The following is a 56,504-nucleotide window of genomic DNA, read 5'->3' as shown; positions in this document are numbered from 1 at the left end:
CGGCGATCGAGGTGAAGAGCTCGTGGACGATCGACTTGTCGCCGATCTGCGCGAGCACGCGGCGACGAGCGGCGAGATCGCCCTTCTTCGCTGCGGTGATGAGGCGCTCGGCAACCGGGCGGAGGCGCTTGGCCTTCGTCACGGTCGTCGTGATGCGCTTGTGCTCAAAGAGCTGAGCTGCCAGGTTGTTGAGCATGAGGCGCTCGTGCGTGGGCGATCCGCCGAGGCGGGGGCCCTTCGTGGGGGTAGGCATAGTGAGAAACTCCTAGGTCTAGATCAGTACTGTTCGTCTTCGACGTAGGACTGGTCCTCTTCCGCGAGACCGGATTCGAACCCGGCAGGACTGTCCTTGAGGCTCAGACCCAGCTCGTTGAGCTTGGCCTTGACCTCGTCGATCGACTTCGAACCAAAGTTGCGGATATCCATGAGGTCGGCTTCGCTGCGAGCAACGAGCTCACCGACGGTGTGGATGCCCTCACGCTTGAGGCAGTTGTAGGAGCGCACGGTCAGGTCGAGGTCCTCGATCGCCAGGGCGAGGTCAGCGGCGAGTGCGGCGTCGACCGGCGACGGGCCGATCTCGATGCCTTCGGCTTCGACGTTGAGCTCACGGGCGAGTCCGAACAGCTCGACCAGGGTCTTGCCCGCAGACGCGATGGCGTCGCGCGGGGTCATCGACGGCTTGGTCTCGACATCGAGCACGAGGCGATCGAAGTCGGTGCGCTGCTCGACACGAGTGGCTTCCACCTTGTAGGTGACCTTGAGAACAGGCGAGTAGATCGAGTCGACCGGGATCCGGCCGATCTCGGCATCCGCGTTCTTATTCTGCGCGCTCGACACGTAGCCGCGTCCGCGTTCGATGGTGAGCTCCATGTCCAGACGGCCTTCGCCATTGAGCGTGGCGATGTGGAGGTCGGGGTTGTGGATCTCGACTCCGGCGGGAGCGGAGACATCGGCGGCGGTCACGGTGCCAGGGCCCTGCTTGCGCAGGTACGCAACGACAGGCTCGTCGAACTCAGACGACACGACCAGGGACTTGAGGTTGAGGATGAATTCGGTGACATCCTCCTTCACGCCTGGAACGGTGCTGAACTCGTGGAGCACTCCGTCGATCCGAATGGAGGTGACGGCGGCTCCCGGAATCGACGACAGCAGAGTGCGACGAAGCGAGTTGCCGAGAGTGTATCCGAAGCCCGGCTCGAGGGGCTCGATGGCGAACCGCGAGCGGTTATCGGAGACGACTTCTTCCGTGAGTGTTGGGCGCTGTGCAATGAGCACGTGGGCTTCCTTTCAGCGAACATCCGCTATATGACGTTCGCACTGCACGTCATGACCGCGTACGGGTCATGAAGAACGGTTCGGTTTTATGCAAAGAATCCGCATCGCCGCGGGTGGCGGGCCGGTCGGCCCGTCACCTGCGGTGAGTGTCACGGAAAGGGTCAGCCGCGGCGGCGCTTGGGCGGACGGCAGCCGTTGAACGGAACCGGGGTGACATCCTGGATGGTGCCCAGTTCCAGACCGGCGGCCTGGAGGGAGCGGATCGCGGTTTCGCGGCCCGAGCCCGGTCCCTTGACGAACACGTCGACCTTCTTCAGGCCGTGTTCCTGTGCGCGGCGGGCAGCGGACTCCGCAGCCATCTGAGCGGCGTAGGGAGTCGACTTGCGCGAGCCCTTGAAGCCGACCTCACCGGAGGAGGCCCAGGAGATGACAGCACCGGTCGGATCGGTGATCGACACGATGGTGTTGTTGAAGGTGGACTTGATGTGAGCCTGGCCGGCAACGATATTCTTCTTGATCTTGCGGCGAGGCTTGCGCGCTGAAGCGGCGCGTGACTTGGGAGGCATATGTTTTACTCCTGATCGAGGTGGTTGACGCCGGTCAACCGGGTGAGCATGTTACTTCTTCTTACCGGCCACGGTGCGCTTCGGTCCCTTGCGGGTGCGCGCATTCGTCTTGGTCCGCTGTCCGCGAACCGGGAGACCGCGGCGGTGGCGCAGGCCTTCGTAGCTGCCGATCTCGACCTTGCGGCGGATGTCGGCGGCAACCTCACGACGGAGGTCGCCCTCAACCTGGAACGTGCCCTCGATGTAGTCACGCAGCTGCACGAGCTCCGCGTCGGTCAGGTCCTTCACACGGGTGTCCGGGCTGATGCCGGTTTCCGTGAGGGTCTGGCGCGCACGGGTGCGGCCCACACCATAGATGTATGTCAGGGCGACTTCCACGCGCTTTTCACGCGGAATGTCGACTCCGGCAAGACGTGCCATAGGTTCTTACTCCTGTAATGATGTTTCGGAGGTGCTGATGCAGACCTGTCCTCGGGTTCTCACCTCAAGGTCCTCGGCCCCCGACCGAAGGTATCGTCCTGCTCGGCGCTCAGGCGCCGCGCAGGGGGCGAGGTCTGCGTGGGTGTGGTGCTGCGTGAAGTCCCTATGCGGGACTTCGTCTGCTCGAAGAGCTGCTCAGCCCTGACGCTGCTTGTGGCGCGGGTTGGAGCAGATCACCATGACTCGACCGTGACGGCGGGTCACCTGGCACTTCTCGCAGATCTTCTTGACGCTGGGCTTAACCTTCATCGTTTTTCCTTCTCTCGGCCGGTCTCCCCGGGTGAGGGAGTCCGGCGCGAATGATCGAAGATCCTTACTTGTAGCGGTAGACGATTCGTCCGCGCGAGAGATCGTAAGGAGAGAGCTCCACGATGACTCGGTCCTCGGGCAGGATGCGGATGTAGTGCTGACGCATCTTCCCTGAGATGTGTGCGAGCACCTTGTGCCCGTTGCTCAGCTCGACCCGGAACGATGCGTTCGGGAGAGCCTCGACGACGGTGCCCTCGATCTCAATGACCCCTTCTTTTTTGGCCATATCGTTCGCTAACCTCGTATTCCCGCGAATCCTTCGCGTTCGACGTAATCGTCGATCGCCGATGAACACCGGCGATCCCATCGGCCGATTCGGACCCGACTTTCCCACATGAAAAGTTGTGGATGGCGTGACGCCGCCCACAACCGGGAATGGGTGAGTTGAGTGAGAACAGACCAATCATCTACTCTACACGACGATGCGAAGATCTTCCAGGCGGTCCTGGATTCTGTGCGTGAGTTCCCCTACAATCCCGACCCCGGCACCGAGGCGACCGCTCGTTCCCAGCACAACCGCGGTGACCGCCCGGCTCAGGTGTGCGCGCGGGTGCCGTATCCGGTGCGCAGTCCGACGACGACGGCGACCATGAGGACGAGGGCGCCGAGCACGGTGATCCACGCGAATCCCCCGAGCGCGAGCAGCGGTCCGGCGCAGGCCGCAACGGCCGCGGCGCCGAGGTTCATCCCGGCGTCCGAGAGACCCTGGACCTCGATCCGGTGAGCCTCGTCGGTGTCCTGCGTGAGCAGCGTCGACCCGGCGATGAGACACGCCGACCAGCCGAGGCCGAGGACGAAGAGGGCGATCGAGATCCGAGTGAACGACGATTCTCCCGCGGCATCGATGAACCCGAGGACGAGGGCGAGCGCGAAGAGCGCCTGACCGAGCGCAATGACCCGTCCCGGCGAGAAGCGGTCGGTGAGGTAGCCGAAGACCGGGGAGAGACCGTACATCCCGAAGATGTGTCCGGCGATCGTCACCCCGATGACGCCGAGGCCGAATCCCTGATGGTCCATGTGCACCGGCGTCATCACCATCGTCGAGACCATGATCATGTGTCCGGTGACGACGGAGAGCAGGCCGAAGAGGGCACCCGGGGACCGGCGCACGGCACGCCAGGCCCCGCCTCGGCGGGATGCTTCCGTCACCGAGGCGGTCGTGCGGACATCGCCGACGGCCCCCTGCTCCACCGGGGTCTCCTCCGTGGCGGATTCGCCCACCGTCGCACCCGGCTGCGGGGACGCCACTGACGCGGGCACCTCCGCGGGTGCGTTCACCGCGGGGGTGCGGAGGAACATCACGCAGACGAAGGAGAGGAGATAGCCTGCGACGGCGATGAGGAAGGGTCCGGCGAAGGGGTCGATGCCGAGGGCCTCCCCCAGCCTGGCCCCGGGTTCGGCGAGGTTGGGTCCGACGACGGACCCCACGGTCGTCGCCCACACGACGAGCGACATCGCCCGCCCCTTGAGGTTCGCCGGTGCCGCATCGGTCGCGGCATACCGGCTCTGCAGCCCCGCGGCGGTGGCGGAGCCGAAGCAGCCCATGCCGACGAAGAAGAGGAGGGAGATGCCGGCGAGGATCGCAGCGACGATGAGCAGTGCCCCGATGAGGGCGAGTCCGTAGCCGACGCCGAGCGCCCACCGCCGATTCCGTGCGGCGGCGAGCCGGGCCAGGGGCAGGGCGAGGAGTCCGGCGCCGAGGATCGACGCCGTCTGCGCGAAGCCGGCGAGCTCCGTGCGCCCGGTCAGCCTCTCGGCGAGGATCCCGCCGACGGCGAAGCCCGTGGCCACGCCGATGCCGGCGAACAGCTGCGCGAGGCTGAGCGCCCACTGGTTGTGTCGGAATGTCCGTCCCGTCGTTCTCACCCTCTGACCTGCCTGTGCGCCGCGTCGTCGCAGCGCTTCCCCGGCCCCGCCGCATCGCCGGGCCGGGTGCGCCTGTGCTCTGCCTCGATGCTAGCCGACGCCGACGCGGCCGGGAGCGCACTCCCGGCCGCGTTCTTAGTCAGTGCCGTGGTTTCCGGACCTTCGCGGCCCGGTAGACGAGCCACCGGCGGTGAGCAGGGCGAGCGCTCCGGCGAGCAGCGCCCAGATGTCGGCACCGGTGCGCGGCAGACTGCCGCCGCCGTCACCGCCGCCGGCTGAGCCGCCTCCGGGGGCGTCACCGCCGCCCTTCGGGTCGTCCCCGTCGGCGCTGCCGCCGCCGTCGGAGCCGGAGCCGTCGGAGCCGGCACCGTCGCTGTCCTTGCCGTCGTCGTCGCCCTTGCCGTCGTCACCGGTCACGGTCAGCGTCGTGTTCGCCGTCGTCTTGCCGCCCTCATCGAGCAGCTGGACGACGTAGGTGCCCGGCTTCGCGTCCTGCGGCACGGTGATCCGGCCCACGGCGTTGCCGCCGTTGTCGGTCGTCAGCGTCCCGAGGCTGCCGCCGGTCTCGAAGGCGACGGTGTACGTCTCCTCCGAGGCCTGATGCTTCACGGTCGCCTCGAGGCTCTCCCCGGCCGACGCGGTGTCCTGCGACAAGGAGAAGTCCTCGGCGCGGAACGTGTCCATCCGGCACCGGTTGGGCAGAGTGATCGTCTCACCGCGGTCGTCGACGGCCGTGTCGGGTGTCGGCAGCTTAGGACCGAAGTCGCCGACCTCGGGCACCGTGCCCTGCGAGAGGAACGCGTTGACCGTCTCGTCCGTGCATGCCTTGTTCTCATCGCGTGACATGTACGAGGTGTGCGAGGCCCCGGAGACCGAGAGCAGGCTGCCGTCGATCGTGCGGGCGAGCTTGACTCCCGAGGCGTACGGGGTCGCCGAGTCGTGGGACGTGGAGACGACGAGGATGTTCGGCACGGCGGTGAGCTTCTCCGGCTTGGGCAGGGTGCCCTTGAACTTCCAGAAGTCGCAGTAGTCGTAGACGCCCGGGGACACCGAGGCGGCCTGGAACGGTCCGGCTTCGTCGTAGCGCTCCGCGAGGTCGCGCAGCGCCGCGAGGTCCGGCTTGTCACCGTAGCTGTTCTCGTCCGTGCAGCGGATGTTCGTGAACGCCTGGAGCATCGGATCGTAGTGGCCGGTCTCGTCGCGGGAGTTGTAGTCGTCGGCGAGTCGCATGAGCTCACCGGCGGACTCCCCTGCCTTGAGTTCGGTGAGACCGAGGGCGAGCCTCGACCACAGCGTCTCCGAGTAGAGGGCCTGGATGACGCCGGTGCGCGCATCGCCGAACGTCACCTCGCGGTCGTCGCCGTCGATGCCCGTCGGCAGCGGGTTGCCCTCGAGCGAGCGGAGCACTCCCTGCACGGCCGTCGTCAGTTCCTCCCGGTCGGTGATGCCGTCGCCGAGAGCGCACGTGAACGGCTGGTCCTTGAGCTCGGCCAGGCGGGCGGGGAACTCGAGGTCGGGGTAGGTCTCACCCCAGGTCCTGCCGTCCGTGCCCTTGGCCGAGCAGTCGAGGGCGAACTGCTCGAAGGTGCCCTGGAAGCCGGCGATCTGGTTGACGGAGTCGTCGGCGTCCTCCTCGGCGTCCTCCTTGGCCACGAGCTTGCCGCTGGCATCGAGGTACGCCTGCGGGTCGGCGTTGATGTCCTTGAGCGCCTTGTAGGCGGAGACGTTGCCGGGGTCGACGGCGCCGTCGAGGACGAGGCGGCCGACGCTGTCACCGAACTTCTGGGCGTAGACGTAGCCGAGGCGGGTGCCGTAGGAGAAGCCGATGAAGTCGAGCTTGTCGTCTCCGCTCGTCGAGCGGATGAGGTCGAGATCGCCCACGGCGTCCCACGTGCCCAGGTGCTTCATGAGATTCTCCTGGCCGCCCTCGCCGAGGTCGAAGAGCTTGCCGGTGTTCTCGATGCAGTCGTTGGCGAAGCGCTCGGCCTGATCGTTGAGGATGTCCTCGGCATTGTCGCGGTCACCCGACCAGGCGTCCTCGGCGCGGTCGGCGTCGATCTGCTCATCGGTCGAGCACTGGGAGAACGGCATGGAGCCGCCGGTGCCGCGCGGGTCGAAGCCGACGAGGTCGAAGTTCGCGGCGAGGTCGGGTTCGTAGAGGGCACCGGCCACGCCGAGCGTCATGCCCGAGCCGCCGGGTCCGCCGGGGTTCCACGCGACGGTGCCCTGGGACGTCGTCTTCTCGAACTTCCCGCCGACCATCCTGCCCGAGGGCACCTTCATCATCGCGATCGCGACATTGCCCGCGGCTGGGTCCTCCGCGTCGATCGGGGCGATGAGGTAACCGCACAGCGGTGCCCGCCCGATCCGCTCGGAGTAGTCGGGGTAGCCGAGCTTTCCGCAGTTCTCCGCGCTCAGGTCGACCTTCTGGTTGTAGTACTTCTCCAATCCGGCGGGAACGTTGCCGGCACCGGTGCCCCCGCCTTGCGGATCGGGGATGCGGTATGTGCCGTCGTCCTGCCCGAAGAGCTCCTTCGCCAGCTGCGGGTAGTACTTGTCGAGCTCCTCGGCGTTCGGGCTCGGCTCCTGCGTCGGTTCCTCCGTCGCTCCCGGCTCGGTCGGCGCCGGCTCGCTCGGTTCCGGCGCGGCGGGTGTCTCGGTGGGCTCGGCCGTGGGGTCGGCGATGACGGTGAAGTCGTCGCTCGTCTTCAGACTGTCCGCGGATTTGACGATGTAGGTGCCGGGGGTCAGCGGCGCACCGTCGATCTCGGTCTCGACGGTGCCGGTGCCGGCCTCGACCGTGGCCTCGGCCCCGTCGACGGGTCGTTGCCGGCTGCGCGGACGACGGTGAGCGTGGTCGGGCCGGACGGATCAGCGGCGACGGTGACGGGAATCGTGAGGTCCGGCGACGCGGTCACCTCGGCGTCGATGCCGAGTGTGATCTCGAGGTCGGTGTCGGTCGCCGAGTCTGCCGTCGGCGAGGTCTGCTGGGTGGACGCGGGTGACTCCGCGGTGCCTGCGGCGACGGCGGGCAGACTGCCCGCGAACAGCAGTGAAGCGCCGATGATCGACGCTCCCAGGACACGCGAAGACCCTCTCAATGTGATGTGGGTCATGGTCGCCATCGTAACGCACAGATAACGGTCAGCATTTTTTCATACTCTTCGTTATCGTTTCGTGACAATGATCGACCCCGCGACGTCGCTCTGCCTCTGCATCCGCCGATCCGCCCCGTGACCTCCCATGTCGTCGTCCCCGTGGGACCGGCCGCGGCGACTGCTAGCGTGAGCACAGTCATCGCCGCGCACAGGGAGGAGAGCACCATGGACGATCTCGACGCCATCACCGAGGAATCGCTCGTCGCGAAGGGGGGCCGCAAATGGTCGTCGTTCCCGGGCAGCCTCGGCGCCTTCATCGCCGAGATGGACTTCGGGGTCGCTCCCGTCATCCGGCAGGCGCTGACCGAGATCGACGCCCGCGACCTCTACGGCTACGCGCCGACGAGCCTCGTCTCCGATCTCCGCAGCGCCACCTCGGCGTTCTGCGCCGAACGCTACGGCTGGAAGTTCCCCGCCTCGCACGTCCACCTCGCCAGCGATGTCCTCGCGGCCTTCATCGGCGTGCTCGAGCACCTCACCCCGGCCGGCACGCCGATCGTCCTGCCGACCCCGGCGTACATGCCGTTCTTCGACGTCGCCGCGGTCACCGGCCGCGAGCTCATCGAGGTGCCGATGCTGCGGACGGAGACCGACTGGCAGGTCGACCTCGATGCCGTGGCCGAAGCGCTCACTCCGGGGGCCACCCTCGTCCTGTGCAACCCGCACAACCCGATCGGGAAGGTCTATTCGCCCGCGGAGCTGCAGGCGATCGCCGAGGTGGTCGAGGCCGCGGGCGCGCGGGTGTTCTCCGATGAGATCCACGCTCCCCTCGTCTACGATCCCGCCCACCATGTGCCGTATGCGAGCCTGAGCGAGGTGACCGCCGGACACACCGCCACGGCGACCGCGGCGTCGAAGGCCTTCAACATCCCCGGCCTCAAATGCGCCCAGCTCATCCTCACGAATCCCCACGACCGTGAGACCTGGGCCCGGAAGGGGCACTTCGTCTCCGGTGCGGCCGCGAACCCCGGCATCCTCGCCACGACCGCCGCCTACGCCCAGGGCGGCGACTGGCTCGCCGAGATCACCGCCTACCTCAAGGGCAACCGCGACGTCCTCACCGATCTGCTGACCTCCGAGCTGCCGAACGCGGCCTACATCCCGCCCGACGGCACCTACCTCGCATGGCTCGACCTGCGCGGCTACGGGTTCGATTCAGGGCTCTCGGCGCACTTCAACGAGGCGGCGAAGGTCGCAGTGACCGAGGGGCGCCTCTGCGGGAAGGTCGGCGCCGGCCATGTCCGGATCAACTTCGCCCTCCCCCGTCCCCTCCTCGAGGAGGCCGTGCGCAGGCTCGTCGCCGCGGTCCGGCGCGGACCGCACGACTGAGCACCCGGCCGGCAGGCCAGCGGTGTCGCAGCCTCAGCCCTCCGGCAGCCATTCGATGAGGTCGAAGGCCGCGTTCTCCGCCGCCGCCTCCCGCACCTGCTGGTCGTAGCGGAGATAGTACTCGAGGTTGCAGCGGTCCATGAACGTCCGGAAGCGCTGCGAGGGCTGCTCGGACCCGACGATCTCCGCCGGCAGCAGCGGGTTCTCCATGACCGCGCGCCCGACCCGGTAGTAGAGGTCGAAGAACCGGCCGATCGGCATCTCCGGCAATCCTGCCCCCGGTTTGTCGCGCGGCCCGCCGAGGCGGCTGATCTCGACCTCGAACTCCTCGATCTGCCGGCGGGCACCGGCGAGTTCGAAGGCGACCGCGGTCATCCGCTTCGCCGCGGCGAGGTCGGCGGGAACGATCTGCGTGCACTCGTACCAGCCGCCGTCGATGTCGCCCGGCAGCTGGGCGCGCAGCGCGTGGCTGCGATCGGCGAAGCCGATGAGGACCCCGGCGCGCAGCTGCCGGTACCCGAGCATGCGCGCGACGTACTGGAAGCGGTCCCGCAGGGGGCGGGAGGTCTCGGGGATCGAGTAGAGGGCGGCGTGGAAGCGGCCGGTGAACTCCGGCAGGTCGCGGTCGCCGCTGATGTCGCGGAACTGCGCGAGGATCCGCGGGCTGAGCCGGTACTGGGTGACGCGACCGCAGCGCTCGAGGGAGATGAGGTCGCGCTGGGCCATGCGGGTGAGCTGGTTGCGCACGCTCGAGGCCGAATAGCCGTGGTCGGCGAGGATGCGCACGATGATCGGACCGGGCACCCCGCTCGCCCGCAGACATCCGAAGACGGAGACGACGTCGAAGGCGATCCGGGTGAGCCGATAGCGATCGCCCACATCTCGCCTACGTTTCGTGGCAAGTTGGACGTCGCTCATGGCGCAATCCTACCGTGAGAGCCATCCCACCAGGGCTGATGAGAAGGGACGAATGACCATGGACAACGACAGGTTCGAGCGCAGGCAGCGGGTCTATTCGACGGCGAAGATCACGGGGCTGCTCGCGGGCTCAGCGGCCGCATTCATCGCCTTCTGCCTCTTCCAGATCTTCGGTGCCGAGATCCTCGAGACGGCCGTGTGGATGTTCGCCCTCGGGCTGATGACGTTCTCCGGGGTCTTCGTCGCCACGTACCTCGGGGTCGCGGCCTCGACGCGCGGGACCACGGTCGGCAGCTGAGGTCCCACTCCCCTCACCCGGATGCCGTCGCACCGCGACGGCACTGCGCTCACTGCCCCGGCGGCACCGGGGTGATCCCGAACTCGGCGAGTTCGGCGGCCCCGCCGTCGGGTGCGGTGAGCACCCACACTCCGCCGTCGTGCCGGGCGACACTGTGCTCCCAATGGCTCGCCCGAGAGCCGTCGGCGGTGACGACCGTCCAGTCGTCGGCGAGCGTCACCGTCTCCGGGCTGCCGGCCGTGAGCATCGGCTCGATCGCCAGACACATGCCCGGCCGGATCTTCGGACCGTTCGACTTCGCGCGGTAGTTGAGGACCTCCGGCGGCATGTGCATCGACGTGCCGATGCCATGACCGGTGAACTCTTCGACGAGACCGAGGTCGGGAGCCGCCTCGGTGACGTAGTCGTCGATGGCATCCCCGATGTCGCTGACCTTCGTGCCCGTCGCGAACGCCGCGATCCCGGCCCACATGGCCCGCTCGGTCGCGGCAGACAGGGCGCGGTCGGCCGCCGTGCCCGCGTCGTCCCCGCCGACGATCATCGTGAAGGCGGAATCCCCGTGGAATCCGTCGACGATCGCACCGCCGTCGATCGAGACGAGGTCGCCCGGCTCAAGCACGCGCTGCCCGGGGATGCCGTGGACGATCTCCTCGTTGACGGAGATGCAGAGGACGGCTGGGAAGCCCTGGTAGCCCTTGAAGTTCGACGTCGCCCCCGCCTCGGCGATGACCGCTTCCGCGGCGGCATCGACCTCAGCGGTCGTCGCCCCCGGCACCGCGGCGGCCCGGGCGGCGTCGAGCGCGGCCCGCGTGACCGCGCCGGCCTCCCGCATGCTCTGCAGCTGCGCGGGCGACTTCAGCTCGATCCGGGGACCGAAGATCATCGCAGGGAGTCGAGGATGCGATCGGTGATCGCGGAGACCTCACCGAGGCCGTCGACCTCTCGCAGCAGTCCGCGCTCGCGGTAGATGTCGGTGAGCGGCTGCGTCTGCTCGGCGTAGACGTCGAGGCGGTGGCGGATGACGTCCTCGCTGTCGTCGCTGCGGCCTTCCTTCTCCGCCCGGGCGAGCAGCCGGGCGACGACCTCGTCGACATCGGCGGTGAGCTCGACGACGGCGGAGAGCTCATGGCCGCGGGCCTCGAGCATCCGATCGAGTTCGGCGACCTGCGCGGCGGTGCGCGGGTAGCCGTCGAGGAGGAAGCCGGACGCGGCGTCGTCCTGCGCGAGACGATCGGCGACCATCTTGTTCGTCACCTCGTCGGGGACGTACTCACCGGCGTCCATGTAGCGCTTCGCGAGCGTGCCCAGCTCGGTCTCGCCCTTGACGTTGGCGCGGAAGATGTCCCCGGTCGAGATCGCGGGGATGTCGAGCGCCTCGGCGAGTCGTGCCGCCTGGGTGCCCTTGCCGGCGCCGGGCGCGCCGATGAGGATGATGCGTGAACTCATATCTGTCCTTCCGGAGAAATGCGCTGACCGTGGGGTCAGCGGAGCAGGCCCTCATAGTGGCGCTGCTGCATCTGCGCGTCGATCTGCTTGACCGTCTCGAGGCCGACACCCACGACGATGAGCAGCGAGGTGCCGCCGAAGGGGAAGTTCTGGTTCGCGTTGATGAGAACCAGGGCGATGAGCGGGATGAGCGCGACGAACGCGAGGTAGAGCGATCCGGGGAAGTTGATGCGGCTGAGCACGTAACTCAGGTACTCCGCGGTGGGACGTCCGGCCCGGATGCCGGGGATGAAGCCGCCGTACTTCTTCATGTTGTCCGCGACTTCCTCCGGGTTGAAGGTGATCGCGACGTAGAAGTACGAGAAGAAGATGACGAGCACCGCGTAGGCGGCGATGTAGATCGGGTGGTCACCGGTGGTGAAGTACGTGTTGATCCATTCGACCCAGTTCGTCTCGGGGTTGAAGAACTGAGCGATGAGGCTCGGCAGGTAGAGCACCGAGGAGGCGAAGATGACCGGGATGACGCCGGCCATGTTCACCTTGATCGGAATGTACGTCGAGGTGCCGCCGAACATCCGGCGCCCGACCATGCGCTTGGCGTACTGGACGGGGATGCGGCGCTGGGACTGCTCGACGAAGACGACGAGGGCGACGAGGACGAGGCCGACGGCGATGACGATGAGGAACACGTCGATGCCCTGTTCGCGGAGGATCGCGCCGAGCGAGGACGGGAAGGCCGCCGCCACCGAGGTGAAGATGAGGATCGACATGCCGTTGCCGACGCCGTGCTCGGTGATCTGCTCGCCGAGCCACATGATGAGACCGGTGCCGGCGGTGAGCGTGATGACGAGGACGGTGATGCCCCACCACGTGTCGTTGGTGATGAGGTTCGTGCAGCCTTCGATCTGACCGAACAGCGCACCGGAGCGCACGGTCGCGACGAGGGTCGTGGCGTTGAGGATCGCCAGGCCGATCGTGAGGTAGCGGGTGTACTGCGTGAGCTTGGCCTGACCGGAGGCGCCTTCCTTGTGGAGGGCCTCGAAGCGCGGGATGACGACGCGGAGCAGCTGGACGATGATGCTCGCCGTGATGTAGGGCATGATGCCGAGGGCGAAGATCGACAGCTGGAGCAGGGCGCCGCCGCTGAAGAGGTTGATCATCGCGAACCCGCCCTCATTGAGCTGCGGGGACGCCACGCACTGCTGGACCTGCGTGTAGTCGATGCCGGGCGAGGGGATGAAGGAGCCCAGGCGGAAGAGGACGATGATGCCCAGGGTGAAGAGGAGTTTGTTCCTCAAGTCGGGCGTGGAAAAGGCCCTCCGAATTGCGCCGATCAAGCGTCCTCCTCAGGGGGATGGAAGTCAGGGTCGCTGTCACGACCTGGCGAATGAGACAAATACCTGCAAAAGACTACCAGGGTGCGGGTCTCAGGCAGAAACCGAGCAAGCCCCTCTCCCCCGGTCTCGAGGCGGTCTCGGGTCCCATCGTGAGGAGGGTCTCGCCGAGGCGGCGCCCGGGTTCTCCTCAGGTGTGCCGGCTGCCCGGGTGCGGGGATGCCGGAAGGGGCGGTCACAGTGTGACCGCCCCTTCCGTCTCGGGGTCCTGATGCCGTGCCCGCGGGTGCGGGCCCGCACTCAGGCCTCGGTGGCGCTTCCGCCTGCAGCTGCGATCTTCTCGAGCGCCGAGCCCGAGAACTTGTCTGCAGTGATGTTGATCGCCACGGTGATCTCACCCGTGCCCAGAACCTTGACCGGCTGCTTCGGGCGCACAGCGCCCTTGGCGACCAGATCGGCGACGGTGACGTCGCCGCCTTCCGGGAACAGAGCCGACAGCTTGTCGAGGTTGACGACCTGGAAGGTCACCTTCGCGGGGTTCTTGAACCCACGCAGCTTGGGCAGACGCATGTGCATCGGCGTCTGTCCACCCTCGAAGCCGTGCGGAACCTGGTAGCGGGCCTTCGTGCCCTTGGTTCCGCGGCCGGCGGTCTTGCCCTTCGAGCCCTCACCGCGACCCACACGGGTCTTCGCGGTCTTGGCGCCGGGGGCCGGACGGAGATCGTGGATCTTCAGTGCGTCGTTGTTCGCCATTTCAGTCCACCTCTTCCACTGTCACCAGGTGACGCACGACGTTGATCATGCCCCGGATCTCCGGGCGATCGTCGTGCACCACGACGTCGTTGATCCGCTTGAGGCCGAGCGAACGCAGCGAGTCGCGCTGGTTCTGCTTGCCGCCGATCTCGGACTTCTTCTGAGTTACCTTGAGCTTCGCCATCAGGCCTTCGCCCCGCTTTCAGCAGCCGCACGCAGAAGCGCGTGCGGTGCGACCTCGTCGACGGGCAGTCCACGGCGAGCCGCGACTTCCTCGGGACGCTCGAGGCTCTGGAGAGCCTTGATCGCAGCGTGGACGATGTTGATCGCGTTCGACGAACCCAGCGACTTGGACAGGATGTCCTGGACGCCGGCAGCGTCGAGCACTGCACGGACCGGACCGCCGGCGATGACGCCGGTACCCGGAGCGGCGGGACGGAGCAGGACGACGCCTGCCGCTTCCTCACCCTGGACGGGGTGGGGAATCGTCTTCTGGATGCGGGGGACGCGGAAGAAGTTCTTCTTCGCCTCCTCGACACCCTTCGCGATGGCGGCGGGAACTTCCTTCGCCTTGCCGTAGCCCATGCCGACCATGCCGTCACCGTCACCGACGACGACGAGGGCGGTGAAGGAGAACCGACGTCCACCCTTGACGACCTTCGACACGCGGTTGATCGTGACGACGTGCTCGATGAACTGGCTCTTCTCTTCGCGGTCTCCGCGACCGCCGCGTCCGCGACCCTCGCCGCGTCCGCGACCCTGGCCGCGACCGCCGCGGTTGTCACCGCCGCGGTTGTCGGAACCGCGGTTCTCAGCAGTCTCCTGCGAGACGTTGTTCTCTTCGCTCATAGCGCCAATCCTCCTTCACGGGCACCTTCGGCGATGGCCTGCACACGGCCGTGGTAGGCGTTGCCTCCACGGTCGAACACGACGCCCCGACGCCGGCTTCCTTGGCGCGCTGGGCAACCAGCTCGCCGACCTTGCGTGCCTTGCCGGTCTTGTCTGCTTCGAGTGCGCGCAGATCGGCTTCCATGGTGGAGGCCGAGGCCAGGGTCTTGCCGACGGTGTCGTCGATGACCTGGACGAAGACGTGGCGCGTGGAACGGGTCACTGAGAGACGGGGACGCTCGGCCGTACCACTGACATGCTTGCGCAGACGAGTGTGACGGCGCTTGCGAGCAGCTGCCCTGCCCTTGCCGTAGCTTTCCTTCTTGCCAAAGGCCATCTCTACTTACCAGCCTTTCCGACCTTGCGACGGACATTCTCTCCGGCGTAGCGGACACCCTTGCCCTTGTAGGGTTCGGGCTTGCGCAGCTTCCGGATGTTCGCAGCGGTCTCGCCGACCAGCTGCTTGTCGATGCCGTGGACGGCCACCTTGTTCTGTCCTTCGACGGAGAACGAGATGCCCTCGGGCGGTTCGACGGTGATCGAGTGGCTGTAGCCGAGAGCGAACTCGAGGTTCGATCCCTTCGCCTGCACGCGGTAACCGGTGCCGACGATCTCGAGACCCTTCGTGTAGCCCTCGGTGACACCGATGATCATGTTGTTGATCAGGGTCCGGGACAGTCCGTGCAGCGACCGCGATTCGCGCTCGTCGTTCGGACGGGCCACGGTGACCGTGCCCTCATCGAGCGACACGGTGATCGGCTCGGCGATGGTCACGGACAGTTCGCCCTTGGGGCCCTTGACGGCCACATCCTGGCCGTCGATCTTGACCTCGACGCCAGACGGAACGGAGATCGGGTTCTTGCCGATGCGTGACATGCTCTTCTCCCCTTTCCTTACCAGACGTAGGCGAGGACTTCCCCACCCACACCCTTCTTGGCGGCCTGGCGATCCGTCAGGAGACCCGACGAGGTCGACAGGATGGCGATGCCGAGTCCACCGAGGACCTTCGGCAGGTTGGTCGACTTCGCGTAGACGCGCAGTCCCGGCTTCGACACACGGCGGAGGCCGGCGATCGAACGCTCACGGTTGGGACCGAACTTGAGATCGAGGCGCAGGGTCTTCCCGACGGTCGCGTCTTCGACGCTCCATCCGGTGATGTAGCCTTCGGCCTTGAGGATCTCGGCGATGTTCGACTTCAGCTTCGAGAACGGCATGCTGACGTCCTCGTGGTAAGCCGAGTTGGCGTTGCGCAGACGCGTGAGCATGTCTGCGACTGGATCAGTCATTGTCATGTGGGCTCGTGCCCTTCCTCGTTACGGTTTCCGCCCGCGGCGTGCGCGCTTGGACCTGCAACGTAGAGATTATTTTGTCTTGAACGGGAAGCCGAGGTGGCGGAGCAGGGCCCGTCCCTCATCGTCGGTCTTCGCCGTCGTCACAACGGTGATGTCCATACCGCGGACACGATCGATGCGATCCTGATCGATCTCGTGGAACATCGACTGCTCCGTGAGACCGAAGGTGTAGTTGCCGTTGCCGTCGAACTGGCGGTCCGAGAGTCCGCGGAAGTCGCGGATGCGCGGGAGTGCCAGCGAGATGACGCGGTCGACGAATTCCCACATCCGGGCTCCGCGCATGGTGACGTGGGCGCCGATGGGCTGGCCTTCGCGCAGCTTGAACTGAGCGATGGACTTCTTCGCCCGCGTCACGATCGGCTTCTGGCCGGTGATGAGGGTGAGGTCGTTGATCGCGCCCTCGATGAGCTTCGAGTCACGCGCTGCGTCACCCACACCCATGTTGACGACGACCTTCGTGAGGCCGGGAACCTGCATCGGGTTGGCGTAGTCGAACTCCTCCTGCAGCTTACCGACGATCTCATCGCGGTAGACCTGCTTGAGGCGCGGCGCCGGACGGTTCGTGCTTGTCTCCGTCATCAGATCTCCTCCCCGGTGCGACGCGAGTAGCGGACCCGCACGGTCTTGGTGCGACCGTTGCGCTCCACCTGCTCTTCGCGGTATCCGACGCGGGTCGGCTTGTTGTCCTTGGGATCAACGAGCGCCACGTTGGACACATGGATGGGGGCTTCGTGAGTCTCACGGCCGCCGGCGGTGCCGCCGGCCTGAGTCTGCGTTGCCTTCTTGTGCTTGATCACGCGGTTGACGCCCTCGACGAGGACGCGGTTGCGCTCGGGGTAGACGGCAAGGACCTTGCCCTGCTTCCCACGATCGCCGCCGCGCGACTGACGGGCACCTGCGATCACCTGGACGAGGTCGCCCTTCTTGATCTTGAGCTTGTTCGCCATGCTCACAACACCTCCGGTGCCAGGGAGACGATCTTCATGAACTTCTTGTCACGCAATTCGCGTCCCACGGGTCCGAAGATGCGGGTGCCGCGGGGTTCCCCATCAGCCTTGAGAATGACAGCTGCATTCTCGTCGAACTTGATGTAGGAGCCGTCCGGGCGGCGACGCTCCTTGGCCGTGCGAACGATGACGGCCTTGACGACGTCACCCTTCTTCACGTTGCCGCCGGGGATTGCGTCCTTGACGGTGGCCACGATGGTGTCACCGATCGAGGCGTAGCGCCGACCGGAACCGCCGAGGATCCTGATGGCCAGGATCTCCTTGGCTCCGGTGTTGTCGGCGACTTTGAGTCGCGACTCTTGCTGAATCACTGTTTTCTCCTGTCGTCGCGCTGGTTCTCACATCGCTGCGAGCCTTGCGGAACGGATTCATTGACATACTCGCCCCGTTCCCGGTAGCCGCCCATGGCCTGAAGGACTCAGGCCATGGGCGGGACCGGGAGGGAGGGGCGAACGCTGACTTACTTGGCGCGTTCGATGATCTCGACGAGCCGCCAGCGCTTCGCGGCCGAAACCGGACGCGTCTCAGCCACACGGACGAGGTCGCCGATACCGGCGGTGTTCTCCTCGTCGTGGGCCTTGAGCTTGACCGACTTGCGCATGACCTTGCCGTAGAGGCGGTGCTTCTTGCGCTCTTCGATCTCGACGACGATGGTCTTGTCCATCTTGTCGGAGACGACGTAGCCACGCGCAGTCTTGCGGGAGTTGCGGTCGACAGACGTCGCCTCGGTGTTGGTCGTGTCTGCCATCACTTGTCCTCTTCCTTGGCGTCAGCGGGGTTCGGACGGATGTCCAGCTCCCGCTCATTGAGCACGGTGTAGATACGAGCGATGTCGCGACGCACGGCCTTGAGGCGGCCGTGGTTCTCCAGCTGGCCGGTGGCCGACTGGAAGCGGAGGTTGAACAGCTCGGCCTTGGCCTTCTTGAGCTCTTCCGCCAGACGCTCGTTGTCGTAACCGTCAAGCGCGTCCATGGACAGGTTCTTCGAACCGATCGCCATGCTCACTCACCACCTTCGCGGGCCACGATGCGGGCCTTGAGCGGAAGCTTGTGGATCGCCAGGCGCAGCGCCTCACGAGCAACTTCCTCGGACACACCGGCGAGTTCGAACATGACCCGTCCCGGCTTGACATTGGCAACCCACCACTCGGGAGAGCCCTTGCCGGAACCCATGCGGGTCTCGGCGGGCTTCTTCGTCAGCGGTCGGTCGGGGTAGATGTTGATCCACACCTTGCCACCGCGCTTGATGTAGCGCGTCATGGCAATACGTGCGGCTTCGATCTGCCTGTTGGTGACGTAGGCCGGCTCGAGAGCCTGGATGCCGTAGTCACCGAAGGCCACCGTCGTGCCACCCTTGGCGGCGCCGCCCCGCTTGGGGTGGTGCTGCTTGCGGTACTTCACTCGACGAGGGATCAACATGTCTCAGCCCTCCGTTCCGGCCTCAGCCGCGGGGGCCTCAGCGTTGTTCTCAGTCGTGCGGGCCGAGTCGTTCCGGCGGGCTCCGCCTTCCTGACCCCGTCCACGACCGCCGCGGCCGCGACCGCGACCACGGGGGCCGCGCGCTGCCGGAGCCTTCGCCTGCTCGGCGGCAAGCTCCTTGTCGGTCATGTCGCCCTTGTAGATCCACACCTTGACGCCGATGCGTCCGAAGGTGGTGTGCGCCTCGTGGAATCCGTAGTCGATGTTCGCGCGCAGGGTGTGCAGGGGCACACGGCCTTCGCGGTAGAACTCCGACCGGCTCATCTCAGCACCGCCGAGGCGGCCCGAGCACTGCACGCGGATGCCCTTGGCACCGGCGCGCTGGGCGCTCTGGATCGCCTTGCGCATCGCGCGGCGGAAGGCCACGCGGCTGGCGAGCTGCTCGGCAACGCCCTGAGCGACGAGCTGAGCGTCGATCTCCGGGTTCTTCACCTCAAGGATGTTGAGCTGAATCTGCTTGCCGGTGAGCTTCTCGAGCTGACCGCGGATGCGGTCGGCCTCGGCACCGCGGCGTCCGATGACGATGCCCGGACGGGCGGTGTGGATGTCCACGCGGACACGGTCACGGGTGCGCTCGATGTTGACCTTCGAGATGCCGGCCCGCTCGAGGCCCTTGGTCATCATCTGGCGGATCTTGACATCTTCGAGCACGTAGTCGCTGTAGCGCTGTCCCGGCTTGGTCGAGTCAGCGAACCACTTCGACTTGTGGTCCGTGGTGATTCCGAGTCGGAATCCGTTCGGATTGATCTTCTGGCCCATCAGCGGTTCCCCTTCCGGCTCTTCTGCTGCGGCAGGTCGTCTCCGCTGGCCAGGACCACGGTGACGTGGCTGGTGCGCTTCTCAATGCGGAACGCACGTCCCTGAGCACGCGGGCGGAACCGCTTCATGGTCGGTCCCTCGTCGACGAACGCCTCCGAGATGACCAGGTCGTTCTCGTCGAACGCGAGACCTTCCTCGTCGGCCTTGACACGCGCATTCGCGATGCCCGAGGCGACGAGCTTGTAAATCGGGTCGGACGCCGACTGCTCGGCGAACTTCAACACTGCAAGTGCTTCGGTTGCCTGCTGACCACGAATGAGGTCAATGACGCGCCGAGCCTTGCGAGGCGTGACGCGCAGGTAACGCGCCTTAGCCTTGGCTTCCATCGCTTCCTTCTCTCCTGTCTGAGATCGCTGGTCCCCCGCCTCAGCGGCGGCGGCCCTTGCGATCGTCCTTTTCGTGGCCACGGAACGTCCGTGTGGGTGCGAACTCGCCGAGCTTGTGCCCGACCATCGCTTCAGTGATGAAGACCGGCACGTGCTTGCGTCCGTCGTGAACGGCGATGGTGTGTCCCAGGAAGTCCGGGATGATCATCGAGCGACGCGACCAGGTCTTGATTACGTTCTTGGTGTTCTTCTCGTTCTGACGAGCGACCTTCTGGTACAGGTGCTCATCGACGAAAGGACCCTTTTTGAGGCTACGAGGCATAAGTCAGTACTCCAATCAGCGCTTCTTGCCGGTCCGGCGACGGCGCACGATGTACTTGTCGCTCTCTTTCTTCGGCCGGCGAGTGCGGCCTTCTGGCTGACCCCACGGGCTGACCGGGTGACGACCACCCGAGGTCCGGCCCTCGCCACCGCCGTGCGGGTGGTCGATCGGGTTCATGACGACACCACGCACGGACGGGCGCTTGCCCTTCCAGCGCATGCGACCTGCCTTGCCCCAGTTGATGTTCGACTGCTCGGCGTTGCCGACCTCGCCGACCGTGGCACGGCAGCGGGCGTCGACGTTGCGGATCTCGCCCGAAGGCATCCGCAGCTGAGCGAAACGGCCGTACTTCGCGACGAGCTGCACGGACGAGCCGGCAGAACGGGCGATCTTGGCTCCGCCACCGGGGCGCAGCTCAACGGCGTGCACGACGGTGCCGACTGGGATGTTGCGCAGGGCGAGGTTGTTGCCCGGCTTGATGTCTGCACCCGGTCCGGCTTCCACCTGAGCGCCCTGCTTGAGGTTCTGCGGGGCGATGATGTAGCGCTTCTCACCGTCTGCGTAGTGCAGGAGGGCGATGCGCGCGGTGCGGTTCGGGTCGTACTCGATGTGTGCGACCTTCGCCGGGACACCATCTTTGTCGTGGCGGCGGAAGTCGATGACACGGTACTGGCGCTTGTGACCGCCGCCCTGATGGCGAGTGGTCACGCGTCCCTGGTTGTTGCGGCCGCCGCGCTTGGGCAGCGGGCGCAGAAGCGACTTCTCCGGCGTCGACCGGGTCACTTCGACGAAGTCGGCGACCGACGAGCCACGGCGGCCCGGGGTCGTCGGCTTGTGCTTGCGAATTCCCATGAGTCTTGTCCTTCTTATGCGAAGGATCGCTTAGAGCGATCCACCGAAGATGTCGATCGATCCGTCCTTGAGGGCGACAATGGCACGCTTGGTGTCCTTGCGCTTTCCCCAACCGGTGCGGGTGCGGCGGCGCTTGCCCTGACGGTTCAGGGTGTTCACCTTGGCGACCTGCACATCGAAGATCGATTCAATGGCGTTCTTGATCTCGGTCTTGTTCGAGCGCTGATCGACGATGAAGGTGTACTTCCCCTCGTCCATCAGGCTGTAGGTCTTTTCCGAGACGACCGGCGCGATGATGATGTCGCGCGGATCCTTGAAGTTGAGACTCATGATGCGTCCTCCGAATTGCGGTTTCCGCCCAGGAACGCGGCAAGAGCTGCCTCGGTGAACACGATGTCATCGGCGACCAGCACGTCGTACGTGTTGAGCTGGTCGGAGGTGAGCACGTGCACGTGCGGCAGGTTGCGAACGCTGAGGTAGGTGAGCTCGTCGTCACGGTCGAGCACCACGAGGGTGTTCTTGCGATCGGAGAGGCCGCCCAGAGCGAGCTTCGCCTGCTTGGTCGACGGGGCGTCGCCGGTGATGAGGTTCTTCACGACGAAGACCTGATCGAGGCGTGCGCGGTCGGAGAGGGCTCCGCGCAGAGCGGCGGCCTTCATCTTCTTCGGGGTCCGCTGCGAGTAGTCGCGCGGCACCGGACCGTGCACGATTCCACCGCCGTTGTACTGGGGAGCGCGGATCGAACCCTGACGGGCGTTGCCGGTTCCCTTCTGACGGTAGGGCTTGCGACCGCCGCCGCGAACTTCGGAGCGGGTCTTGGTCTTGTGCGTGCCCTGGCGGGCAGCTGCGAGCTGTGCGACGACGACCTGGTGGATGAGCGGCACGTTGGTCGCCACGCCGAAGACCTCGGCAGGCAGGTCAACGGAACCGGTCTTCGCACCGGTGGCATCGACGACGTCGACTGTCTTGACATCAGTCATGTCGTTCAGGCCTCCTTCGAAGCCGAGCGAACGAGAACGACGGCGCCCTTGGGGCCGGGAACGGCACCCTTGATGAGCAGGAAGTTGTTCTCGGTGTCCACGGCGTGGATCGTGAGGTTCTGGGTGGTGTGCTTGACGGCACCCATGCGGCCGGCCATGCGCATGCCCTTGAACACGCGACCAGGCGTAGCTGCTCCACCGATCGAACCCGGCTTGCGGTGATTGCGGTGAGCACCGTGCGAGGCGCCGACACCGGAGAAGCCGTGGCGCTTCATGACACCAGCGGTGCCCTTGCCCTTGGTCTTCGCGGTGACGTCGACCTTGACTCCGGCTTCGAACGTGTCGACACCGAGCTCCTGACCCAGCGAGTACTCGCCGGCGTCAGCGGTGCGCAGTTCGACGAGGTGACGGCGCGGGGTCACGCCGGCCTTCTCGAAGTGACCAGCGGTCGGCTTGTTGACCTTGCGCGGGTCGATCTCGCCGAAGGCGATCTGCACGGCCGGGTAGCCGTCGGTCTCTTCGTCGCGGATCTGGGTGACAACGTTGTTTCCGGTGGCCACAACGGTCACCGGCACGAGCTTGTTCTGCTCATCCCACACCTGGGTCATGCCCAGCTTGGTACCCAGAAGGCCCTTGACCTTGCGGGTGGTCGGGAGAGCTGAGGAACGAGTGTTCGCCATTTTTCCCTCCCTTAGAGCTTGATCTCGATGTTGACGTCGTCGGCGAGGTCGAGACGCATGAGCGAATCGACGGCCTTTGGCGTCGGATCGACGATGTCGATCAGACGCTTGTGCGTGCGCATCTCGAAATGCTCACGGCTGTCCTTGTACTTGTGCGGCGAACGGATGACGCAGTACACGTTCTTCTCCGTCGGCAACGGCACCGGGCCCACAACAGTCGCACCAGCGCGAGTGACGGTGTCCACGATCTTTCGCGCAGCACTGTCGATCACAGCGTGGTCGTACGACTTGAGCCGGATGCGGATCTTCTGTCCCGCCATGGCGTCGTCTCTTTCTTTTGTTCCTTCCGGCCATCAACCTCCCGCCGCGGATGCGACAGGGGTCTGTGCCGGCTGACCATGACCGACCCCCGAGGTCGGGCGTGTCGGCTGATCCTGGCGGACGAAGCTCTCGCTTCTCATCTGTCAGGGCCGACGGCGCTTCTACTCATTGGCTGCTCGGTCCGAACCCGCGGTGTCGCAGATTCATCGATCCGATAGTGTTCCGGGCTGTTCGCGGCCAGAAGGCCGCAGTGCAGGGGTCAACACCCAGAACGCAACCTGACTATCTTTTCACAGCCGCGTGCATCCGCGCAATTCCGGGGGTTGTGCTTGTGAGTGAAGTCTCAGACGCTGGCCGCCTGCTGTGACTTCGCCCGCTCGAGGGCCCGCTGGCGGGCGGCTTCGGACTCCGCGGCGAGGCGCTGCGCGTTCTCCGGGTCGCGGGTGAGGTTCTCTCCCGTCTCGGGATCGAAGACCATGACCTTGGCCGGGTCGAACCAGAGTTCCATGGTATCGCCCTCGCGCACCGAGGTGGACGGGTCGAGGACGGCGACGACCTGCGTGCGCGCGCCCTCGCCGTCGAGGTCGCGGTCGAGCTCCTCGAGTGCCTTCCTCACCGCCGGCTCCGCTTCGAAGGGGATGTAGGCGTAGACCTCGTTGCCGAGCCATTCGGTGACGTCGACCTCGGCGCTGAGGAGCGCTCCCCCGCCGCGCTTCGCCTCGTCGAGGGTCGCCGCATCATGGAAGTCCTCGGGCCGGATGCCGGCGACGAGGTACTGCGGGGCGCCGCGCAGCTTCTCCGCCTCGGCGGCCGGGAGGCTGAATTCCCCGAACGGCGAGCGGAGCCGACCGTCGACGTTCTCCACCGGCAGGAAGTTCATCGGCGGTGACCCGATGAAGCCGGCGACGAAGAGGTTGACGGGCTCGTCGTAGAGCTCCTGCGGGCTCGCGTACTGCTGGAGCACGCCCTTCTTCAGCACCGCGACCTTGTCGCCCAGGGTCATCGCCTCGGTCTGGTCGTGGGTGACGTAGACGGTGGTGACGCCGAGGTTGCGCTGCATCCGCGAGATCTCGGTCCGCATCTGGATGCGCAGCTTCGCGTCGAGGTTCGACAGCGGCTCGTCGAAGAGGAACGCCTTCGCGTCGCGGACGATCGCCCGGCCCATCGCCACCCGCTGGCGCTGCCCGCCGGAGAGGTTCGCGGGTTTGCGGTCGAGGTGGTCGCGGAGTTCGAGCAGCGTCGCCGCCCGGTTGACCCGCTCGTCGATCTCCTCCTTCGAGTACTGCCCCTTGGCGAGCATGAGCGGGAACGCGATGTTCTCGGCGACGGTCAGGTGCGGATAGAGGGCGTAGTTCTGGAACACCATGGCGAGGTCGCGTTCGCGGGGTGCGGAGTCGTTGACCCGCTCGTCGTCGATGCGCAGGTCGCCCTCGGTGATGTCCTCGAGGCCGACGATCATCCGCAGCAGGGTCGACTTGCCCGAGCCCGAGGGGCCGACGAGGATGACGAACTCGCCCTCGGCGATCCGCAGGCTGACATCGCTGATCGCGGGGTACCCGTCGCCGTAGCGCTTGATGATGTTCCGCAGTTCGATCTCGGACATGGTTCTCAACTCCGCTGGTGTGGGGTGGTGGGCGTGGGGCTCATCCCTTGACGGCTCCCGAGGTCAGACCGGAGACGATCTGGCGCTGGAAGAGCAGGACGATGATGATGATCGGGATCGTGACGATGATCGCCGCCGCGGAGATCGCGCCGGCGGGCTCTTCGAACTGGCTGGCGCCGGTGAAGAAGGACAGGGCCGCGGGCACCGGTCGGGCCGCCGAGGTCGAGGTCAGCGAGATCCCGTAGACGAAGTCGTTCCACGCGATGAAGAACGCGATGATCGCCGTGGTGAAGACGCCGGGGGCGGCCAGGGGCACGATGACCTTGCGGAAGGCCTGGAAGCTCGTCGCCCCATCGACCTGCGCGGCCTGCTCGAGCTCCCACGGGATCTGCCGGAAGAATGCGGCAAGCGTCCAGATCGAGATCGGCAGGGTGAGCGAGAGGTACGGGATGATGAGGCCCGCCCACGTGTCGTAGAGCCCGATCGCCGACCAGATCCGGAACAACGGGGTGACGAGCGAGATGACGGGGAAGATCGACACGGCCAGGGCCATCGTGAGGATGAGCTTCTTGCCCGGGAAGTCGAGACGGGCCACCGCGTAGGCCGTGAGCGTGGCGAGGACGACGGCGATGACGGTGGCGATGAGGCAGATCCCGATCGAGTTGACGAGCGCGGGGAGGAAGAGGTCCTTCGCGGCCCCGGTGAAGATCAGCTCGTAGTTCGACCAGTCGATCGCGGTGGGCCAGAACTGCTTGTTCGCGATGTCGCCGGGCGACTTCAGCGACAGGGAGACGATCCACACGACGGGGAAGAGCGCGTAGACGGCGACGACGAGGCTGATGACGATCCACCAGACGGTGTGCTTGCGGCCGGACATCGTCTCACTCACCTCTCGCCTGGGCCAGGTCGACCTTGAAGAACTTGATGAAGATGAAGCAGATGAGGGCGACGCTGAGGAAGAGCAGCACCGACAGCGCCGAGCCCATGCCCAGCTGCAGCTGGCCGATCGACTGGTTGTACGTGAGGAACGAGACCGTCGCGGTGTTCTGCGCGCCGGCGGTCATGACGAACACGGAGTCGAAGACGCGGAACGCGTCGAGGGTGCGGAAGAGCAGCGCCACCATGATGGCCGCCTTCATGTTCGGGATGATCACCTTCCACATCCGCTGCCACCAGGTCGCGCCGTCGACGGTCGCCGCCTCGAGCATGTCGCTGGGGATCTGCGCGAGACCGGAGAGGAGGAGCAGGGAGATGAACGGCGTCGTCTTCCAGATCTCCGCGGCGCAGATGACGATGAACGAGGACCAGAAGTCGCCGAACCAGTCGAAGGCCGGCATCGACAGCCACGTGCCGACGAAGCCGGTGCCGAGGTCGAAGGCGTACTTCCAGGAGAACGCCGCGACGACGGTGATGATGCCGTAGGGGATGAGGATGGCCGTGCGCACCCACGGCCGCACCGCTTTCAGCGCATTGAGCATGACGAGCGCGAGCGCGAACCCGAGGACGAGTTCGACGGCGACCGTGACGACCGTGAGCAGCAGGGTCACCCCGACCGTCTGCCACCACAGCGGATCGGTGAGGATGACGATGTAGTTCTGCCCCCAGTTGACGTAGCGGTTGTCCGGGTCGGTCATCCGGTAGTTGAAGAACGAGAAGTACACCGCCTGGAGGATGGGATAGCCGGTGACGGCGAGGAGGATGATGACCGCAGGGGCCGAGAGCATCCACCCGAGTCTCGTCTCACCGCGCTGCCGGTTCGACACCTTTGCTTTCACAGCAGCCTCTCCCCCTTGAGGATCTCGAGGATGAATTCCTGGGACCGCGCTGGCGTGGAGTCCGGACGGACGCCTCCGGCGGGTGCCAGGACTTCTGGATTCCGCCGGTCACCTCGTTGTAGTAGGGCGTCAGCGGCCGGGCGGCGGAGACCTGGAGCGATTCGGCGATGACCGGTGCGGCGGGGAACGCCTCCTGCACCTCCGGATCGTCGAAGGCGGCGAGGTTCGACGGGGCGTTGCCGTCGGTGAGGAAGTACGCGGACTGCTTCTCCGGTGAGCGGATGCAGTCGACGGCCTGGAAGGCGAGGTCCGGGTTCTCCGAGAAGGCACCGACGCCGAGGTTGATCCCGCCCAGCGGCGGCCGCGATTCCTGCCCCTCGTCGACGCGGGGGTAGAGAGTCCACCCGATGTCGTCGAGGACCGCCTGGTCGAGGCTGCCGTCCTCGACGGCGGCCTGCGAAGCCGAGTAGATGAAGGGCCAGTTGACCATGAAGCCGCCGTCGTCGCTCTGGAATTCGAGCATCGCCCCGTTCTCGTCGAGGTTCGACAGTGCGGGGCCGCCGACGCCGGTCTCGGCGATCCGCTCCATGATGCCCGCAGCACTCCGGCCGCCTCGGAGTCGAGGCCGAGGGTGACCTGGTCGGGCGAATCGGCGTCGGGGTTCTCGACGATCTGCCCGCCGGCGGATTCGACCATCGCATTGATCCACACCGTCAGCGACTCGGCCCTGATGCCCTGCACGCCGACGCGCTTGTCCTGACCTTCAGCGGCATCGATGATCTCGTCCCAGGTCACCGGTTGGGACATATCGAGCCCGGCCGCCTCGGCGACGGATTTGCGGTACCACAGCAGCTGGGTGTTGGCCCAGAAGGGGGCGGCGACGAGGACGTCCTGCCGGGTGGAGGATTCGACCGAGGAGGGAATGACCCCGTCGGTGAACTCCCCGATGTACTCTTCGGGGACGGGGGCGAGGTAGTCGGCATTGGCCATCTCGGCGACGTAGACCGGGTCGAGGCTCATGATGTCGATCGACGAGTCCGCCGAGGCGAGGCGGCGGATGAGCTGCTCGCGCTGGCTGGGGGCATCGTTGGGCAGCAGGCTCGTCGAGATCCGGTACGCCCCGTCGGCCTCAGCCGTGCACTGTTCGGCGATCGTCGCCTGGCCCCCGTTGTCGGGGTTGATGTACCACGTCAGGGTCGGTGTCGAGGTGTTCGCACTGCAGCCGGTGACTGCGACGAGACCGAGCAGCGCACCGCCGGCCAGCGCCAGTCGCCACGGTCGGTGCTTCCTTGCCTTCTCCGTCATTGCTCACCTGCCACTCTGCAGCGTTGCACATGTCATGGTCGTCTGTGAGCCACATTACCCCAAGTCAGGCGGAATGGAATCACTCGAGCGCGATCCACACGGCACTGTCCGCACTCAGCACTCCCTCCGACATTGCGTCAGGGTGACTTGCGGCGATGAGGTCCCCCGCCGGCAGCCCGGTCAGCGCCCGCGGCGCGGCGGTGAGGTTCGCGATCACGAGGATCGTGCCGGTGGCGGTCGCGCTCGTGAAGGCGAGGAGACCGGCGTCGGGATCGTCGAGCGCGTGCCACGCGAAGGCTCCGCGCCCGATCCCCCGGGCGCGTCGGAGGGCGATGAGCTCGGTGTAGAGGCGAAGCTGTGAGTCCGCGGCGGCGCGCTGGACGTCGCGGGCGAGGCCGCGGTGCGACTCGGGTTGGGGCAGCCACGTCTGAGCGTCGGCGCGGGTGCCGAAGCCGAGGTGGTCATCCGTGTCCCACCAGGGGTAGGGCGTGCGCGCCCCGTCCCGTCCGAGTTCGGTCCCCCTGCTGCGGGCGAACACCGGATCCCGTCGCTCATCGGCTGCCAGCTGGGTGTGCTCGGGCAGGCCGAGTTCGTCGCCCTGGTAGACGTAGGCGGAGCCGGGCAGGCCGAGTTCGACGAGGGCCATCGCGGCCGCGAGCCGTCGGCCCCGCGCCTCGTCCGGCTGCGGGTCCGCGGGCCCGATTCCGCGCTGATGCGGCGGCGGGGTGGGAAGTCCGAAGCGGCTGGCATGGCGGACGGTGTCGTGGTTCGACATCACCCACGTCGGCTCGCCCCAACCTCGCAGCTGCCGCGAAGGTCTCATCGACGGCGCGGTGGAGGTTCCCCGGGTCGACGCCGGCCATGAGGAAGGTGAAGTTGAAGGCCTGATCCATCTCGTCGTCGCGGACGTAGCGGAAGAGTCGCGAGAGCGGTTCGACCCAGGCTTCGGCGACGAGGATCCGCTCCCCCGGATAATCGTCGAGGACCCGCCGCCACGCCCGGTAGACATCGTGGACCCCGTCCTGGTCGAAGAACGGCGAGGCCGCGGTCGGTGACGCCGCCGGTCCCGCGTCGCCGTCACCGGCGGGCTGGTGATCGGGCAGGCCCTCGGCCTTGACGAGACCATGGGCGACATCGACGCGGAAGCCGTCGACGCCGCGGTCGAGCCAGAAACGCAGGACTCCCTCGAACGCCTCCCGCACTGCCGGGTTGTCCCAGTTGAGGTCGGGCTGCGTGGGATCGAAGAGATGGAGGTACCAGTCGTCGCTGCCGTCGACCCGGGTCCATGCAGGACCCCCGAAGACCGATGTCCAGTTGTTCGGCGGCGCCTCGCCGCGTCCCGACCGGTGCGGAAGATGTACATGTCACGAGCAGGGTCCCCCGCCTCGGCGCTCATGGCCTTCTGGAACCACGGATGGACGGCGGACGTGTGATTGGGGACGAGATCGACGATGACGCGCACGCCCGCAGCATGGGCACGGGCGATGAGCGCATCGAAGTCGGCGAGCGTGCCGAAGACGGGATCGACGTCCCGGTAGTCGCTGATGTCGTAGCCGGCGTCGTTGCCGGGCGAGGGGTAGAACGGGGAGAGCCAGATCGCGTCGACGCCGAGGTCGGTGAAGTGGTCGAAGCGCTCGAGGATCCCCGGCAGGTCGCCGATCCCATCGCCGTCGCCGTCGGCGAACGAGCGCGGATAGACCTGGTAGATGACGGCGTCGGCCGCCCAGCTCTGACCCTCTGCCATGCTCTGTCTCCTCACTGTGCGATGCGGCTGTGCGATGCGGCTGTGCGAAAGTCCAGCATAGACGCCACAGGGGCCGCAATCATGATGATTGCGGCCCCTGTGGGCTTCAGCGCTGAGCGGTGAGGCTCAGTGGAGAAGAGTCAGATCACTCGATGATCTTGGTGACTCGACCTGCACCGACGGTGCGGCCGCCTTCGCGGATGGCGAAGCGGAGGCCTTCCTCCATGGCGATCGGCTGGATGAGCTCGACCGACATGTCGGTGTTGTCGCCGGGCATGACCATCTCGGTGCCCTCGGGCAGCGTGATGACGCCGGTGACGTCGGTGGTCCGGAAGTAGAACTGCGGACGGTAGTTCGAGTAGAACGGGTTGTGACGGCCGCCCTCGTCCTTGCTCAGGATGTAGACCTGACCTTCGAACTTGGTGTGCGGGGTGATCGAACCCGGCTTGACGATGACCTGGCCGCGCTCGACGTCTTCGCGCTTGGTGCCGCGGAGAAGCAGACCGACGTTCTCACCTGCACGGGCATCCGGCAGGGTCTTGCGGAACATCTCGATGGCGGTGACGGTCGTCTTCGACGAGTTCGGCTTGATGCCGACGATCTCGATCTCCTCGTTGGGGAGGAGGACGCCGCGCTCGACACGACCGGTGACGACGGTTCCACGACCGGTGATCGTGAAGACGTCCTCGACGGGCATGAGGAAGGGCTTGTCGATGTCGCGCTCCGGCTCCGGAACGTACTCGTCGACCTGATCCATGAGGTCTTCGACGGTCTTGACCCACTTCTCGTCGCCTCGAGGCCTTGAGAGCGGAGACCTGGACGACGGGAGCGTTGTCGCCGTCGAACTCCTGGCTCGAGAGCAGGTCGCGGACCTCGAACTCGACGAGCTCGAGGAGCTCTTCGTCGTCGACCATGTCGGACTTGTTGAGAGCCACGACGATGTAGGGCACACCGACCTGACGCGCGAGCAGGACGTGCTCACGGGTCTGCGGCATCGGACCGTCGGTGGCGGCGACCACGAGGATCGCGCCGTCCATCTGAGCAGCACCGGTGATCATGTTCTTGATGTAGTCGGCGTGACCAGGGGCATCGACGTGAGCGTAGTGACGCTTCTCGGTCTGGTACTCAACGTGCGAGACGTTGATGGTGATGCCCCGCTCCTTCTCCTCAGGTGCGTTGTCCACCTGGTCGAAGGCGCGAGCCTCGTTGAGATCGGGGTACTTGTCCGCCAGGACCTTGGTGATCGCAGCGGTCAAGGTGGTCTTTCCGTGGTCAACGTGGCCGATGGTGCCGATGTTGACGTGCGGCTTAGTCCTATCGAAACTAGCCTTTGCCACTGGGTTCCTCCTCGTGGTTGGCAAAAGATATGCGGTTCATATCTTAGACCTTTGTTGGTTATCTTTCATTCCAGTGATGTTGTTCTACATCACCTTGGCGATGAGCTGTGGAGATTACTCTCCGCCACGCATCTTCTGGATGATCTCGTCGGCCACAGCCTTCGGGACCTCCGCATAGCTGGAGAACTGCATCGAGTACACCGCGCGGCCCTGGGTCTTCGACCGCAGGTCTCCGATGTAGCCGAACATCTCCGACAGCGGGACCACAGCCTTGACGACCTTCACGCCGGAAGCGTCGTCCATGGACTGGATCTGGCCACGCCGAGAGTTCAGGTCGCCGATGACGTCGCCCATGTACTCCTCAGGGGTGCGCACCTCGACTTCCATGACCGGCTCGAGCAGAACCGGGTTCGCCTTCTTCACGGCCTCCTTGAGGACCATCGAACCGGCGATCTTGAACGCCATCTCCGAGGAGTCGACGTCGTGGTAGGCACCGTCGACCAGAGTGGCCTTGATGCCGACCAGCGGGTAGCCGGCGAGGACGCCGAGCTGCATCGCATCCTGGATGCCGGCGTCGACGCTCGGGATGTACTCACGAGGCACGCGACCGCCGGTGATGGCGTTCTCGAACTCGTAGATCGTGTCGCCGTCGACCTCGAGAGGCTCGAAGGTCACCTGGACCTTGGCGAACTGTCCCGATCCACCCGTCTGCTTCTTGTGGGTGTAGTCGTACTTCTCGACGGCGCGACGGATCGTCTCGCGGTACGCGACCTGCGGCTTGCCGACGTTCGCCTCGACCTTGAACTCGCGACGCATGCGGTCGACGAGGATGTCGAGGTGGAGCTCGCCCATGCCGCGGATGACGGTCTGGCCGGTCTCCGGGTCGAGTTCGACCTGGTAGGTCGGATCCTCTTTGACGAACTTCTGGATGGCAGCCGAGAGCTTCTCCTGGTCGCCCTTCGTCTTGGGCTCGATGGCCACGGAGATGACGGGCTCGGGGAAGGTCATCGACTCGAGAGCGATCGGGTGTGCGGGATCGCACAGCGTGTCGCCCGTCGTCGTGTCCTTGAGACCGATGAACGCGTAGATGTGACCGGCGATCGCCTCTTCGACCGGGTTCTCCTTGTTGGAGTGCATCTGGAAGAGCTTTCCGACGCGCTCCTTCTTTCCGCTCGTGGCGTTGAGAACCTGCTCGCCCGACTTCACCTGTCCCGAGTACACGCGGACGTAGGTGAGCGCACCGAAGAACGGGTGCGTGGCCACCTTGAACGCGAGTGCCGAGAACGGCTCGTCGACGGAGGGCTTGCGGACGATCTCCTCTTCCTCGTTGCTCGGGTTGTGTCCGATCATCGGAGGCACGTCGAGCGGCGAGGGGAGGTAGTCGAGGACAGCGTTGAGCATGGGCTGGACGCCCTTGTTCTTGTACGCGGAACCGCACATCACCGGGAAGGCCTCGGACTCGATGACGAGAGCGCGGATGCCGGCCTTGAGCTCGGCGACCGAGATCTCCTCACCCTCGAGGTACTTCTCCATGAGCTCTTCCGAGCTCTCGGCGACGTCCTCGACGAGCTGGGCACGGTACTCTTCGGCCTTGTCCGCAAGATCCGCGGGGATCTCGATCTCGGTCATGTCCTGACCCTTCTTGGACTCGTCAGGCCAGATGTAGGCCTTCATCTCAAGAAGGTCGACGATGCCCTCGAAGTCGGACTCGGCGCCGATCGGCAGCTGGATGACGAGCGGCTTCGCACCGAGGCGGTCCTTGATGGTCTGCACGGTGAAGTAGAAGTCCGCACCGAGCTTGTCCATCTTGTTGACGAAGCACACACGCGGAACGTTGTACTTGTCAGCCTGACGCCACACGGTCTCGGACTGCGGCTCAACGCCTTCCTTGCCGTCGAACACGGCGACGGCGCCGTCGAGGACGCGGAGCGAGCGCTCCACCTCGACGGTGAAGTCGACGTGTCCCGGGGTGTCGATGATGTTGATCTGGTAATCGTGCCAGTAGCAGGTCGTCGCGGCCGACGTGATCGTGATGCCGCGCTCCTGCTCCTGCTCCATCCAGTCCATCGTCGAGGCACCGTCGTGGGTCTCGCCGATCTTGTAGTTCACACCGGTGTAGAACAGGATGCGTTCGGTCGTAGTGGTCTTACCGGCATCGATGTGGGCCATGATGCCGATATTGCGGACCTTGTTCAGGTCGGTGAGCACGTCAAGTGCCACGGTGTCTCTCTCTCAATCGATGACTTGACCGCAGACCCTTCCCTCCCGACCGGTCTGCGCAGCAGACCGATCGGGCGGCAAGGGCGACGATCACCAGCGGTAGTGGGCGAAGGCCTTGTTGGACTCGGCCATCTTGTGGGTGTCCTCACGGCGCTTGACAGCGGCACCGAGGCCGTTGCCCGCGTCGAGGATCTCATTCATGAGGCGCTCGGTCATCGTCTTCTCACGGCGCTGGCGGGCGTAGCCCACGAGCCAGCGCAGTGCCAGGGTCGTCGAACGAGCAGGACGGACGTCGACCGGCACCTGGTAGGTCGCACCGCCGACGCGGCGGGAGCGGACCTCGAGGGACGGGCGAATGTTGTCGAGAGCCTTCTTGAGGTTGGCAACCGGGTCGTTGCCGTTCTTCTCGCGGGTGCCTCGAGGCACCGTAGACGATGCGCTCGGCGGTCGAGCGCTTGCCGTCGAGCAGGATCTTGTTGATCAGCTGCGTGACGAGCGGCGAGTTGAAGACCGGGTCGACGACGATCGGTCGCTTCGGTGCAGGACCTTTGCGCGGCATTACTTCTTCTCCCTCTTCGCTCCGTACTTGCTGCGGGCCTGCTGACGGCCCTTGACACCCTGGGTGTCGAGCGAACCGCGCACGATCCGGTAGCGCACACCCGGAAGGTCCTTGACACGGCCACCGCGCACGAGCACGATCGAGTGCTCCTGCAGGTTGTGTCCCTCACCGGGGATGTACGCGGTCACTTCGATCTGGCTCGAGAGCTTGACACGAGCGACCTTGCGAAGAGCCGAGTTCGGCTTCTTGGGGGTCGTGGTGTACACACGGGTGCACACGCCGCGACGCTGGGGGCTGCCCTTCAGGGCAGGGGCGTCGGACCCTGCGGACTTGTTATGCCGTCCTTTGCGGACGAGCTGCTGGATTGTCGGCACTAAGCGTTCTCCATTGCTTCTCGATGAACCTAATTCCCACATCGGCCGCGACGCAGGTCGCGTTTGTGAACCGTGGGACATATCCGACTGAACACCGGGTGAAGCTTGACTCCCGATGCCAGTAACCACGCGGCCTCACGCACCCTGCGCTCGGGAGTGTCGCAAGGACACGCGCGCGCAGGGTTCTGCTCGGTCGGGCGGCCTGCGCCGGTCGCACTCACACGGGGTCCAGGCCTCACAACACACCTGGCATGATCGTCCGACGACGCAGATAACACAATCAGTCGCCTCCCAGAATATCGCGTGCGCGAGCCTCCGGTCAAAATCGCCGGAAGCGGCGTATCCTGCTCCGCCCGGCCGCCCTCGGGCGGAGAGACACGGGTCACGATATAGCAGGGTCGCTTCCTTGACTCATTCAAGAAAACCATGCAAGGGTGAAGGGGTGACAGAGGAACAACAGGCGCCGACGGGGAACTATTCCGCGATCCTGCGGACCAGCTCCCTGCGCGTGACGAAGCAGAGAGTCGCGGTGCTGGCAGCGGTGGACTCCCATCCCCACGCCGACACCGAGACCGTCATCCGCGCGGTCAGACAGGACCTCCCCGAGGTCTCCCATCAGGCCGTCTACGACTCACTCCACACCCTCACCGAGGCGGGTCTCCTCCGCTGCATCCAACCGTCCGGGTCCGTCTCCCGGTACGAGCGGCGCATCGGCGACAACCACCACCATCTCGTGTGCCGGGAGTGCAGCCGGATCGTCGACATCGACTGCACGGTCGGTCAGGCCCCGTGCCTGACCCCATCACACGATCACGGCTTCGTCATCGACGAGGCCGAGGTGACGTTCTGGGGTCTGTGCCCGGACTGCGCCCGTCGCAGTGCGGCTCCGGAGCCCGAACTCGAACTGCCCTCTGTCGTCTGAGCCGGGAGGCGCTCTCGCTGCGCCCTTCCGTCGCCATCAGCTGAGCCCGCCCGGGGCTCGACACCGAAAGGAACACCATGACCGACACCTCCACTGCAGGCGGCTGCCCAGTCGTCCACACGTCTTCGGGTGCCAACCCGACGTCCGAACCCGGATCGCTGACCACTCCCCTGCAGGGCGACGCCAACGCCCAGTGGTGGCCCAACCGTCTCAACCTCAAGATCCTCGCGAAGAACCAGCCCGCCCGCGACCCGATGGACGCCGACTTCGACTACGCGGCGGAGTTCTCCACCCTCGACTACGACGGGCTCAAGGCGGACCTCGCCGCGCTGATGACGACGAGCGAGGACTGGTGGCCGGCCGACTTCGGCAACTACGGTCCGTTCATGATCCGCATGGCCTGGCACTCCGCCGGCACCTACCGCGTCCAGGACGGCCGCGGCGGCGGCGGTGAGGGCCAGCAGCGCTTCGCGCCGCTCAACTCATGGCCGGACAATGTCGGACTCGACAAGGCCCGCCGCCTCCTGTGGCCGGTGAAGAAGAAGTACGGCAAGAAGATCTCGTGGGCCGACCTCTTCATCCTCGCGGGCAATGTCGCCCTCGAGCAGATGGGATTCAAGACCTTCGGCTTCGCCGGCGGTCGTGCCGACGTGTGGGAGCCCGACAACGACGTCTACTGGGGTTCGGAGACCGAATGGCTGGGCACCGACAAGCGCTACGCGGGCAACCGTGAGCTGCAGAAGCCGCTCGCGGCGACGACGATGGGCCTCATCTACGTCAACCCCGAGGGCCCCGAGGGCGAACCCGACCCGGTCAAGGCCGCCGCTGACATCCGCGAGACCTTCGGCCGGATGGCGATGAACGACGAGGAGACCGTCGCCCTCATCGCCGGCGGCCACACCTTCGGCAAGACCCACGGCGCCGGCCCCGAGAGCCACAAGGGTGCGGATCCGGAAGCCGGTGCCCTCGAGGAGCAGGGGCTCGGCTGGAAGTCCGACTTCGGCACCGGTTCGGGCAACGACGCGATCGGCAGCGGCATCGAGGTCACGTGGACCTACCACCCGACCCGCTGGGACAACGAGTTCTTCCACATCCTCTTCGCGTACGAGTGGGAGAAGTTCGAGAACGAGGGCGGCCACATCCAGTGGCGTCCGGTCGACGGCGGCGGCGACGACATGGTGCCGATGGCCCAGGGTGAGGGACGCCGTGAGCCCCGCATGCTCACGACCGACCTCTCGCTGCGCTTCGACCCCGCCTACGAGAAGATCTCGCGTCGCTTCAAGGACGATCAGAAGGCCTTCGAGGACGCGTTCGCCCGTGCGTGGTTCAAGCTCACGCACCGCGACATGGGACCCGCGACCCGCTACCTCGGACCCGAGGTGCCGAACGAGGACCTCATCTGGCAGGATCCGATCCCAGCGGGCACCCCGCTCAACAACGGCGAGGTCGAACTCGTCAAGGCGGCCGTGCGCAACTCGGGCCTCAGCGTCTCCCAGCTCGTGTCGACGACGTGGGCCGCCGCGTCCTCGCACCGCGTCTCCGACATGCGCGGCGGCGTCAACGGCGGTCGCCTGCGGCTGGAACCACAGCGGAACTGGACGGCCAATGAGCCGGCCAAGCTCGCCGAGGTGATCGGCGTGCTCGAGCGCATCGCCGCCGAGACCGGCGCCTCCTTCGCCGATGTCGTCGCGATCGCCGGGGCCGTCGGCGTCGAGACCGCCGCCGCGGCTGCGGGCTTCGACGTCACCGTGCCCGTGTCGACCGGACGCGGGGACGCCTCGCAGGAGCAGACGGACGTCGAGTCCTTCTCCTACCTCGAGCCGACCCACGACGGCTTCCGGAACTACCTCACCCCGGGCCTGCCGCTGGCCGCCGAGTATCTCCTCCTCGACCAGGCGAGCCTGCTCGGGCTCACCACCTCCGAGCTCACGGTGCTCATCGGCGGACTCCGCGTCCTCGGCGCGAACTACGAGGACTCCGAGCTCGGTGTGTTCACCGACCGCAAGGGCGAGCTGACGAACGACTTCTTCGTCAACCTCCTCGAGCTCGGCAACACGTGGAAGGCCGTCGGCGATTCGGCGACGACCAACCTCTACGAGTCCTACTCCCCGGCCGGTGAGAAGCTGTGGTCGGGCAGCCGTGTCGACCTGCTCTTCGGGTCGAACTCCGAGCTGCGCGCGATCGCCGAGGTCTACGCCTCCGACGATGCACAGGAGAAGTTCGTCAACGACTTCGTCAATGCCTGGTCGAAGGTCGTCGAGGCCGACCGCTACGACCTCAAGCGCTGAGGTCAGTCTCTCCTCGCCGTGGTGGGCCGCCTCGGCGAGGATGACCTGCCCTGTGAGGAGAGGTGAGAAGGCGGTGTCCCGTTATCGGGGCACCGCCTTCGTCGTGTCCCGCCTCGTCGGTGAATCGTCCGACACCGGAGAGTGTGTCCGCCGCTACACTGGGGGTCATGCCCGACGAACAGCTCGAACCACCGTCCCGCCCGAGGATCCGGGCCTCCGACGCCGACCGCGACGCCGTCCTCGCCGTCATCACCGAGGCGGTGAGCAGCGGTCGCCTCGACCCCGATGAGACCGCCGAGCGGCAGGACGAGGCGATCCGGGCGAAGTACCTCGACGAGCTCGCTCCGCTCATCGTCGACCTGCCCGAAGGACGCGAACTCCACCACCGCCTCGAGCAGCAGACGGGCGGAACGACCCCGGGTGCCCAGATCGTGCCGCGCAATGCACCCGCGCCGCTCTCGCCGACTGCCCCGCCGGGCTCGGCGAGCCCCGTGAACTCGGTGGCGATCATGTCCGGGCGGGAGATCGACGTGCCCGCCGGCACCGCCGAGGTGACGACGTACGCGCTCATGGGCGGGGACAACATCGACCTCACCGAGGTCATGGGTCCCGGCGTCACCGTCGAACTCGTGGCGTATTCGATGTGGGCCGGCAACGACATCTACGTGCCGCCGGGCGTGCAGATCAAGGACGAGACGATCAACATCATGGCCGGCAACGAGATCCGGCAGTCGGCCAGAGGCGACGGCTCGAACGGCACCGTCGTGCTCAAGGGGTTCTCGCTCATGGCCGGCCACGACGTGCACTTGGCCAAAGGCTACCGAGGAAAGGACCAGGGACAGCTGACATGAGAATCGGAATCCTCACCTCCGGCGGCGACAGCCCCGGCCTCAACGCCGTCATCCGCGGCATCGTCCGCAAGGGCATCCGCTCGCACGGTTCGTCGTTCGTCGGCATCCGCGACGGCTGGCGGGGTCTGCTCGAGGACGACATGTTCGAGATGTCGATGCTCGACGTCCGCGGCCTCTCCGGACGCGGCGGCACGATCCTCGGCACTTCCCGCACCCACCCCTACGAGGACGGGGGTCCCGCGCGGATGCGGGAGGTGCTCGCCGCGCACGACATCGACGCGATCGTCGCGATCGGCGGTGAGGGGACGCTCTCGGGGGCCTCCCGCCTCGTCGAGGAGGAGGGGATCAACATCGTCGGCGTGCCGAAGACGATCGACAACGACCTCGACAACACCGACTACACGTTCGGCTTCGACACCGCCCAGTCGATTGCCACCGAGGCGATCGACCGTCTGCGCACCACCGCGGAGTCCCACCACCGGTGCATGGTCATCGAGGTGATGGGCCGCAACGTCGGCTGGATCGCCCTCCACTCGGGCATGGCCGGCGGGGCGCACGCGATCCTCATGCCGGAGTTCCCCGTGTCGATGGAGCAGATCGGGCAGTGGGTGACCTCGGCGCGGGATCGCGGTCGCGCCCCGATCGTCGTCGTCGCCGAGGGCTTCGTGCCCGAGGGCCTCGACGAGCAGATCGCCGACCGCGGAGTCGACTCCCGGGGCCGGGCCCGCCTCGGCGGCATCGCCAACTACCTCGCGCCGCTCATCGAGGAGCAGACGGGCATCGAGACCCGCGCGACGATCCTCGGTCACCTGCAGCGGGGCGGCTCCCCCACCGCCTACGACCGGGTTCTCTCGACGCGTCTGGGCATGGCCGCGGCCGACCTCGCCCACGGTGAGCAGTGGGGCAAGATGGCGAGCCTCAAGGGCACCGACATCGTCGCCGTCGAGATGGCCTCGGCCGTCGACAGCCTCAAGACCGTGCCGCTCGACCGGTGGGAAGAGGCGCAGGTCCTCTTCGGCTGAGAGTCTGCGGTGCAGCTGCGGGCGGGAAGCGTGTCCGCGCTGGAAGCGGTTGCGCTGGGCAGAAGTGTTTCTGCCGGCGAGAAGTTTGCGACACGCACGTTGCGCCTGCGAAAAGTCGTTCTGCCCATCGACTGGTTGCCCGCAGAACGACTTTTGGCCGACAGTCACAATCGGCACAAGCGTGTCGCGGGCGAGTGCCCGCAAGAAGCGCGTACGCCGGCCAGAAGTGTGTCTGCCTGCTGGAAGAGTGTGCGCCGGCTGGAAGTGAGTCAGCCTGCTGGAAGTGTGTCCGCGCCGGAAGCGGTTGCGCTGGGCAAAAGTGGTTCTGCCGGCGAGAAGTTTGCGACACGCACGCTGTGTCGGCGAAAAGTCGTTCTGCCCATCGACTGGTTGCCCGCAGAACGACTTTTGGCCGACAGTCACAATCGGCACAAGCATGTCGCGGGCATGCAGAAGGGGCACCCACCGAATCGGTGGGTGCCCCTTGCGTGCACTCGGAGGCGGCCGAGTCGCCTCAGCCGGTCAGCGGACCGGACTGCGGCAGCTCAATGCCGACTCAGCTGAAGGCGCCGTAGTCGTAGTCCTCGAGCGGGATGGCGGAGCCGGAATCGGATCCGATGCCCGCGTAGAAGTCACCGTAGCTGTTGGTGAACATCTCCGCCTTCGCCTCCTCCGTCGGCTCCACAACGATGTTGCGGTGCGTCTGGAGACCGGTGCCGGCCGGGATGAGCTTACCGAGGATGACGTTCTCCTTCAGACCCATGAGCGTGTCCGACTTGCCTTCCATCGCGGCCTCGGTGAGGACGCGCGTCGTCTCCTGGAAGGACGCAGCCGAGAGCCACGACTCGGTCGCCAGCGAGGCCTTCGTGATGCCCATGAGCTCATCACGCGCCGAGGCGGGCTGACCGCCTTCGGCGACCACGCGACGGTTCTCCGCCTGGTAGCGCCCACGGTCGACGAGCTCGCCGGGCAGCAGGTTCGTGTCGCCCGACTCGATGACGGTGACGCGACGCAGCATCTGGCGCACGATGACCTCGATGTGCTTGTCGTGGATGCCCACGCCCTGCGAGCGGTACACCTTCTGCACCTGCTCGACGAGGAAGCGCTCGGCCTCACGACGACCGCGGATGCGCAGCACCTGCTTCGGGTCGACCGCGCCGACGACGAGCTGCTCGCCCGCCTTGACGTGCTGACCGTCCTCGACGAGGAGGCGGGCACGCTTGGAGACTGCGTGCTCGATCTCGTCGCTGCCGTCATCGGGGGTGATGACAACGAAGCGGGTCTTGCGGCTGTCGTCGATCTTCGCACGACCGGTCGCCTCGGCGATCGGGGCGAAGCCCTTCGGGGTGCGAGCCTCGAAGAGCTCGGTGACACGGGGCAGACCCTGGGTGATGTCACCCGAGGACGCCGCCACACCACCGGTGTGGAAGGTGCGCATCGTCAGCTGGGTGCCGGGCTCGCCGATCGACTGAGCCGCGACGGTGCCGATCGCCTCGCCGATGTCGACGAGCTTGCCGGTGGCCATCGACCGACCGTAGTGCATCGCCGAGATCTGCGTGTCCGAATCCGCGGTGAGCACGGAGTAGACCTTGAGCTCTTCGACGCCGGCGGCCACGAGGGTGTCGATGACATCCGCCGTGACGTCGGTCTTCGCCGGAACGATGACGTTGCCGTCGGCGTCCGTGACATCGGAGACGGTGAGGCGGCCGTAGAGGCTCGTCTCGACGTACTCGTGGGGCACGAGGTTGCCCTCGTGGTCACGCTCGGCCACGGGCAGGGTGATGCCCTTGGTCGAATCCGTGTCCTGGGTGCGGATGATGACGTCCTGCGACACGTCGACGAGGCGACGGGTCAGGTAGCCGGAGTCAGCGGTACGCAGCGCCGTGTCCGCGAGGCCCTTGCGGGCGCCGTGGGAGGCGATGAAGTACTCGAGCACCGACAGGCCCTCGCGGTAGTTCGAGGTGATCGGACGTGGGATGATCTCACCCTTCGGGTTCGTCACCAGACCGCGCATACCGGCGAGCTGACGGACCTGCATCCAGTTACCGGATGCACCGGACTCGACGAGGCGGAGCACCGAGTTCTCTTCCGGGAAGTTCGTCCGCATAACCTGGTCGACCTTCTCGGTGGTCTCGGTCCACAGCTTGACGAGCTCATTGCGACGCTCGTCATCGGTGAGCGCACCGAGTTCGTACTGCTGCTGCACCTTCGTGTCGAGCGCCTCGGCGTTTTCGAGGATCTCCGTCTTCGCCTCAGGCGAGACGACATCGGACATCGCCACGGTGATGCCCGAGCGCGTCGCCCAGTGGAAGCCGCCGGACTTGAAGTTGTCGAGCGTGTGCGCGACCTCGACCTTCGGGTACTCCTCCGCGAGGTGGTTGACGATCCGGCTCAGCGCCTTCTTGTCGATCGTCGAGTTCACGTAGGTGTAGTCCGCGGGCAGGTAGTCGTTGAACAGCGCGCGGCCCAGCGTGGTCTCCACGTCGAGCGGCGTGCCCGGCTCCCAGCCCTCGGGAACATCGAGATCGGTTCCGGGAACGACGTTCTCGAGACGGATCGTCACAGCCGAACCGAGGTCGAGCTCGCCGTGGTCGAAGGCCATGATGGCTTCGCCGAGGCTGGAGAACGACCGGCCTTCACCGGCGAGTCCCCTGCGCTCCGAGGTGAGGTGGTACAGACCGATGATCATGTCCTGGGAGGGCATGGTCACGGGCTTGCCGTCGGAGGGCTTGAGGATGTTGTTGGCCGAGAGCATGAGGATGCGGGCCTCGGCCTGCGCCTCGGGGCTCAGCGGCAGGTGGACGGCCATCTGGTCACCGTCGAAGTCGGCGTTGAACGCCGAGCACACGAGCGGGTGCAGCTGGATGGCCTTGCCCTCGATGAGCTGCGGTTCGAACGCCTGGATGCCCAGACGGTGCAGGGTCGGTGCGCGGTTGAGGAGCACCGGGTGTTCGGTGATGACCTCTTCGAGCACGTCCCACACCTGCGGGTGCTGACGCTCGACCATGCGCTTGGCCGACTTGATGTTCTGCGCGTGGTTGAGATCGACCAGGCGCTTCATGACGAACGGCTTGAACAGCTCGAGCGCCATCGTCTTCGGCAGACCCGCCTGGTGGAGGCTGAGCTGCGGACCGACGACGATGACCGAACGGCCCGAGTAGTCGACGCGCTTGCCGAGCAGGTTCTGGCGGAACCGGCCCTGCTTGCCCTTGAGCATGTCCGACAGCGACTTGAGCGGGCGGTTGCCCGGTCCGGTCACGGGACGACCGCGACGACCGTTGTCGAACAGCGAGTCGACGGCTTCCTGGAGCATCCGCTTCTCGTTGTTGACGATGATCTCGGGAGCACCGAGGTCGAGCAGGCGCTTGAGGCGGTTGTTGCGGTTGATGACGCGACGGTAGAGATCGTTGAGATCCGAGGTCGCGAAGCGACCACCGTCGAGCTGGACCATCGGACGCAGCTCCGGCGGGATCACCGGGACGACGTCGAGGACCATGCCCTCGGGGTTGTTGTCCGTGGTGAGGAACGCGTTGACGACCTTGAGGCGCTTGAGCGCGCGGGTCTTGCGCTGTCCCTTGCCGGTGTTGATGAGCTCGCGCAGCTTCTCGGACTCGGCTTCGAGGTCGAAGTCGAGCAGGCGCTTCTGGATCGCCTCGGCGCCCATGGCACCCGTGAAGTAGAGGCCGAAGCGGGCGAACATCTCGCGGTAGAGGCTCTCGTCGCCCTCGAGGTCGTTGACCTTGAGGTTCTTGAACCGGTCCCACACCTGCTCAAGACGGTCGATCTCGCGATCGGCGTTCTTGCGCAGCTTGTCCATCTCCTTGTCGGCGACGTCGCGCAGCTTCTTCTTGGCCTGCGCGGTTCCGCCGTCGGCTTCGAGGGCCGCGAGGTCCTCTTCGAGCTTCTTGGCACGACGGTCGATGTCGGCGTCACGGCGGTCGCCGATCTGCTGCTTCTCGACGTCGATCTTGTTCTGCAGGCTCGGCAGATCCCGGTGCCGGGACTCCTCGTCGACAGAGGTGATCATGTATGCGGCGAAGTAGATGACCTTCTCGAGGTCCTTCGGCGCGAGATCGAGCAGGTAGCCCAAGCGCGAGGGAACGCCCTTGAAGTACCAGATGTGGGTGACGGGAGCGGCGAGCTCGATGTGGCCCATGCGCTCACGGCGCACCTTGGCACGGGTCACCTCGACGCCGCAGCGCTCGCAGATGATCCCCTTGAAGCGCACGCGCTTGTACTTGCCGCAGGCGCACTCCCAGTCACGGGTGGGGCCGAAGATCTTCTCGCAGAAGAGTCCGTCCTTCTCCGGCTTCAGGGTGCGGTAGTTGATGGTCTCCGGCTTCTTGACCTCACCGTGCGACCAACCGCGGATGTCATCGGCGGTGGCGAGACCGATCCGCAGCTCATCGAAGTAATTGACGTCAGGCACGTAAATCCTCTTTCCTGGTGATGAGCTCAGGGCTCATCGAAAATCTGTGTCGGTTGAAGTGGAAGTGCTCAGACTTCTTCTACGGTCTGGGCTTCGCGGTAGGACAGGTCGATGCCGAGCTCCTCAGCTGCCCGGTAGACCTCGTCCTCCGAGTCGCGCATCTCGACCTGGCCGCCGTCGGACGACAGGACTTCGACGTTGAGGCACAGCGACTGCATCTCCTTGATGAGGACCTTGAACGACTCGGGGATTCCCGGATCGGGCAGGTTCTCACCCTTGACGATGGCTTCGTAGACCTTGACACGGCCCGGGATGTCATCGGACTTGATCGTCAGCAGCTCCTGCAGCGTGTACGCCGCACCGTAGGCCTCGAGGGCCCACACTTCCATCTCACCGAAGCGCTGACCGCCGAACTGCGCCTTACCGCCCAGCGGCTGCTGGGTGATCATCGAGTACGGACCGGTCGAGCGCGCGTGGATCTTGTCGTCGACGAGGTGGTGGAGCTTGAGCATGTACATGTATCCGACGGAGATCGGGTACGGGAACGGCTCGCCGGAGCGGCCGTCAAACAGCTGGGCCTTGCCCGAGGAGTCGATGAGTCGATCACCGTCGCGGTTCGGGGTCGTCGCGTCGAGCAGTCCGCGCAGCTCCTGCTCGTGCGCACCGTCGAAGACCGGGGTGGCCAGGTTGGTGCCCGGCTCGGCTTCGCGGGCGAGCTGCGGAAGCTCCTCGGCCCACTCGGGGCTGCCCTCGATCTTCCATCCCTGCTTGGAGATCCATCCGAGGTGGATCTCGAAGACCTGTCCGATGTTCATACGACGCGGAACACCGTGCGGGTTGAGGATGACGTCGACGGGGGTTCCGTCGGCGAGGAACGGCATGTCCTCGACCGGCAGGATCGTCGAGATGACGCCCTTGTTGCCGTGGCGGCCGGCCATCTTGTCGCCGATCGTGATCTTGCGTCGCTGGGCGACGTAGACGCGGACCATCTGGTTGACGCCGGGCGAGAGCTCGTCGTCGTCCTCACGGTCGAAGACCCGCACACCGATGACGGTGCCGATCTCGCCGTGGGGCACGCGCAGCGAGGTGTCGCGGACCTCACGGGACTTCTCACCGAAGATCGCCCGGAGCAGACGCTCCTCCGGGGTCAGCTCGGTCTCACCCTTCGGGGTGACCTTGCCGACGAGGATGTCGCCGTCGGTGACCTCGGCGCCGATACGGATGATGCCGCGATCGTCGAGGTCGGCGAGGGCGTCGGGCGAGATGTTCGGGATGTCCCGGGTGATCTCCTCGGCACCGAGCTTGGTGTCGCGGGCGTCGACCTCGTGCTCCTCGATGTGGATCGAGGAGAGGACGTCGTCCTGGACCAGGCGCTGCGAGAGGATGATCGCATCCTCGAAGTTGTAGCCCTCCCACGACATGAACGCGACGAGGAGGTTCTTGCCGAGAGCCATCTCGCCGCCCTCGGTCGAGGGTCCGTCGGCGAGCACCGCACCGACCTCGACGCGGTCTCCCTCGTCGACGATGATGCGCTGGTTGTACGACGTGCCGTGGTTCGAGCGCTTGAACTTCGAGGCCCGGTAGGTCTGCTGGGTGCCGTCGTCGGCGAGGACGGTGACGAAGTCAGCCGACACCTCGGTGACCACACCCGACTTCTCGGCGACGATGACGTCACCGGCGTCGACCGCGGCGCGGTACTCCATGCCGGTGCCCACGACGGGGGCCTCGGACATGACCAGCGGCACGGCCTGACGCTGCATGTTCGCACCCATGAGGGCGCGGTTGGCGTCGTCGTGCTCGAGGAACGGGATGAGCGCCGAGGCGACCGACACCATCTGACGCGCGGAGACGTCCATGAAGTCGATCTGGTCGCGGAGCACGAGCTCGGCTTCGCCGCCGCCGCCCTTCGGACGGGCGAGGACTTCCTCTTCCGCGAAGCGCTGATCGTCGGTCAGCGGAGCGTTCGCCTGCGCGATGTTGTAGTCGAGCTCGTCATCGGCGGTGAGGTACTCGGTCTCGTCGGTGACGACACCGTCGACGACCTTGCGGTACGGGGTCTCGATGAAGCCGAACGGGTTGATCCGCGCGTACGAGGCGAGCGAACCGATGAGACCGATGTTCGGACCCTCGGGGGTCTCGATCGGGCACATGCGGCCGTAGTGCGACGGGTGGACGTCACGGACCTCCATGGCGGCGCGGTCGCGGGAGAGACCACCGGGGCCCAGCGCAGACAGGCGACGCTTGTGGGTCAGACCCGCGAGCGGGTTGTTCTGATCCATGAACTGCGACAGCTGCGAGGTTCCGAAGAACTCCTTGATCGCGGCCACGACGGGACGGATGTTGATGAGCGTCTGCGGCGTGATCGCCTCGACGTCCTGGGTCGTCATGCGCTCGCGCACGACGCGCTCCATGCGGGACAGACCCGTGCGGACCTGGTTCTCGATGAGCTCGCCGACCGCGCGGATGCGGCGGTTGCCGAAGTGGTCGATGTCGTCGAGCTTGACGCGCAGCTCGATCTCCTCGCCGTCGCGCACACCCTTCGTCTCTCGACTCCGGCATGGAGCGAGACGAGGTAGCGGATGGTGGCGACGACGTCGTCGACGGACAGCACGGAGTCCGACAGCGGAGCGTCGACGCCGAGCTTGCGGTTGACCTTGTAGCGGCCGACCTTGGCCAGGTCGTAGCGCTTCGGGTTGAAGTAGAGGTTGTTGAGCAGGTTGCGGGCGGCCTCGGCGGTCGCCGGCTCTGCCGGACGCAGCTTCTTGTAGATGTCGAGCAGGGCCTCTTCCTGCGTCGAGACGGTGTCCTTGGCGAGGGTCTCGCGGATCGACTCGAACTCGCCGAACTCCTCGAGGATCTTCGACTCGGTCCAGCCGAGGGCCTTGAGCAGGACGGTGACCGACTGCTTGCGCTTGCGGTCGAGGCGGACGCCGACCTGGTCGCGCTTGTCGACCTCGAACTCGAGCCAGGCACCGCGGGAGGGGATGATCTTCGCGGAGAAGATGTCCTTGTCCGTGGTCTTGTCGACGCTCGACTCGAAGTAGGCGCCGGGCGAGCGGACGAGCTGCGAGACGACGACGCGCTCGGTGCCGTTGACGATGAACGTGCCCTTGTCGGTCATGAGCGGGAAGTCGCCCATGAAGACGGTCTGGCTCTTGATCTCGCCGGTGTTGTTGTTCATGAACTCAGCGGTCACGTAGAGCGGCGCCGAGTAGGTCATGTCGCGTTCCTTGCACTCGTCGATCGAGTACTTGGGAGCTTCGAACCTGTGCTCACGGAACGACAGCGACATCGATCCACCGAAGTCCTCGATCGGTGAGATCTCTTCGAAGATGTCCTCGAGACCGGACGTGGTCGCGACGGAGTCGTCTCCGATTTCGATGGCTTCGGCGACGCGGTCCTGCCACGCTTCCGATCCGATGAGCCAGTCGAAGCTGTCGGTCTGGAGTCCGAGCAGGTCGGGAACCTCAAGCGGTTCGCGGATCTTCGCGAATGAGATTCTCTTGGGGGGATTAGCGGTCCTGGTGTTATCGTTGGCGGCGGCCAATGGGATCCTTCCGAGTGCTTCACCAATTGATACGTCGCTACCCCACTCGCTCACCGGCTGCCGATCCCCGGGTGTGTCGATTTCGACACCGGGCGACAACGTGGTTCACTGGAGTGGAACTGACCTGCCCCCCGCTATATGAAGGCACGCCACAGGCACAGCAACGCAAATATCAAGCTTATAGCATTCGGTCAAGTCACGCAAGCATGCTTTTCGCGTGGTTCCTCTCCCCCGCCGAGGCGGTCGTCGGCAGCTCCTTCTTCCACACTCCGGTCCACGCGAACGTCTCGAAGCCGGCCCGGACATTGATCGCGAGCATCCAGGCGTTCTCCACCGCATTCCACGTGTAGACGCGCTCGACCGGACTCGACCGCAGCAGCTGTCCATGGTTGGCCCGCTTGAGCCTCGCCCCGAGTCCATGCCCGCGGTGGTCGCGCAGCACAAGCGTCCCACCCTGGAAGGCGACGGCAGGGCGGTCGTCGAAGTGAGCCGCCTCGGTGTAGCCTGCGACCTCGAACTCCGGGGACTCCCCGTGGTCGGTGGGGCCGCCGTCGTGCCGGCTGGGACGTCGCACAGCGAGTGCGGTGTGCATCCGCTCGCCCGCGTCCGCGCGCTGCCGATCGAGTGCACGGACGCGCTCGGCGTCCCAGAACTCCTCCTCTTCGAGGTCGGCCGCCCCCGGAGTGTCCGTCGACATCGCCCGATGGACGACGGCGAGCGCATCGAGGTGCTCCTCGGGCACCGGCCCCGACCAGGTGAGGATCTCATAGCCGTCGCCGAATTCGCAACGTCATGTTCCGGTAGCCGGAGTCGGGCGATCGCGCACCTCTCGATCTGCCGCAGCGAGTACCCGTGACCGCGGGCGAAGGCGACATCGGCCAGGTCCGCCGGAAGCGCTCCGGCCCCGGAGGCCGCGGCGATCCGCGCGCCCCGAAGGTCCGCTGCGACTACGGTCGCGGGAACCTCGTTGAAGCTCGTCAGCCGGGTCCGCCCGTCCGAGCGCAGATCCCCCTCGACGACGGCGAGGAGTTCGCCGCCGAGTCCCCGCCGCCGGTGCTCGGGGTGGACGGAGACATGGATCTCCGCGCCGTTGAGGTTGTCCTTGAGATCGAGATAGGCGATGCCCTTCGCGACGATCCACCCGCCGAGGCGGCCGAGCCAGAACTCGTTCGTCGTGTAGTCGGTTGGCTGGGTCAGTCGCTTCCGCACCTCGGCGGGCAGCGGATCGAAATCCTCGCCCATCCCGGAGTCGGCGTTGATGATCCGGTCGAAGGCGACCACCTCGGCGACGGTCGCGTCGATCCGCTCAGCGGGCAGGGTTCCTGCGAGGATGCGGGTGATCTCCATCGATCTCCTTGTCCGTAGTCGGTGAGCGGGGACGCCGCCCCGCATCAGCGATCCTATTCCACCGCCTCCCGTCCGCGGCGGCCGAGCGGTCCTAGACTGTGCCCATGACGACCATCACCGTGCTCACTTTCGACCCGGCCGCCGTCAACTGCGGGATCATCACCGGCGCCGATCGCAGTCTCATCGTCGACGCCGGCCCCGGCCCCACTGCGGCAGGTGCGCTTGCCGCGCGTGCGGCCGAGATCAGCCGCGAGGCCAACGGCGTCGCCAATCCCATCGACCTCGTCATCACCCACGATCACTGGGACCACTACCTCGGTGCGGCGGCCCTCGTCGACGCCGGCATCGACCGGGTCTTCGCCTCCCCCGCGTTCGCCGCGGACCAGGCCGCGAGCACGTGGATCGCCCTCGACGCGCTGCGGTCGAATCCCGACACCGCCGCGTTCGCCCGGGAGCTGCCCGAGGATCCCGGCGACCTCCTCGTCGAGGTCACCCCCATCGCCGAGGCGGGTGAGGCGCCCACGACGATCGACCTCGGCGGTGTCCCCGTCGAACTCTCCGTGCTCGGCGGACACTCCACGGCCGACGTCGTCGTCAGCCTCCCCGAATCAGGCGTCGTCTTCACCGGCGACCTCATCGAGGAGGGCGCTCCCCCGCAGGCCGGCAGCGACGCGTCGCTGAGCCACTGGGTCGAGAGCCTCCACGCCCTCCTCGCGTTCCCGCAGGCGACGGTCTTCGTCCCCGGACACGGGGTTCCGGTCGACCGGGCGTTCGTCGAGCGGCAGGTCGCCGACCTCGACGGCTTCCGGCTCGCGTCGGTGCCGAATCAGAGCCCGGGGTCGGATCTCGGCGGTGAGCCGGCCGAGGGTGCCGATCTGGCGACCGGAGGCTTCGGCGCCGACGATGAGGACGCCTGGGATGAGGCGCAGCACGGACCCGACGCCGAGGTGACCCTGCCCTCCCGTGCGATGCCCGGTGACCATGACCGCACGATCCCCAGGGAGATCACGCTCCCCCAGCCCTGAGGCGGGCTGCGCCGTGCGTCGCTCGGCGAAGCTGCGGGGCCACAGCGATTTCCGGACGCAGAGTGTCGATGTTGCTCGCTCGATTCGACACTCCGCGTCCGGAACTTCTGCGTGAGGGCCCCTTGAGGGGTGGCGGCCTCTCCGTCAGCGGTCGGTGCGGACGAAACGGCGCCTGCGCACCAGTGCGACGAGTCCCGCTCCGAGGGCGATGAGTCCACCGCCGATCGCAGCGCCCGTGCCGACGGACGCGCCGGTCGTCGGCAGCCGGTCGCCCGCGGCGTCGGCCTGCTCGTTGTCACCGCCGGATCCCGCGGTGTTCGCATCCGTGTCTGCGGCGGCGCCTGCCTCGGCGGAAGCCGAGTCCACGGCAGCATCGGCGCGGGCATCGCTCACTCCGGTCCCGTCTGCTTCGGCTTCCGCTCGGACACCTGCGGCGGAAGCCGAGTCCGTTCCGTCGGCATTGCTGTCCTGCTCGTCGCCGTTGTCTCCCGACGCGTCGACGTCCTGCTCCGCTGACGTGGACGCACCGACGTCGGTCTCAGCCGCAGAGGCTGTGGTGTCGGCATCGGAGCGGGGACCCGGCACATCGCTGTCGGCATCGGCCGCAACCTCGCTCACTGCGTCAGCCTCCGAACCGGACTGCGCCCCTGCGCCGGAATCGGATTCGGACGCGGTGGTTCCCTCAGCCGCTGTGTCTGCACCGGATTCAGACCCGGACTCAGACGCTCCTGCAGACGCTGCGTCGGAGGTCGAGCCTGCAGCGGCCTCGGCGGTGGCATCGGCAGCCGACTCAGACGCGGACGCTCCCTGGCTCGCCGCGTCGGGTTCCGTCCCGGACGCTCCCCCAGCCCCTGCGCCGGCATCGGCTTCGGCTTCGGCTTCGGCTTCGGACCCGGACGTTCCCTGGCTCGCCGCATCGGATTTCGATCCGGATTCAGACGCTGCGTCGGAGGTGGAATTTGCAGCCGCCTCGGCGTTGGCATCGGCGGTCGTGTCCGTCTCCGCACCGTCTCCGGGTTCCTCGCCCGAATCATCGGGGCGGCATTCGAGCCCCTCCCCACCGATCCACGGATAGGCGTGGTTCTCATTGCCGTCACCGGTCATGACGATGGTGCCTCCGGCGAGAAGTCGCCCGTTCGTGCTCGCGGAGACGGTGAGATCGGCTGCCGGAGCGAGGAACGACCCGATGAACTGCCCGCCGCCGTCCAAATTCACCGCGGTCGCCGCCGGGAGATTCCACAGGATCCGGGACGCCGCAGTGCCGAGGGTGGGACCGTAGGCGTCCGCCCGCTCGCCGTTGTACGAGACGTACGTCGATTCGAGGCTCACGGTTCCGCCGCCCGTGACGGTGACGACCACCGGAGCTCCGTCGGGAATCCCGGTGAAGTGGAACTCGCGGGCTCCGTCGAGCTCAGCGGCGCTGATCGCGAAGACCTGGGTCTCGGCGTCATTGCTCCCGGTGAAGGTCACCTGGCCTCCGGAGACCGCGGTGTCTCCGGTCGGAGTCCTCGCCGCGAGCCGCGCGGAATCGCGCCCCAGTGCGGCAGCGTGTCCCTCATAGTCTCCGAGCGCACTCGATTTCCCGACCCCGTCGGTCCGCGAGCCCCCGTTCGTCTCGAGCGCGCCGGTCAGCGACCCGCCGACGACGACTGCGCCACCACCGTCGACCTGTGCCCCGACTTCGACCCGGGTGGGATCGACGATGGTGAGATCGCCGCCGACCCGGACCATGACGTCGCCACCCGCCGGAGAGATCCCCGACCCGACGCCGACGGAGCCGATGCCGTAGGTGAAGTCCCCGCGGTCGAACACCGCATCGCCGTCGACGACGAGGAGACCTTCTGTCTCGGCGGCGAATTCGTCGACGGAGAAATCGCCGCCTGCGTACACGTTGACGTTCGAGTCGACGAAGCTCGGTCCGTCGTTGTCGACGGGCGGCATCGCGCCGGCGTCGGGACAGTCGCTCGAGCTCGGGGCCGCCTGCGCCGCACCGGTGGGGGCAAGCGAGAGTCCGGAACCGACGATGACCGCGACCGTCGCGGTGATCCCGAGCGCGCGTGTGTAGATGTGCTGCACCATTCAATCCTCACTGTTCTCATGGTGGAGTGATTCCACGGAATGGCACACGGTATCAACACCACAGGCCAATCATCGGCCCGATTCGACGCCCATAGTCATAATCGCACATCAAACAGTATTATTACTGGAAAGTAACTCAGTTTTGGGCAGAAGGCCTCGCCGATCGTCAACGGCGACAGCCGAGCTTCGGGGACCCTAGCTCCCGTCGAGGTCGGGGCGCTCGCGGTGGAGGGCGGTGACGAGATCGCCGCCGATCGCACCGAAGAGCGTGCGCGCCCACACGCTGTTTCCCTCGACGTAGGGTGTGTCTCCGTCGAAGATCCAGCGGAGTTCGCGGCCGGCGCGCAGGTCGTCACCGCACGCCCGGCACACGGGAACCCGCACGCTCTGCCCGTCGGCGTCGACGCGCGACGTCGTCTGCGCTTCGCCGTGGAGCGGATTGATCGTGCACAGGCTCTGCGGCACGGTCGACCTGCGGGCCCCGCGCTTCCTCGGACTGCGACCCGCCTCGGCGATCTCATGTCCGGCCTGCCGGATGAGGACCATCGCACCGGCGAGGTCGAGACGCGTCGCAGCCTCGTCATCGACGATGCGGCGGGCCATCTGATAAGCGTCGAGGGCCCGCTCGACCCGGTCGGCACCGGCAGCATCGAGGTCGGCGGTCTGCAGGCGGCCGAGCGACTCGGCGAGCTCAGCCGTCTCGCCGCTGATGGAGTCCCGCAGCGAGCTGCGCTGGAGGGAATCGACGCGGTTGAGGAGCCGGGACGGAAGCGTGAAGGCATGCTCCCGCTCACGGTCCTGCTTGCGCTCCCGCGCCGACTTCGCCAGCCACACACCGGCGATGACGAGCGCGAGGACGAGGATCGCCGCGCCGAGGAAGAGCGGCGCGAACGACCCGGATCCGCTGTCGTCGACGACCTCGGTGCCGGGCACCTCCTGCCCGGTGACCGCCTCGGTGTCGGTGCGCTCCTGCGGATCGGCATAGTAGCCGAGGAGGATGTTGAGCTTCGTCGTCGACGGGGTGGAGACGTTCCAGTCGTCGGAGGCGTTGAGGTTCTGATCCATGACCTCGAGCTTCTCGTCCGTGTCGGCGAACGTCTCGTCGACGGCGAGGTCCTCGGCGCCGTTGATCATGACGTATGCGCCTTCACCGCCGTGGAACACCTTGATCTGCTCGAGCACCTCACGATCGACGCGGTCGGCATCGACGGCGATGACGTAGACGGGGAAGTCGAGTCCGTCGACGGTCGTCTTCGCCTTGTCGATGAGCGTCGGGTTGAGGGTGTCGGCGAGGGCCGGATCGATCCAGAACGGATCGGCTTTGAGCGCCTCGGCGATCTGCTGGGGTGTCGTGCTCATCGCCTGTTCCCCTCCTTCGCTCGCGACCGGTTGCCGTCGCGTTTCGTCGTCACCGTCGACGGCCGCCCTTCCCTGCGCTGACGGATCCAGACGATGAGCGGCACGGCGACGGCGGCCACGCCAGCGCCGAGGACCAGACCGATGGTCGCTCCGGCGATCGCGGATCCTGGGTGGTAGGCGAGGTCACGGGGGTCCTGTTCGTTCCCGGGGTCGGCGACGTATTCCGTATCGGTGTACGGCTCCTCGGGGGTGACGGTCTTGAGCTCGCGCACCCAGGCGAGCGCGGCGCCGGAGACGGTCTCATCGGAGGTGATGTCCGGCCGGTGCCAGAAGGCCTCCCGGTCGATGCCTTTCTCCGCGCTGCCCTCGAGGATACTGTCGAAGGTGAGCACCGTTCCCGTCTCCGTCGGCAGCTCGCGGCTGATCCTGGCGGCGGCGAGGTCGAGGTCGCCGTCGGTGGCGTCGAGGTCGGAGGTCGTGAGGAACGCGACGAAGATCGGATCGTCGAGACCCTCGACCTCGAAGCGGATCGCCTCGAGGTCCGCATCGGCGACCGACCAGGCAGCGTAGTCGTCGACATAGACGGGATCCTCGGCGAATCCGGAGGCGATCTGCTGGTAAGGGGTGCGATCGTAGTCGGCGTCGAGACCGCTGGCGATGCGGTCGGAATAGACGGAGTCGACTCTGATCTCCCCACTGTCTTCGACGGCGATGCGCTCCTGCTTGGCATCGTCGAAGAGGGAGGCGCTGACAAGTGCGGCGCCGACGGTCACGGCGGCGAAGACGACGATCGCCGCCGCGAGCCGCACGACGAAGGGCGTCCAGTTCTTCGTCCGAGAGAGGTTCCGGGGTGCGCTCGTCGCCGTCATGACCTCTCCTCCGACGGCACCCGCTTCGCAGCCCCGGGCACCCCGTAGTCGAGGATCGCGACCTCGAGGTCGACGAAGCTGCCGAATCCGGAGGTTGCGTAGGCGTCGTCACGCTGGAAATACGGAACTGCGCGGGACCGCGGTGACTTCGGATCCTTCGGCACCATGAGGCAGACGGGGTCGTGTCCGGCCTCGAGGTCGGCGATGCAGGTCGCGCACGCATTGACCGTGAGCACGGTGCCTGCCTGCTTCATCGCATAGCTGCTCACCGGTTTGGCATGGGCCGGGAAGAAGTAACAGGACTTCCTCTCGTCAGCTTCTCCTGGGTCCGGCAGCGTGGAGCGACCGAGCATCGAACGCACCCACTTGTCCGAGCGGGTGAGGGCGAAGATCGCCTGCCGATGGGAATGGTCGGGGTGCGCAGCCCAGTCGGGATGCGCGGCGACGATCGCCGCGATCGCCTCCTGAATGCGGAGCCCGCGATCGCGCAGGGCCCAGACCTCATCGCCGGTGCTCTGCGGGACGGGGAGTTCCGCCTGCGACTTCTCGACGGCGGGGACGAGACGATGCCTGCGCACGAGTTCGGGGTCGGTCGTCAGCTGCGATCTCCACGCATACTTCTGCCGTCGCGACAGCACCCACGCGGTCAGCCCCAGGGCGGCGAGACCCGAAGCGGCGAGGACCAGAGTGTCGGGACTGGCATCGTCGAGTCCCGTGGCCTCGATGTAGTCGCGGCTGCCGCCTTCACCGGCGTCAGCTGGATCGAAGTCGAGAGGCGATGGCGGGGGTGCGCCGGTGGCCGCAGCGACGAGGATCTCGAGGTGATACGGCACCGCAAGTTCGAGGGGCAGGAAATCGTCGGTGGCCGAGCGGGGCAGCTCGTCGAGGCCGGGTGGGACGGCCGGGCCGTTGTCGTCGACGAGGTAGGACAGCAGCCGCGCCCCACCGTCGGTCTCCGCGAAGACGACGATGGCCTGCTCCGCGTTCGAACTCTCGAACATCGAGAACGCGAGATCGGCGGTGAAGCGCGACCAGGCCTCCTCTGCTCCGAGCCAGGTCGGAGGAGAGACGGCGACGTAGACCGGGATGCCCGACTCCTCGGCGGTGGCGACGGCTGCTTCGAGGGATGCGCGCTGGCGGGCAGTGAGGCCGGGAACGACGATGGGGTCGATGAACAGCGGACCGGCTTCCCAGGCTGTGCGGATCCGGTCGCGCAGCTGCGTTGCAAGGCGGTCGGTCGTCGTCATGGTCTCAACTCTATGGTCTGGCCGACCGCAATGGGCCGGTCGGGATGTAGCGGATCGGCACCATCGCCTCGGTGCTGGTGTCGGGCCGGGCGGCGTGCTGGGCGTCGTGCAGGGCCGGGCGGGCGCTGGGCTGGCACAGATCTGGCGTGCAGGCCCGACGCGCAGGCCCGGCCGGGCGACTTCCGGTCGCAGAGTGTCGATTTGCGCGCTCGACATCGACACTCTGCGTCCGCGACTTCGGTGCGGCGGGCGTGCGCGACGGCGAGTGCGCGCGACGGCGGGCGGACCCGACGGCCGGGTAGACGCGAAGAACCCCGCAGCCGTTGCCGGTTGCGGGGTTCTGCGATCCGCGGTCAGTCAGACTGCCGCGAGAGAAGTCACTTGATGGTGACGGTGGCGCCGGCAGCCTCGAGGACTTCCTTGGCCTTGTCGGCATCTTCCTTCGAAGCGCCTTCGAGGACAGCCTTGGGAGCGCTGTCGACGAGGTCCTTGGCTTCCTTCAGTCCGAGGGAGGTGATCCCGCGAACTTCCTTGATGACGGGGACCTTCTTCTCGCCGGCCGATTCGAGGATGACGTCGAATTCGGTCTTCTCTTCAGCAGCGGCTTCTCCGCCACCGGCTGCCGGAGCGGCAACGGCGACAGCGGCCGGGGCAGCAGCCTCGACGTCGAATTCCTCTTCGAACTTCTTGACGAAGTCGGAGAGCTCGATGAGGGTGAGCTCCTTGAAAGCTTCGATGAGCTCGTCTGCGGTGAGCTTAGCCATGGTGGCCAATCCTTCCTGTGGTGGTCACCTGCGGTGACCGGGTTTGTGGGGTGGTGCTCAGGCGTCTTCGGCAGGAGCGGAGTCCTGCTTCTCGCGGAGAGCATCGACGGTGCGCGCGGCCTTGACCAGCGGAGCGGTGAAGAGGTAAGCCGCCTGGTGGAGGCTTGCCTTCATGGCACCGGCTGCCTTTGCAAGCAGCACTTCGCGGGATTCGAGGTCGGCGAGCTGGTTGACATTCTCAGCGGTCAGGGCGGCACCGTCGAAGTAGCCACCCTTGATGACGAGCTGAGAATTCGCCTTGGCAAAGTTACGCAGAGCCTTGGCAGCCTCAGGCGGTTCGCCGTTGACGAACGCGATCGCGGTGGGCCCGTTGAGGAGCTCATCGAGACCGGCGATGCCGGCTTCCTTGGCTGCAATCTTGGTCAGCGTATTCTTTACCACGGCGTAGCTGACGTTCTCACCAAGAGAGACGCGCAGTTCTTTCATCTGCGCGACGGTGAGACCGCGGTACTCGGTCAGCAATACAGCGTCGGAGTTCTCAAACTGCTGCTTGAGCTCCTCGACTGCGGCTGCCTTGTCTGGCCTCGCCATGGTATTCCTTTCGTACAGGCGCCGGTCTGGTCCTGACAACGAAAAAAGCGCTCCACGCAGATAGGCGCGAAACGCTTCGAGGCTGAGAACGGGGTTCTCACTTCAGAAGGATCTCTGGCTCACCTGCGAGGGTCACTCCTTGCGGAGTCTTCGTCTGCGAGCACAATCATCCGATGGCGGATTCTTGATTTCCCACAGAGACCGACGGTCTTCGGTGGTTCCAGCTTACCGAGGTCGACCGCGCCCCGTCCAATCGAGATCGTTCGCCACCGCGGAGAGCCTGGTCACAGTTCCGCTCCCTCCCCTGCACCGAGCGCCCCTCGCCCGTGAACCGGCTCACCCTGGGCCGGAGGGCTCAGTTCACTACCTGAGCCCTGGATACCGAAGTGAGCCCAACCCGTGGCAGGCACCGCGCACCGATCAGACTGACCAGTGGTTTGCGCCAGTCGGGTCTGAGATGGCCAAGGCTGCCTAGGCCATCTCAGACCCG

At 66.4% G+C, this 56,504-nt stretch carries 52 protein-coding genes and 7 pseudogenes (1 of these 59 running past the window's edge); 7 read left to right on the top strand and 52 right to left on the bottom strand.

The annotated features are described in order from the left end of the window. The 9 genes from rplQ to AC2W7K_RS12665 all read right to left on the bottom strand — a co-directional run. Positions 1 to 253, bottom strand: partial view of a 50S ribosomal protein L17 gene (gene rplQ, locus AC2W7K_RS12705; RefSeq protein WP_137826763.1) — the 5' portion only. It extends 326 nt beyond the left edge of the window; 253 of the gene's 579 nt are visible here — the first part of the coding sequence; its start codon is at positions 251 to 253; its stop codon lies beyond the left edge, outside the window. A gap of 23 nt (positions 254 to 276) precedes the next feature. Then, a complete protein-coding gene (locus AC2W7K_RS12700; protein ID WP_009379253.1) occupies positions 277 to 1,275 on the bottom strand; it encodes a DNA-directed RNA polymerase subunit alpha in 999 nt (332 codons plus the stop codon). A 161-nt stretch (positions 1,276 to 1,436) separates the two neighbouring features. Then, entirely contained in the window at positions 1,437 to 1,841 is a 405-nt protein-coding gene (gene rpsK, locus AC2W7K_RS12695; protein WP_009379251.1) for a 30S ribosomal protein S11, read from the bottom strand. A 51-nt stretch (positions 1,842 to 1,892) separates the two neighbouring features. Continuing rightward, a complete protein-coding gene (gene rpsM, locus AC2W7K_RS12690; RefSeq protein ID WP_137826764.1) occupies positions 1,893 to 2,261 on the bottom strand; it encodes a 30S ribosomal protein S13 in 369 nt (122 codons plus the stop codon). 195 nt (positions 2,262 to 2,456) lie between these two features. Further along, positions 2,457 to 2,570: a 50S ribosomal protein L36 gene (gene rpmJ, locus AC2W7K_RS12685; protein ID WP_009379247.1), complete on the bottom strand. Its 114-nt coding sequence runs from the start codon at positions 2,568 to 2,570 to the stop codon at positions 2,457 to 2,459. Positions 2,571 to 2,634: 64 nt separating this feature from the next. After that, positions 2,635 to 2,856: a translation initiation factor IF-1 gene (infA, locus tag AC2W7K_RS12680; protein WP_009379245.1), complete on the bottom strand. Its 222-nt coding sequence runs from the start codon at positions 2,854 to 2,856 to the stop codon at positions 2,635 to 2,637. Positions 2,857 to 3,164: 308 nt separating this feature from the next. Then, complete coding sequence (locus tag AC2W7K_RS12675) at positions 3,165 to 4,496, bottom strand: MFS transporter (RefSeq protein WP_486006254.1); 1,332 nt, start codon at positions 4,494 to 4,496, stop codon at positions 3,165 to 3,167. Between the two features lie 135 nt (positions 4,497 to 4,631). Continuing rightward, positions 4,632 to 6,944: an alpha/beta hydrolase gene (locus tag AC2W7K_RS12670; protein ID WP_486006253.1), complete on the bottom strand. Its 2,313-nt coding sequence runs from the start codon at positions 6,942 to 6,944 to the stop codon at positions 4,632 to 4,634. Positions 6,945 to 7,243: 299 nt separating this feature from the next. After that, entirely contained in the window at positions 7,244 to 7,612 is a 369-nt protein-coding gene (locus AC2W7K_RS12665) for a hypothetical protein (protein ID WP_486006252.1), read from the bottom strand. Between the two features lie 168 nt (positions 7,613 to 7,780). Between AC2W7K_RS12665 and AC2W7K_RS12660 the strand changes: the two genes are divergently transcribed. Continuing rightward, positions 7,781 to 8,983: a MalY/PatB family protein gene (locus tag AC2W7K_RS12660; protein ID WP_486006251.1), complete on the top strand. Its 1,203-nt coding sequence runs from the start codon at positions 7,781 to 7,783 to the stop codon at positions 8,981 to 8,983. Positions 8,984 to 9,016: 33 nt separating this feature from the next. On the opposite strand, the gene AC2W7K_RS12655 is transcribed toward AC2W7K_RS12660, so the two are convergent. After that, positions 9,017 to 9,862 carry a PaaX family transcriptional regulator gene (locus tag AC2W7K_RS12655; RefSeq protein ID WP_486006250.1) on the bottom strand — a complete coding sequence of 282 codons (846 nt, stop codon included), beginning with the start codon at positions 9,860 to 9,862 and terminating at the stop codon, positions 9,017 to 9,019. A gap of 91 nt (positions 9,863 to 9,953) precedes the next feature. Between AC2W7K_RS12655 and AC2W7K_RS12650 the strand changes: the two genes are divergently transcribed. Continuing rightward, entirely contained in the window at positions 9,954 to 10,199 is a 246-nt protein-coding gene (locus tag AC2W7K_RS12650; protein ID WP_486006249.1) for a hypothetical protein, read from the top strand. 49 nt (positions 10,200 to 10,248) lie between these two features. Here AC2W7K_RS12650 and map read toward each other — a convergent pair whose 3' ends face one another. The 32 genes and pseudogenes from map to rpsL form a co-directional block, all read right to left on the bottom strand. Beyond that, positions 10,249 to 11,082 (bottom strand): type I methionyl aminopeptidase, encoded by an 834-nt coding sequence (gene map, locus AC2W7K_RS12645; protein ID WP_486006248.1) that lies wholly within the window; start codon positions 11,080 to 11,082, stop codon positions 10,249 to 10,251. Continuing rightward, positions 11,079 to 11,645 (bottom strand): adenylate kinase, encoded by a 567-nt coding sequence (locus tag AC2W7K_RS12640; RefSeq protein ID WP_486006247.1) that lies wholly within the window; start codon positions 11,643 to 11,645, stop codon positions 11,079 to 11,081. Before AC2W7K_RS12640 ends, map begins: the two co-directional genes overlap by 4 nt. Before the next feature lie 35 nt (positions 11,646 to 11,680). Continuing rightward, on the bottom strand, positions 11,681 to 12,982 hold the full coding sequence (gene secY, locus AC2W7K_RS12635; RefSeq protein WP_198498210.1) for a preprotein translocase subunit SecY: 1,302 nt from the start codon (positions 12,980 to 12,982) through the stop codon (positions 11,681 to 11,683). 297 nt (positions 12,983 to 13,279) lie between these two features. Next, the gene (gene rplO / locus AC2W7K_RS12630; RefSeq protein ID WP_137826771.1) at positions 13,280 to 13,732 is read right to left on the bottom strand and encodes a 50S ribosomal protein L15; all 453 of its coding nucleotides are present in this window, start codon (positions 13,730 to 13,732) and stop codon (positions 13,280 to 13,282) included. Position 13,733: 1 nt separating this feature from the next. Continuing rightward, entirely contained in the window at positions 13,734 to 13,916 is a 183-nt protein-coding gene (gene rpmD / locus AC2W7K_RS12625) for a 50S ribosomal protein L30 (protein WP_198498209.1), read from the bottom strand. Beyond that, positions 13,916 to 14,581, bottom strand: a complete 666-nt coding sequence (rpsE, locus tag AC2W7K_RS12620) for a 30S ribosomal protein S5 (protein WP_232623529.1) — start codon at positions 14,579 to 14,581, stop codon at positions 13,916 to 13,918. Before rpsE ends, rpmD begins: the two co-directional genes overlap by 1 nt. Continuing rightward, positions 14,578 to 14,957: pseudogene (gene rplR / locus AC2W7K_RS12615) on the bottom strand (50S ribosomal protein L18). The gene rpsE and the pseudogene rplR overlap by 4 nt, the downstream one beginning before the upstream one ends. A gap of 2 nt (positions 14,958 to 14,959) precedes the next feature. Beyond that, the gene (rplF, locus tag AC2W7K_RS12610) at positions 14,960 to 15,496 is read right to left on the bottom strand and encodes a 50S ribosomal protein L6 (protein ID WP_137826773.1); all 537 of its coding nucleotides are present in this window, start codon (positions 15,494 to 15,496) and stop codon (positions 14,960 to 14,962) included. A 17-nt stretch (positions 15,497 to 15,513) separates the two neighbouring features. Beyond that, complete coding sequence (rpsH, locus tag AC2W7K_RS12605) at positions 15,514 to 15,912, bottom strand: 30S ribosomal protein S8 (RefSeq protein WP_137826774.1); 399 nt, start codon at positions 15,910 to 15,912, stop codon at positions 15,514 to 15,516. Between the two features lie 69 nt (positions 15,913 to 15,981). After that, a complete protein-coding gene (gene rplE, locus AC2W7K_RS12600; protein ID WP_137826775.1) occupies positions 15,982 to 16,551 on the bottom strand; it encodes a 50S ribosomal protein L5 in 570 nt (189 codons plus the stop codon). Beyond that, positions 16,551 to 16,919 (bottom strand): 50S ribosomal protein L24, encoded by a 369-nt coding sequence (gene rplX, locus AC2W7K_RS12595; RefSeq protein ID WP_137826776.1) that lies wholly within the window; start codon positions 16,917 to 16,919, stop codon positions 16,551 to 16,553. Before rplX ends, rplE begins: the two co-directional genes overlap by 1 nt. 2 nt (positions 16,920 to 16,921) lie before the next feature. Further along, a complete protein-coding gene (gene rplN, locus AC2W7K_RS12590; protein ID WP_137826777.1) occupies positions 16,922 to 17,290 on the bottom strand; it encodes a 50S ribosomal protein L14 in 369 nt (122 codons plus the stop codon). A gap of 149 nt (positions 17,291 to 17,439) precedes the next feature. After that, entirely contained in the window at positions 17,440 to 17,727 is a 288-nt protein-coding gene (rpsQ, locus tag AC2W7K_RS12585) for a 30S ribosomal protein S17 (protein ID WP_140955548.1), read from the bottom strand. Then, a complete protein-coding gene (rpmC, locus tag AC2W7K_RS12580) occupies positions 17,727 to 17,978 on the bottom strand; it encodes a 50S ribosomal protein L29 (protein WP_137826121.1) in 252 nt (83 codons plus the stop codon). Before rpmC ends, rpsQ begins: the two co-directional genes overlap by 1 nt. 2 nt (positions 17,979 to 17,980) lie before the next feature. Next, positions 17,981 to 18,397 (bottom strand): 50S ribosomal protein L16, encoded by a 417-nt coding sequence (rplP, locus tag AC2W7K_RS12575; protein ID WP_009379199.1) that lies wholly within the window; start codon positions 18,395 to 18,397, stop codon positions 17,981 to 17,983. Positions 18,398 to 18,400: 3 nt separating this feature from the next. Continuing rightward, positions 18,401 to 19,216 carry a 30S ribosomal protein S3 gene (gene rpsC / locus AC2W7K_RS12570; RefSeq protein ID WP_137826117.1) on the bottom strand — a complete coding sequence of 272 codons (816 nt, stop codon included), beginning with the start codon at positions 19,214 to 19,216 and terminating at the stop codon, positions 18,401 to 18,403. Further along, complete coding sequence (gene rplV / locus AC2W7K_RS12565) at positions 19,216 to 19,602, bottom strand: 50S ribosomal protein L22 (RefSeq protein ID WP_137826116.1); 387 nt, start codon at positions 19,600 to 19,602, stop codon at positions 19,216 to 19,218. Before rplV ends, rpsC begins: the two co-directional genes overlap by 1 nt. A gap of 40 nt (positions 19,603 to 19,642) precedes the next feature. Further along, entirely contained in the window at positions 19,643 to 19,924 is a 282-nt protein-coding gene (rpsS, locus tag AC2W7K_RS12560; protein ID WP_113905439.1) for a 30S ribosomal protein S19, read from the bottom strand. Between the two features lie 15 nt (positions 19,925 to 19,939). After that, positions 19,940 to 20,776, bottom strand: coding sequence for a 50S ribosomal protein L2 (gene rplB, locus AC2W7K_RS12555; RefSeq protein WP_137826115.1), 837 nt, complete (start codon positions 20,774 to 20,776; stop codon positions 19,940 to 19,942). A 30-nt stretch (positions 20,777 to 20,806) separates the two neighbouring features. Beyond that, positions 20,807 to 21,106 carry a 50S ribosomal protein L23 gene (gene rplW / locus AC2W7K_RS12550; RefSeq protein ID WP_009379194.1) on the bottom strand — a complete coding sequence of 100 codons (300 nt, stop codon included), beginning with the start codon at positions 21,104 to 21,106 and terminating at the stop codon, positions 20,807 to 20,809. After that, positions 21,103 to 21,756, bottom strand: coding sequence for a 50S ribosomal protein L4 (rplD, locus tag AC2W7K_RS12545; protein ID WP_211977965.1), 654 nt, complete (start codon positions 21,754 to 21,756; stop codon positions 21,103 to 21,105). Before rplD ends, rplW begins: the two co-directional genes overlap by 4 nt. Before the next feature lie 5 nt (positions 21,757 to 21,761). Continuing rightward, positions 21,762 to 22,436, bottom strand: a complete 675-nt coding sequence (rplC, locus tag AC2W7K_RS12540; RefSeq protein WP_137826113.1) for a 50S ribosomal protein L3 — start codon at positions 22,434 to 22,436, stop codon at positions 21,762 to 21,764. An 11-nt stretch (positions 22,437 to 22,447) separates the two neighbouring features. After that, entirely contained in the window at positions 22,448 to 22,756 is a 309-nt protein-coding gene (gene rpsJ, locus AC2W7K_RS12535; protein WP_009379191.1) for a 30S ribosomal protein S10, read from the bottom strand. A gap of 344 nt (positions 22,757 to 23,100) precedes the next feature. Next, on the bottom strand, positions 23,101 to 24,360 hold the full coding sequence (locus AC2W7K_RS12530) for an ABC transporter ATP-binding protein (RefSeq protein WP_211977966.1): 1,260 nt from the start codon (positions 24,358 to 24,360) through the stop codon (positions 23,101 to 23,103). 40 nt (positions 24,361 to 24,400) lie between these two features. Then, positions 24,401 to 25,237, bottom strand: coding sequence for a carbohydrate ABC transporter permease (locus tag AC2W7K_RS12525; protein ID WP_198500914.1), 837 nt, complete (start codon positions 25,235 to 25,237; stop codon positions 24,401 to 24,403). A 4-nt stretch (positions 25,238 to 25,241) separates the two neighbouring features. Further along, positions 25,242 to 26,084 carry a carbohydrate ABC transporter permease gene (locus AC2W7K_RS12520; protein WP_198498206.1) on the bottom strand — a complete coding sequence of 281 codons (843 nt, stop codon included), beginning with the start codon at positions 26,082 to 26,084 and terminating at the stop codon, positions 25,242 to 25,244. Between the two features lie 47 nt (positions 26,085 to 26,131). Beyond that, positions 26,132 to 27,440, bottom strand: a pseudogene (locus AC2W7K_RS12515) (extracellular solute-binding protein). Positions 27,441 to 27,519: 79 nt separating this feature from the next. Further along, positions 27,520 to 29,184, bottom strand: a pseudogene (locus AC2W7K_RS12510) (glycoside hydrolase family 13 protein). Between the two features lie 145 nt (positions 29,185 to 29,329). Beyond that, a pseudogene (tuf, locus tag AC2W7K_RS12505) lies at positions 29,330 to 30,521 on the bottom strand (elongation factor Tu). A 114-nt stretch (positions 30,522 to 30,635) separates the two neighbouring features. Beyond that, the gene (fusA, locus tag AC2W7K_RS12500; protein ID WP_211977970.1) at positions 30,636 to 32,741 is read right to left on the bottom strand and encodes an elongation factor G; all 2,106 of its coding nucleotides are present in this window, start codon (positions 32,739 to 32,741) and stop codon (positions 30,636 to 30,638) included. Positions 32,742 to 32,831: 90 nt separating this feature from the next. Then, a pseudogene (gene rpsG, locus AC2W7K_RS12495) lies at positions 32,832 to 33,300 on the bottom strand (30S ribosomal protein S7). Then, the gene (rpsL, locus tag AC2W7K_RS12490) at positions 33,300 to 33,674 is read right to left on the bottom strand and encodes a 30S ribosomal protein S12 (RefSeq protein ID WP_009379175.1); all 375 of its coding nucleotides are present in this window, start codon (positions 33,672 to 33,674) and stop codon (positions 33,300 to 33,302) included. Before rpsL ends, rpsG begins: the two are co-directional and overlap by 1 nt. A 442-nt stretch (positions 33,675 to 34,116) precedes the next feature. Here rpsL and AC2W7K_RS12485 point away from each other — a divergent pair, with 442 nt between their 5' ends. From AC2W7K_RS12485 to AC2W7K_RS12470, 4 genes are all read left to right on the top strand, one after another. Further along, positions 34,117 to 34,596 (top strand): Fur family transcriptional regulator, encoded by a 480-nt coding sequence (locus tag AC2W7K_RS12485; protein WP_211977972.1) that lies wholly within the window; start codon positions 34,117 to 34,119, stop codon positions 34,594 to 34,596. Positions 34,597 to 34,673: 77 nt separating this feature from the next. Beyond that, on the top strand, positions 34,674 to 36,884 hold the full coding sequence (katG, locus tag AC2W7K_RS12480; protein ID WP_211977973.1) for a catalase/peroxidase HPI: 2,211 nt from the start codon (positions 34,674 to 34,676) through the stop codon (positions 36,882 to 36,884). 167 nt (positions 36,885 to 37,051) lie between these two features. Further along, positions 37,052 to 37,735 carry a DUF1707 SHOCT-like domain-containing protein gene (locus tag AC2W7K_RS12475; RefSeq protein WP_211977974.1) on the top strand — a complete coding sequence of 228 codons (684 nt, stop codon included), beginning with the start codon at positions 37,052 to 37,054 and terminating at the stop codon, positions 37,733 to 37,735. Further along, positions 37,732 to 38,757: a 6-phosphofructokinase gene (locus tag AC2W7K_RS12470; RefSeq protein WP_198498198.1), complete on the top strand. Its 1,026-nt coding sequence runs from the start codon at positions 37,732 to 37,734 to the stop codon at positions 38,755 to 38,757. Before AC2W7K_RS12475 ends, AC2W7K_RS12470 begins: the two co-directional genes overlap by 4 nt. Before the next feature lie 556 nt (positions 38,758 to 39,313). On the opposite strand, the gene AC2W7K_RS12465 is transcribed toward AC2W7K_RS12470, so the two are convergent. From AC2W7K_RS12465 to AC2W7K_RS12450, 4 genes and pseudogenes are all read right to left on the bottom strand, one after another. Then, entirely contained in the window at positions 39,314 to 43,186 is a 3,873-nt protein-coding gene (locus AC2W7K_RS12465; RefSeq protein ID WP_140955544.1) for a DNA-directed RNA polymerase subunit beta', read from the bottom strand. A 68-nt stretch (positions 43,187 to 43,254) separates the two neighbouring features. Further along, positions 43,255 to 46,760: pseudogene (rpoB, locus tag AC2W7K_RS12460) on the bottom strand (DNA-directed RNA polymerase subunit beta). 169 nt (positions 46,761 to 46,929) lie between these two features. Then, on the bottom strand, positions 46,930 to 47,475 hold the full coding sequence (locus AC2W7K_RS12455) for a hypothetical protein (protein ID WP_486006262.1): 546 nt from the start codon (positions 47,473 to 47,475) through the stop codon (positions 46,930 to 46,932). A gap of 296 nt (positions 47,476 to 47,771) precedes the next feature. Continuing rightward, a pseudogene (locus AC2W7K_RS12450) lies at positions 47,772 to 47,975 on the bottom strand (GNAT family N-acetyltransferase); the annotation flags it as partial. 209 nt (positions 47,976 to 48,184) lie between these two features. Between AC2W7K_RS12450 and AC2W7K_RS12445 the strand changes: the two are divergent. Beyond that, the gene (locus tag AC2W7K_RS12445; RefSeq protein ID WP_486006246.1) at positions 48,185 to 49,105 is read left to right on the top strand and encodes an MBL fold metallo-hydrolase; all 921 of its coding nucleotides are present in this window, start codon (positions 48,185 to 48,187) and stop codon (positions 49,103 to 49,105) included. A gap of 144 nt (positions 49,106 to 49,249) precedes the next feature. On the opposite strand, the gene AC2W7K_RS12440 is transcribed toward AC2W7K_RS12445, so the two are convergent. The 6 genes from AC2W7K_RS12440 to rplJ form a co-directional block, all read right to left on the bottom strand. Further along, positions 49,250 to 51,184, bottom strand: coding sequence for a choice-of-anchor A family protein (locus AC2W7K_RS12440; RefSeq protein WP_486006245.1), 1,935 nt, complete (start codon positions 51,182 to 51,184; stop codon positions 49,250 to 49,252). Between the two features lie 195 nt (positions 51,185 to 51,379). Beyond that, positions 51,380 to 52,543 carry a hypothetical protein gene (locus tag AC2W7K_RS12435; RefSeq protein ID WP_486006244.1) on the bottom strand — a complete coding sequence of 388 codons (1,164 nt, stop codon included), beginning with the start codon at positions 52,541 to 52,543 and terminating at the stop codon, positions 51,380 to 51,382. After that, the gene (locus AC2W7K_RS12430) at positions 52,540 to 53,412 is read right to left on the bottom strand and encodes a hypothetical protein (protein WP_486006243.1); all 873 of its coding nucleotides are present in this window, start codon (positions 53,410 to 53,412) and stop codon (positions 52,540 to 52,542) included. The genes AC2W7K_RS12435 and AC2W7K_RS12430 overlap by 4 nt, the downstream gene beginning before the upstream one ends. After that, positions 53,409 to 54,659, bottom strand: coding sequence for a hypothetical protein (locus AC2W7K_RS12425; RefSeq protein ID WP_486006242.1), 1,251 nt, complete (start codon positions 54,657 to 54,659; stop codon positions 53,409 to 53,411). The genes AC2W7K_RS12430 and AC2W7K_RS12425 overlap by 4 nt, the downstream gene beginning before the upstream one ends. Before the next feature lie 377 nt (positions 54,660 to 55,036). Further along, positions 55,037 to 55,423, bottom strand: a complete 387-nt coding sequence (rplL, locus tag AC2W7K_RS12420) for a 50S ribosomal protein L7/L12 (RefSeq protein WP_137826095.1) — start codon at positions 55,421 to 55,423, stop codon at positions 55,037 to 55,039. Positions 55,424 to 55,480: 57 nt separating this feature from the next. Next, on the bottom strand, positions 55,481 to 56,014 hold the full coding sequence (rplJ, locus tag AC2W7K_RS12415) for a 50S ribosomal protein L10 (RefSeq protein ID WP_137826094.1): 534 nt from the start codon (positions 56,012 to 56,014) through the stop codon (positions 55,481 to 55,483). Between the last annotated feature and the right edge of the window lie 490 nt (positions 56,015 to 56,504).

Source organism: Brevibacterium sp. LAARM2_SD2, assembly GCF_057364785.1.
Note: the sequence above shows the minus strand (reverse complement) of the source record. Positions and strands in the feature narration are given on the sequence as shown.

What these genes read in the sequence shown, in the direction of transcription:
- AC2W7K_RS12425 (WP_486006242.1), bottom strand. Translation starts at nt 54,659, where the DNA reads ATGACGACGACCGACCGCCTTGCAACGCAGCTGCGCGACCGGATCCGC.
- AC2W7K_RS12640 (WP_486006247.1), bottom strand. Translation starts at nt 11,645, where the DNA reads ATGAGTTCACGCATCATCCTCATCGGCGCGCCCGGCGCCGGCAAGGGC.
- rpsS (WP_113905439.1), bottom strand. Translation starts at nt 19,924, where the DNA reads ATGCCTCGTAGCCTCAAAAAGGGTCCTTTCGTCGATGAGCACCTGTAC.
- map (WP_486006248.1), bottom strand. Translation starts at nt 11,082, where the DNA reads ATGATCTTCGGTCCCCGGATCGAGCTGAAGTCGCCCGCGCAGCTGCAG.
- rpsE (WP_232623529.1), bottom strand. Translation starts at nt 14,581, where the DNA reads ATGAGCGAAGAGAACAACGTCTCGCAGGAGACTGCTGAGAACCGCGGT.
- rplB (WP_137826115.1), bottom strand. Translation starts at nt 20,776, where the DNA reads ATGGGAATTCGCAAGCACAAGCCGACGACCCCGGGCCGCCGTGGCTCG.
- rplF (WP_137826773.1), bottom strand. Translation starts at nt 15,496, where the DNA reads ATGTCACGCATCGGCAAGAACCCGATCTCCGTTCCGTCTGGCGTCGAG.
- rpsH (WP_137826774.1), bottom strand. Translation starts at nt 15,912, where the DNA reads ATGACAATGACTGATCCAGTCGCAGACATGCTCACGCGTCTGCGCAAC.
- rplJ (WP_137826094.1), bottom strand. Translation starts at nt 56,014, where the DNA reads ATGGCGAGGCCAGACAAGGCAGCCGCAGTCGAGGAGCTCAAGCAGCAG.
- katG (WP_211977973.1), top strand. Translation starts at nt 34,674, where the DNA reads ATGACCGACACCTCCACTGCAGGCGGCTGCCCAGTCGTCCACACGTCT.
- AC2W7K_RS12665 (WP_486006252.1), bottom strand. Translation starts at nt 7,612, where the DNA reads ATGACCCACATCACATTGAGAGGGTCTTCGCGTGTCCTGGGAGCGTCG.
- AC2W7K_RS12445 (WP_486006246.1), top strand. Translation starts at nt 48,185, where the DNA reads ATGACGACCATCACCGTGCTCACTTTCGACCCGGCCGCCGTCAACTGC.
- AC2W7K_RS12440 (WP_486006245.1), bottom strand. Translation starts at nt 51,184, where the DNA reads ATGGTGCAGCACATCTACACACGCGCGCTCGGGATCACCGCGACGGTC.
- rplD (WP_211977965.1), bottom strand. Translation starts at nt 21,756, where the DNA reads ATGACTGATGTCAAGACAGTCGACGTCGTCGATGCCACCGGTGCGAAG.
- rpsJ (WP_009379191.1), bottom strand. Translation starts at nt 22,756, where the DNA reads ATGGCGGGACAGAAGATCCGCATCCGGCTCAAGTCGTACGACCACGCT.
- infA (WP_009379245.1), bottom strand. Translation starts at nt 2,856, where the DNA reads ATGGCCAAAAAAGAAGGGGTCATTGAGATCGAGGGCACCGTCGTCGAG.
- rpsC (WP_137826117.1), bottom strand. Translation starts at nt 19,216, where the DNA reads ATGGGCCAGAAGATCAATCCGAACGGATTCCGACTCGGAATCACCACG.
- rplE (WP_137826775.1), bottom strand. Translation starts at nt 16,551, where the DNA reads ATGACGGAGACAAGCACGAACCGTCCGGCGCCGCGCCTCAAGCAGGTC.
- rplX (WP_137826776.1), bottom strand. Translation starts at nt 16,919, where the DNA reads ATGGCGAACAAGCTCAAGATCAAGAAGGGCGACCTCGTCCAGGTGATC.
- rpmJ (WP_009379247.1), bottom strand. Translation starts at nt 2,570, where the DNA reads ATGAAGGTTAAGCCCAGCGTCAAGAAGATCTGCGAGAAGTGCCAGGTG.
- rpmC (WP_137826121.1), bottom strand. Translation starts at nt 17,978, where the DNA reads ATGGCGATCGGTTCGAAGAACCTGTCCATGGACGCGCTTGACGGTTAC.
- rpsK (WP_009379251.1), bottom strand. Translation starts at nt 1,841, where the DNA reads ATGCCTCCCAAGTCACGCGCCGCTTCAGCGCGCAAGCCTCGCCGCAAG.
- AC2W7K_RS12470 (WP_198498198.1), top strand. Translation starts at nt 37,732, where the DNA reads ATGAGAATCGGAATCCTCACCTCCGGCGGCGACAGCCCCGGCCTCAAC.
- rplO (WP_137826771.1), bottom strand. Translation starts at nt 13,732, where the DNA reads ATGGCGAACAACGACGCACTGAAGATCCACGATCTCCGTCCGGCCCCC.
- rplC (WP_137826113.1), bottom strand. Translation starts at nt 22,436, where the DNA reads ATGGCGAACACTCGTTCCTCAGCTCTCCCGACCACCCGCAAGGTCAAG.
- AC2W7K_RS12530 (WP_211977966.1), bottom strand. Translation starts at nt 24,360, where the DNA reads ATGTCCGAGATCGAACTGCGGAACATCATCAAGCGCTACGGCGACGGG.
- rplP (WP_009379199.1), bottom strand. Translation starts at nt 18,397, where the DNA reads ATGTTGATCCCTCGTCGAGTGAAGTACCGCAAGCAGCACCACCCCAAG.
- AC2W7K_RS12525 (WP_198500914.1), bottom strand. Translation starts at nt 25,237, where the DNA reads ATGTCCGGCCGCAAGCACACCGTCTGGTGGATCGTCATCAGCCTCGTC.
- AC2W7K_RS12520 (WP_198498206.1), bottom strand. Translation starts at nt 26,084, where the DNA reads ATGCTCTCGGCCCCTGCGGTCATCATCCTCCTCGCCGTCACCGGCTAT.
- AC2W7K_RS12650 (WP_486006249.1), top strand. Translation starts at nt 9,954, where the DNA reads ATGACCATGGACAACGACAGGTTCGAGCGCAGGCAGCGGGTCTATTCG.
- rplL (WP_137826095.1), bottom strand. Translation starts at nt 55,423, where the DNA reads ATGGCTAAGCTCACCGCAGACGAGCTCATCGAAGCTTTCAAGGAGCTC.
- rplW (WP_009379194.1), bottom strand. Translation starts at nt 21,106, where the DNA reads ATGAGTCTCAACTTCAAGGATCCGCGCGACATCATCATCGCGCCGGTC.
- AC2W7K_RS12475 (WP_211977974.1), top strand. Translation starts at nt 37,052, where the DNA reads ATGCCCGACGAACAGCTCGAACCACCGTCCCGCCCGAGGATCCGGGCC.
- AC2W7K_RS12435 (WP_486006244.1), bottom strand. Translation starts at nt 52,543, where the DNA reads ATGAGCACGACACCCCAGCAGATCGCCGAGGCGCTCAAAGCCGATCCG.
- rpsQ (WP_140955548.1), bottom strand. Translation starts at nt 17,727, where the DNA reads ATGGCAGACACGACCAACACCGAGGCGACGTCTGTCGACCGCAACTCC.
- rplV (WP_137826116.1), bottom strand. Translation starts at nt 19,602, where the DNA reads ATGGAAGCCAAGGCTAAGGCGCGTTACCTGCGCGTCACGCCTCGCAAG.
- rpmD (WP_198498209.1), bottom strand. Translation starts at nt 13,916, where the DNA reads ATGGCGAAGCTCAAGGTAACTCAGAAGAAGTCCGAGATCGGCGGCAAG.
- AC2W7K_RS12430 (WP_486006243.1), bottom strand. Translation starts at nt 53,412, where the DNA reads ATGACGGCGACGAGCGCACCCCGGAACCTCTCTCGGACGAAGAACTGG.
- rpsM (WP_137826764.1), bottom strand. Translation starts at nt 2,261, where the DNA reads ATGGCACGTCTTGCCGGAGTCGACATTCCGCGTGAAAAGCGCGTGGAA.